The sequence below is a fragment of the Kocuria rosea genome (assembly GCF_023715525.1).
Classification (GTDB): Bacteria; Actinomycetota; Actinomycetes; order Actinomycetales; family Micrococcaceae; genus Kocuria; species Kocuria rosea_A.
In genome coordinates this window covers 1-56,648 of record NZ_JAMBOG010000016.1, presented here as the reverse complement: position 1 = coordinate 56,648, position 56,648 = coordinate 1, and the positions used below count along the sequence as shown (strand labels likewise).

Annotated in this window: 51 protein-coding genes and 1 tRNA gene (1 of these 52 running past the window's edge); 14 read left to right on the top strand and 38 right to left on the bottom strand. The window is 72.8% G+C overall.

Annotated elements, in window-relative coordinates; genetic code table 11:
- Positions 1-809: the 5' portion of an acetoin utilization protein AcuC gene (locus M3185_RS12120; protein WP_251333936.1), read on the bottom strand. The gene continues 403 nt to the left of window position 1, outside the view; 809 of the gene's 1,212 nt are visible here — the first part of the coding sequence; it begins with the start codon at positions 807-809; its stop codon lies off the left edge, out of view.
- 169 nt (positions 810-978) lie between these two features.
- Between M3185_RS12120 and M3185_RS12115 the strand changes: the two genes are divergently transcribed.
- Positions 979-2,391: a TrkH family potassium uptake protein gene (locus M3185_RS12115; RefSeq protein WP_285859816.1), complete on the top strand. Its 1,413-nt coding sequence runs from the start codon at positions 979-981 to the stop codon at positions 2,389-2,391.
- Positions 2,392-2,416: 25 nt separating this feature from the next.
- On the top strand, positions 2,417-3,052 hold the full coding sequence (locus M3185_RS12110) for a potassium channel family protein (RefSeq protein WP_374238505.1): 636 nt from the start codon (positions 2,417-2,419) through the stop codon (positions 3,050-3,052).
- A gap of 17 nt (positions 3,053-3,069) precedes the next feature.
- Here the strand turns inward: M3185_RS12110 and proC are convergent, their stop codons facing one another.
- The 11 genes from proC to M3185_RS12055 all read right to left on the bottom strand — a co-directional run bounded on the left by proC (position 3,070) and on the right by M3185_RS12055 (position 15,497).
- Positions 3,070-3,906, bottom strand: coding sequence for a pyrroline-5-carboxylate reductase (gene proC, locus M3185_RS12105; protein ID WP_251333934.1), 837 nt, complete (start codon positions 3,904-3,906; stop codon positions 3,070-3,072).
- Between the two features lie 108 nt (positions 3,907-4,014).
- Entirely contained in the window at positions 4,015-4,800 is a 786-nt protein-coding gene (locus M3185_RS12100) for a sugar phosphate isomerase/epimerase family protein (RefSeq protein ID WP_251333960.1), read from the bottom strand.
- A gap of 86 nt (positions 4,801-4,886) precedes the next feature.
- Positions 4,887-5,864 (bottom strand): Ppx/GppA phosphatase family protein, encoded by a 978-nt coding sequence (locus M3185_RS12095; protein ID WP_251333933.1) that lies wholly within the window; start codon positions 5,862-5,864, stop codon positions 4,887-4,889.
- 55 nt (positions 5,865-5,919) lie between these two features.
- Entirely contained in the window at positions 5,920-8,748 is a 2,829-nt protein-coding gene (gene topA / locus M3185_RS12090; RefSeq protein ID WP_251333932.1) for a type I DNA topoisomerase, read from the bottom strand.
- Positions 8,749-8,946: 198 nt separating this feature from the next.
- A complete protein-coding gene (locus M3185_RS12085) occupies positions 8,947-9,384 on the bottom strand; it encodes a pyridoxamine 5'-phosphate oxidase family protein (protein ID WP_251333931.1) in 438 nt (145 codons plus the stop codon).
- 59 nt (positions 9,385-9,443) lie between these two features.
- Positions 9,444-11,111 carry a DUF7059 domain-containing protein gene (locus M3185_RS12080; protein ID WP_251333930.1) on the bottom strand — a complete coding sequence of 556 codons (1,668 nt, stop codon included), beginning with the start codon at positions 11,109-11,111 and terminating at the stop codon, positions 9,444-9,446.
- On the bottom strand, positions 11,108-12,055 hold the full coding sequence (gene trhO, locus M3185_RS12075; protein WP_251333929.1) for an oxygen-dependent tRNA uridine(34) hydroxylase TrhO: 948 nt from the start codon (positions 12,053-12,055) through the stop codon (positions 11,108-11,110). Before trhO ends, M3185_RS12080 begins: the two co-directional genes overlap by 4 nt.
- Before the next feature lie 77 nt (positions 12,056-12,132).
- Positions 12,133-12,279 (bottom strand): hypothetical protein, encoded by a 147-nt coding sequence (locus M3185_RS12070; protein WP_251333928.1) that lies wholly within the window; start codon positions 12,277-12,279, stop codon positions 12,133-12,135.
- 94 nt (positions 12,280-12,373) lie between these two features.
- A complete protein-coding gene (gene galK / locus M3185_RS12065) occupies positions 12,374-13,576 on the bottom strand; it encodes a galactokinase (protein ID WP_251333927.1) in 1,203 nt (400 codons plus the stop codon).
- Positions 13,573-14,715, bottom strand: a complete 1,143-nt coding sequence (galT, locus tag M3185_RS12060) for a galactose-1-phosphate uridylyltransferase (RefSeq protein WP_251333926.1) — start codon at positions 14,713-14,715, stop codon at positions 13,573-13,575. Before galT ends, galK begins: the two co-directional genes overlap by 4 nt.
- Positions 14,712-15,497: a DeoR/GlpR family DNA-binding transcription regulator gene (locus M3185_RS12055; protein WP_251333925.1), complete on the bottom strand. Its 786-nt coding sequence runs from the start codon at positions 15,495-15,497 to the stop codon at positions 14,712-14,714. Before M3185_RS12055 ends, galT begins: the two co-directional genes overlap by 4 nt.
- Positions 15,498-15,765: 268 nt before the next feature.
- Between M3185_RS12055 and M3185_RS12050 the strand changes: the two genes are divergently transcribed.
- Complete coding sequence (locus M3185_RS12050) at positions 15,766-18,129, top strand: DEAD/DEAH box helicase (RefSeq protein WP_251333924.1); 2,364 nt, start codon at positions 15,766-15,768, stop codon at positions 18,127-18,129.
- A 94-nt stretch (positions 18,130-18,223) separates the two neighbouring features.
- Complete coding sequence (locus M3185_RS12045) at positions 18,224-19,972, top strand: bifunctional 3'-5' exonuclease/DNA polymerase (RefSeq protein WP_251333923.1); 1,749 nt, start codon at positions 18,224-18,226, stop codon at positions 19,970-19,972.
- 7 nt (positions 19,973-19,979) lie between these two features.
- On the opposite strand, the gene M3185_RS12040 is transcribed toward M3185_RS12045, so the two are convergent.
- From M3185_RS12040 to nth, 3 genes are all read right to left on the bottom strand, one after another.
- Positions 19,980-23,687, bottom strand: a complete 3,708-nt coding sequence (locus tag M3185_RS12040; protein ID WP_251333922.1) for an nSTAND1 domain-containing NTPase — start codon at positions 23,685-23,687, stop codon at positions 19,980-19,982.
- A gap of 159 nt (positions 23,688-23,846) precedes the next feature.
- A complete protein-coding gene (locus M3185_RS12035) occupies positions 23,847-24,536 on the bottom strand; it encodes an NUDIX hydrolase (RefSeq protein ID WP_251333959.1) in 690 nt (229 codons plus the stop codon).
- A gap of 83 nt (positions 24,537-24,619) precedes the next feature.
- On the bottom strand, positions 24,620-25,495 hold the full coding sequence (gene nth, locus M3185_RS12030; protein ID WP_251333921.1) for an endonuclease III: 876 nt from the start codon (positions 25,493-25,495) through the stop codon (positions 24,620-24,622).
- A gap of 170 nt (positions 25,496-25,665) precedes the next feature.
- On the opposite strand from nth, the gene acs reads away from it, so the two are divergent.
- Entirely contained in the window at positions 25,666-27,615 is a 1,950-nt protein-coding gene (gene acs / locus M3185_RS12025; RefSeq protein ID WP_251333920.1) for an acetate--CoA ligase, read from the top strand.
- A gap of 102 nt (positions 27,616-27,717) precedes the next feature.
- The gene (gene aroQ / locus M3185_RS12020; RefSeq protein ID WP_251333919.1) at positions 27,718-28,158 is read left to right on the top strand and encodes a type II 3-dehydroquinate dehydratase; all 441 of its coding nucleotides are present in this window, start codon (positions 27,718-27,720) and stop codon (positions 28,156-28,158) included.
- 3 nt (positions 28,159-28,161) lie between these two features.
- Here aroQ and M3185_RS12015 read toward each other — a convergent pair whose 3' ends face one another.
- Positions 28,162-29,337: a MarP family serine protease gene (locus tag M3185_RS12015; protein WP_251333918.1), complete on the bottom strand. Its 1,176-nt coding sequence runs from the start codon at positions 29,335-29,337 to the stop codon at positions 28,162-28,164.
- Between the two features lie 241 nt (positions 29,338-29,578).
- Between M3185_RS12015 and M3185_RS12010 the strand changes: the two genes are divergently transcribed.
- Positions 29,579-30,256, top strand: a complete 678-nt coding sequence (locus M3185_RS12010; protein ID WP_251333917.1) for a Crp/Fnr family transcriptional regulator — start codon at positions 29,579-29,581, stop codon at positions 30,254-30,256.
- 91 nt (positions 30,257-30,347) lie between these two features.
- Here the strand turns inward: M3185_RS12010 and M3185_RS12005 are convergent, their stop codons facing one another.
- From M3185_RS12005 to M3185_RS11995, 3 genes are read right to left on the bottom strand one after another with little or no spacing between them, the layout of a single operon-like run.
- Positions 30,348-31,271 carry an NUDIX hydrolase gene (locus M3185_RS12005; protein ID WP_251333916.1) on the bottom strand — a complete coding sequence of 308 codons (924 nt, stop codon included), beginning with the start codon at positions 31,269-31,271 and terminating at the stop codon, positions 30,348-30,350.
- Positions 31,255-31,740 carry a RidA family protein gene (locus M3185_RS12000; RefSeq protein ID WP_251333915.1) on the bottom strand — a complete coding sequence of 162 codons (486 nt, stop codon included), beginning with the start codon at positions 31,738-31,740 and terminating at the stop codon, positions 31,255-31,257. The genes M3185_RS12005 and M3185_RS12000 overlap by 17 nt, the downstream gene beginning before the upstream one ends.
- Before the next feature lie 36 nt (positions 31,741-31,776).
- Positions 31,777-31,971, bottom strand: coding sequence for a DUF4177 domain-containing protein (locus M3185_RS11995; protein ID WP_251333914.1), 195 nt, complete (start codon positions 31,969-31,971; stop codon positions 31,777-31,779).
- A gap of 92 nt (positions 31,972-32,063) precedes the next feature.
- Here M3185_RS11995 and M3185_RS11990 point away from each other — a divergent pair, with 92 nt between their 5' ends.
- The gene (locus M3185_RS11990; RefSeq protein ID WP_251333913.1) at positions 32,064-34,223 is read left to right on the top strand and encodes a transglycosylase domain-containing protein; all 2,160 of its coding nucleotides are present in this window, start codon (positions 32,064-32,066) and stop codon (positions 34,221-34,223) included.
- A 12-nt stretch (positions 34,224-34,235) separates the two neighbouring features.
- Positions 34,236-35,153 (top strand): metallophosphoesterase, encoded by a 918-nt coding sequence (locus M3185_RS11985; RefSeq protein WP_374238504.1) that lies wholly within the window; start codon positions 34,236-34,238, stop codon positions 35,151-35,153.
- A 30-nt stretch (positions 35,154-35,183) separates the two neighbouring features.
- Here M3185_RS11985 and M3185_RS11980 read toward each other — a convergent pair whose 3' ends face one another.
- Positions 35,184-35,771 carry an RBBP9/YdeN family alpha/beta hydrolase gene (locus tag M3185_RS11980; RefSeq protein ID WP_251333912.1) on the bottom strand — a complete coding sequence of 196 codons (588 nt, stop codon included), beginning with the start codon at positions 35,769-35,771 and terminating at the stop codon, positions 35,184-35,186.
- The gene (locus M3185_RS11975; protein ID WP_251333911.1) at positions 35,768-35,926 is read right to left on the bottom strand and encodes a hypothetical protein; all 159 of its coding nucleotides are present in this window, start codon (positions 35,924-35,926) and stop codon (positions 35,768-35,770) included. Before M3185_RS11975 ends, M3185_RS11980 begins: the two co-directional genes overlap by 4 nt.
- A gap of 153 nt (positions 35,927-36,079) precedes the next feature.
- On the opposite strand from M3185_RS11975, the gene M3185_RS11970 reads away from it, so the two are divergent.
- Genes M3185_RS11970 through M3185_RS11960 form a run of 3 tightly spaced genes read left to right on the top strand, consistent with a single transcriptional unit; the run spans position 36,080 to position 38,015 of the window.
- On the top strand, positions 36,080-36,556 hold the full coding sequence (locus tag M3185_RS11970; RefSeq protein WP_251333910.1) for a MarR family winged helix-turn-helix transcriptional regulator: 477 nt from the start codon (positions 36,080-36,082) through the stop codon (positions 36,554-36,556).
- Between the two features lie 5 nt (positions 36,557-36,561).
- A complete protein-coding gene (locus M3185_RS11965) occupies positions 36,562-36,984 on the top strand; it encodes an organic hydroperoxide resistance protein (protein ID WP_251333909.1) in 423 nt (140 codons plus the stop codon).
- On the top strand, positions 36,984-38,015 hold the full coding sequence (locus M3185_RS11960; protein WP_251333908.1) for an NADP-dependent oxidoreductase: 1,032 nt from the start codon (positions 36,984-36,986) through the stop codon (positions 38,013-38,015). The genes M3185_RS11965 and M3185_RS11960 overlap by 1 nt, the downstream gene beginning before the upstream one ends.
- Here M3185_RS11960 and M3185_RS11955 read toward each other — a convergent pair.
- From M3185_RS11955 to M3185_RS11940, 4 genes are all read right to left on the bottom strand, one after another.
- On the bottom strand, positions 38,005-38,703 hold the full coding sequence (locus M3185_RS11955) for a haloacid dehalogenase type II (RefSeq protein WP_251333907.1): 699 nt from the start codon (positions 38,701-38,703) through the stop codon (positions 38,005-38,007). The genes M3185_RS11960 and M3185_RS11955 overlap by 11 nt on opposite strands.
- Positions 38,704-38,829: 126 nt before the next feature.
- Positions 38,830-39,519 (bottom strand): HAD family hydrolase, encoded by a 690-nt coding sequence (locus M3185_RS11950; protein ID WP_251333906.1) that lies wholly within the window; start codon positions 39,517-39,519, stop codon positions 38,830-38,832.
- 32 nt (positions 39,520-39,551) lie between these two features.
- Positions 39,552-40,748: a M28 family peptidase gene (locus tag M3185_RS11945; protein ID WP_251333905.1), complete on the bottom strand. Its 1,197-nt coding sequence runs from the start codon at positions 40,746-40,748 to the stop codon at positions 39,552-39,554.
- 179 nt (positions 40,749-40,927) lie between these two features.
- Positions 40,928-42,517, bottom strand: a complete 1,590-nt coding sequence (locus tag M3185_RS11940) for a M20/M25/M40 family metallo-hydrolase (protein WP_251333904.1) — start codon at positions 42,515-42,517, stop codon at positions 40,928-40,930.
- 256 nt (positions 42,518-42,773) lie between these two features.
- On the opposite strand from M3185_RS11940, the gene M3185_RS11935 reads away from it, so the two are divergent.
- Positions 42,774-42,850: transfer RNA gene (locus tag M3185_RS11935), tRNA-Pro, on the top strand.
- A gap of 75 nt (positions 42,851-42,925) precedes the next feature.
- On the opposite strand, the gene M3185_RS11930 is transcribed toward M3185_RS11935, so the two are convergent.
- The 13 genes from M3185_RS11930 to M3185_RS11870 all read right to left on the bottom strand — a co-directional run bounded on the left by M3185_RS11930 (position 42,926) and on the right by M3185_RS11870 (position 55,563).
- Complete coding sequence (locus M3185_RS11930) at positions 42,926-43,600, bottom strand: hypothetical protein (protein ID WP_251333903.1); 675 nt, start codon at positions 43,598-43,600, stop codon at positions 42,926-42,928.
- 68 nt (positions 43,601-43,668) lie between these two features.
- Positions 43,669-45,168 (bottom strand): hypothetical protein, encoded by a 1,500-nt coding sequence (locus M3185_RS11925; RefSeq protein WP_251333902.1) that lies wholly within the window; start codon positions 45,166-45,168, stop codon positions 43,669-43,671.
- A 155-nt stretch (positions 45,169-45,323) separates the two neighbouring features.
- A complete protein-coding gene (locus tag M3185_RS11920) occupies positions 45,324-45,917 on the bottom strand; it encodes a class F sortase (protein ID WP_251333901.1) in 594 nt (197 codons plus the stop codon).
- A 187-nt stretch (positions 45,918-46,104) separates the two neighbouring features.
- A complete protein-coding gene (locus tag M3185_RS11915) occupies positions 46,105-46,986 on the bottom strand; it encodes a type II secretion system F family protein (protein WP_251333900.1) in 882 nt (293 codons plus the stop codon).
- A gap of 35 nt (positions 46,987-47,021) precedes the next feature.
- Positions 47,022-47,807 carry a type II secretion system F family protein gene (locus M3185_RS11910; RefSeq protein WP_251333899.1) on the bottom strand — a complete coding sequence of 262 codons (786 nt, stop codon included), beginning with the start codon at positions 47,805-47,807 and terminating at the stop codon, positions 47,022-47,024.
- Positions 47,808-47,968: 161 nt separating this feature from the next.
- Positions 47,969-49,504 (bottom strand): CpaF family protein, encoded by a 1,536-nt coding sequence (locus M3185_RS11905; RefSeq protein ID WP_374238503.1) that lies wholly within the window; start codon positions 49,502-49,504, stop codon positions 47,969-47,971.
- Positions 49,501-50,718, bottom strand: a complete 1,218-nt coding sequence (locus M3185_RS11900) for an AAA family ATPase (protein ID WP_251333898.1) — start codon at positions 50,716-50,718, stop codon at positions 49,501-49,503. Before M3185_RS11900 ends, M3185_RS11905 begins: the two co-directional genes overlap by 4 nt.
- Entirely contained in the window at positions 50,715-51,458 is a 744-nt protein-coding gene (gene cpaB / locus M3185_RS11895; protein ID WP_251333897.1) for a Flp pilus assembly protein CpaB, read from the bottom strand. Before cpaB ends, M3185_RS11900 begins: the two co-directional genes overlap by 4 nt.
- A 45-nt stretch (positions 51,459-51,503) precedes the next feature.
- Positions 51,504-52,520, bottom strand: a complete 1,017-nt coding sequence (locus M3185_RS11890; protein WP_251333896.1) for a TadE/TadG family type IV pilus assembly protein — start codon at positions 52,518-52,520, stop codon at positions 51,504-51,506.
- Positions 52,508-52,897: a TadE/TadG family type IV pilus assembly protein gene (locus tag M3185_RS11885; protein WP_251333895.1), complete on the bottom strand. Its 390-nt coding sequence runs from the start codon at positions 52,895-52,897 to the stop codon at positions 52,508-52,510. The genes M3185_RS11890 and M3185_RS11885 overlap by 13 nt, the downstream gene beginning before the upstream one ends.
- Positions 52,898-52,977: 80 nt before the next feature.
- Positions 52,978-53,181, bottom strand: coding sequence for a Flp family type IVb pilin (locus M3185_RS11880; protein ID WP_251333894.1), 204 nt, complete (start codon positions 53,179-53,181; stop codon positions 52,978-52,980).
- 242 nt (positions 53,182-53,423) lie between these two features.
- A complete protein-coding gene (locus M3185_RS11875; RefSeq protein ID WP_251333893.1) occupies positions 53,424-54,080 on the bottom strand; it encodes a prepilin peptidase in 657 nt (218 codons plus the stop codon).
- Positions 54,081-54,369: 289 nt separating this feature from the next.
- A complete protein-coding gene (locus M3185_RS11870) occupies positions 54,370-55,563 on the bottom strand; it encodes a glycosyltransferase (protein ID WP_251333892.1) in 1,194 nt (397 codons plus the stop codon).
- 223 nt (positions 55,564-55,786) lie between these two features.
- Between M3185_RS11870 and M3185_RS11865 the strand changes: the two genes are divergently transcribed.
- A complete protein-coding gene (locus tag M3185_RS11865; RefSeq protein WP_251333891.1) occupies positions 55,787-56,572 on the top strand; it encodes a VOC family protein in 786 nt (261 codons plus the stop codon).
- The last annotated feature ends 76 nt before the right edge of the window (positions 56,573-56,648 follow it).

Here is a 56,648-nt window from a genome sequence, read left to right as displayed (position 1 = left end):
TGCGAGTCGCAGCCGTGCTGGCTCACGATCACCTCGGGGCGGAACTGCTGCAGCAGGGCCGGGACCACGGCGTCGAAGGCGCGCAGCCACATGGCGTCGTCGGCGGTGGTGGGCATGGCGACGTTGACGGCGGTCCCCACGGCCTCCCCCCGGCCCGTCTCGTTGGCGAAGCCCGTGCCGGGGAACAGGGACAGGCCCGTCTCGTGCAGGGAGACGGTCATGACCCGGGGGTCGCCGTAGAAGATCGACTGGGTGCCGTCCCCGTGGTGGCCGTCGACGTCCACGTAGGCGACCCTGCGCACCCCCTGGTCGAGCAGGTGCTGGATCGCCACGGCGCAGTCGTTGTAGACGCAGAACCCGCTGGCCTTCTCCGCGGAGGCGTGGTGCATCCCGCCCCCGAAGTTCACGGCGCGCACGGCGTCGCCCGCGAGGATCGCCGCGGCGCCCTGGTAGCTGCCGCCGACGAGCCGGGCGCTGGCCTCGTGCACGCCCGGGTAGGCCGGGGTGTCCTCGGTGCCGAGCCCGGAGTCCGGCAGCTGCAGGGAGGGGTCGGCGCTGACGGCGCGCACCGAGTCCACGTAGTGCTGGGGGTGGACGAGGTTGAGGACCCGGTCGGGGACCACCCCGGGGGCCTCGACCGTGACGTTGTCCCGGCGGTCGAGGCCGAACGCCTGGACGAGGCGGTATGTGACCTCCAGCCGGGACGGGTGCATCGGGTGGTGGGCCCCGAAGTTGTACTCGAGCAGCGCGGGATCCCAGAACAGGCGCGTCGGGTACGGGCCACCGGTGCCGGGTGTAGCAGAAGTCACACAGACATTGAACCACTTGCGGCCGGCCCCGACGGGCCCGCCCGCCCTGTGTGTCCTCGCCCCGCCGGGGACGGCACGGGGCCGCGGTGGGATACTGTCAGCGGTCGCGGCACCCGCCGCCCCCGTCCCCGCCGCACCGGGACGGCCAGCCCGCCCCGGAGGAGGGTCGTTGAGCGTTCCGCAGCACCGCCCCTGGATCACCCAGGAGGAGCGGGGCCGCTTCTGGCTCCTCGCCTCGCTGCGCGACCTCGTGGACCGCATCGCCGCGGGCTCCCCCGCCCGGCTGGCCGTGTTCTCCTTCGCCGGGGTCGTGGGCCTGTTCTCCGTGCTCCTGATGCTGCCCGTCGCCTGGGCGCCGGGGGTCCGCACGAACGTGGTGGACGCCGTGTTCACGGCGACCTCCGCGGTCACCGTCACGGGCCTGACCACGGTCTCCACGGCCACGAACTGGTCGTTCTTCGGGCTCGTGGTGATCGTGGTCGCCATGCAGATCGGCGGGCTCGGCACCCTGACCATGACCTCGATCCTCGCCCTGGCGATCGGGCGCAAGCTGGGGCTGAAGTCCCGGCTGATCACGCAGGAGGCGCTCAACATCGGCCGCCTGGGCGAGGTCGGCTCGCTGCTGCGGATCATCGTGGTGATGTCCATCTCGATCGAGGCGGTGCTCGCCGTCGTGCTGACGGCGGGGTTTCTCGTCGCCGGGGAGCCCCTGCACACGGCCCTGTGGCACGGGGTGTTCTACTCCGTCTCCGCGTACAACAACGGCGGGTTCACCCCGCACTCGGACGGCCTCGTCCCGTACACCGACGCCCTGCTGATCCTCCTCCCGATCGCCCTGGGGGTCTTCCTGGGCTCGTTCGGCTTCCCGGTGGTCCTGGTGCTGCGCCAGACCGGGCTGCGCTTCTCCCGCTGGAACCTCAACACCAAGCTCACCCTGGTGACCACCACGATCCTGCTGTTCGTGGGCTGGGCGCTGTTCCTGGCCTTCGAGTGGTCCAACCCCGACACGCTGCGGGACCGCCCCCTGGGGGACAAGATCTTCGAGGGCTTCTTCCACTCGGTCATGGTCCGCTCCGGCGGGTTCAACCTCCTGGACATGAACAGCCTGGAGCCGGTGACGCTGCTGCTCACGGACGCGCTGATGTTCGCCGGCGGCGGCCCGGCCTCCGTGGCCGGGGGCATCAAGGTGACCACGCTCGCCGTCGTCTTCCTCGCGATCCTCTCGGAGGCCCGCGGGGACAAGTCCGTCATCGCCCACTTCCGCACCATTCCCGACGACGCCCTGCGGATCGCGATCTCCGTGATCATGATGGGCGCCACCGTCGTGCTCCTGGGCTGCGGGCTGCTGGTCTCCGTCTCGGGCGAGCCCCTGGACCGGGTGCTCTTCGAGGTGATCTCCGCCTACGCCACCTGCGGGCTCAGCGTGGGGCTCTCCGGCGAGCTGCCCCCGGCGGGCAAGTACACCCTGGTCGTCATCATGCTCGTGGGCCGCATCGGCACCACCACCGTGGCCGCCGCGCTGGCCCTGCGCTCGCGCCGGCGGCTCTACAAGTACCCCGAGGAAAGGCCCATCATTGGCTGAGCACCCCGCGCACAACGTCCCGGTCATGGTGATCGGGCTGGGCCGCTTCGGCACCGCCACGGCCCTCCAGCTGGCCCGGCAGGGCCGGGAGGTCCTGGGCGTGGAGCGGGACCCGCAGCTGGTGCAGAAGCTCGCGGGCCAGCTCACCCACGTGGTCGAGGCGGAGGCCACGGACATCGACGCCCTGCACCAGCTCGGCGCCGCCGAGTTCAGCTCCGCCGTGGTCGGCGTCGGCACCTCCATCGAGTCCAGCGTGCTGATCACGGCGAACCTCGTGGACCTCGGGGTGAGCCGGATCTGGGCGAAGGCGATCACCCCCTCCCACGGCAAGATCCTCTCCCGCATCGGCGCCCACCACGTGATCTTCCCGGAGGCGGACGCGGGCCGGCGCACCGCCCACCTGGTCTCCGGGCGCCTGCTGGACTACATCGAGTTCGACGACGACTTCGCGATCGTCAAGATGTATCCGCCGCGGGAGGTCCAGGGCTTCACGCTGGGCGAGTCCAACGTCCGGGCGAAGTACGGCGTGACCGTGGTGGGGGTGAAGTCCCCGGGCGAGGACTTCACCTACGCCCGCCCCGAGACGAAGGTGACGTCCCGGGACCTGCTGATCGTCTCCGGGCACGTGGACCTCATCGAGCGCTTCGCGTCCCGCCCCTGAGCCTGGGGGCGCGGCGCTCAGTCGCCGCTGAGCTCCCGGGTCAGCTCGGCGGAGCGGTCCGCGGAGGCCTGCGCGGCCCGGGCGACGAGGTCCTCGAAGCCGTTCTCCCGGAACGTGCGGATCGCCCGGTCGGTGGTGCCCTTGGGGCTCGTGACCGCCCGGCGCAGGCCGGCGGGGTCCGCGTCCTGCGGGCGCAGCAGCTCCCCCGCCCCGGAGACGGTCTCGCGGGCGAGCACCCGGGCGACCTCGGGAGGCAGGCCCATCCGCTCCCCCGCCTGCTGGAGGGCCTCGGCGAGGAGGAAGACGTAGGCGGGCCCGGAGCCGGAGATCCCGGTGACGGCGTCGACCTGCTCCTCGGGGACCTCGACGACGGTCCCCACGGCCTCCAGCACCCCGCGCACGACCGCGGTCTGGTCGGGGCCCGCGGCGGCGCCCGGGGTCACGGAAACCACGCCGCGGCCCACGCTGGAGGGCGTGTTGGGCATGGTGCGCACCACCGGCTGGCCGGCGGGCAGGGCCCGCTCCAGGGCGGCGACGGAGATCCCCGCGGCGACGGAGGCCACCACCGTGCCCGGCCGCAGGGCCGGGGCGATCTCGCGGGCGAGGTCGAGGATCCCGACGGGCTTGACGCCCAGCAGGACGACGTCGGCCTCCCGGGCGGCGGTGCGGTTGGCCTCGGGGTCCTCGCCGGTGACGGAGGCGCGCACACCGGTCTGCTCCTCGAGGCGGCGGGCGCTCTCCGCGGAGCGCACGGTGGCCCGGACCCGGTCCACGGGCACCCCGGAGGCCAGCACCCCCCGCAGGATCGATCCGTTCATGGAGCCGCAGCCCAGGAAGGCGAGCACGGGGGTCATGGGGTCCTCTCGGGGTGGTGTCGTGACGAGGTCATCGGCATGTCGTGGGCCTGTCACGGGTGGCGTGGTGGGGCCCGGCGGCGGGGCGGCCGTCCCGGGCGGGTGCGGTCAGCCCTCGGCGGAGGGCACGGGGGTCGTGTGGCGGCGGGCGAACTCCAGGGACTCGGCGAGCCACGCGGTCCGCTCCTCGGCGCTCTTCGAGCGGCGGGTGGAGACCTCCACGCCCACCACGCCCTGCCAGTCGGTCGCGGCGAGGTGCTGGAGGCACTCGGCGACCGGCTGCACCCCGTGGCCGGGCAGCAGGTGCTCGTCCGCGGTGGTCTCGCCCGAGCCGTCCGTCAGGTGCACGTGGCCCAGCCGCGGGCCGAGCTCGCGGATCGCGGCGAGGGAGTCCATCCGGGCCGTCGCGGCGTGGGAGAAGTCCCACGTCACCCAGTCGTAGTCCTGCCCCAGCGGGCTGTAGTGCGGGGCGTAGACGACGGTGTCGCGCCCGCGCACCCGCCACGGGTACATGTTCTCCACGGAGATCTTCACGCCGCTGGCCTCGGAGACCACGCGCACGCCCTCGACGAAGTTCGCGGCGTACTTGCGCTGCCACCGGAAGGGCGGGTGGACCACGACGACCTCCGCCCCCACCTGCTCGGTGAGCTTCGCCGCCATCTGGATCTTCGTCCAGGACTTGCCCCAGACCTGCTGGGTCAGCAGCAGGGTCGGCGCGTGGATCGTGGAGATGGGGATCTGGTGGCGCTGCACCAGGTCCTCCAGCTGGTGGGTGAGCTGGCTCATCCGCTCGTGGGTGACGAGCACCTCGACGCTGTCGTAGCCCAGCTCCACGGCCGCCTCGAAGGTCTCGGGCACGCCCAGCGGGTAGAGGGAGCTCGTGGACAGCGCCACGTGCGCCCGGTACGGCTCCGCGGCCGGTCCGGCCGGGCGCTCCGCCGCCCGCTCCTCCGCCGCCGGGCGCCCGTCCGGCTGCCCGCTCACGCGGCACCCACCAGGTGCCGGGGGTCCACGGTGCGCACGTCGGCGTTGCCCGTGAGCTGGTCGAGGCGGCGCAGGATCAGCCCCTCGCGCAGCGCCCACGGGCAGATCTGCAGGGACTCGACGCCGTAGGCGTCCATGGCCGCCTCGGCCACCACGGCCCCGGCCAGGATCTGCCGGGCCCGGGCCGGCGAGACGCCGGGCAGCTCGGCGCGCTCCTGCACGGTCATCGCCTCCATCCGGCGGCTCCACAGCCGCAGGTCCTCGACGTGCAGGGTCCGCCGCACGTAGGGTCCCATGGCGTAGGGGGCGGCCCCGCAGATCCGGGCGAGGGAGCGGAAGGTCTTGGAGGTGCCGGCCACGACGGTCGGCCGCCCGGCCGCCCGCACCTTCTCGACCGCCGGGCGCAGCTCGGCGCGCACGTGCTTGCGCAGCGCCTTCATCTCCTTCGGGGTGGGCAGCTCCCCCGCGACGAAGCTGCGGGTGAGCCGCCCGGCGCCGAGCGGGACGGAGACGGCCACGCTGGGCAGGGCGTTGTCGCCCAGCGCCATCTCGAAGGAACCGCCCCCGATGTCGAGGTCCAGGACGGTGCCGGCGCCCCAGCCGAACCAGCGGCGCACCGCGAAGAAGGTGACGGCGGCCTCCTGGTCCCCGGCGAGCTCCGTGAGGGTGACCCCCGAGCGGGCCTGGACGTGGTCGAGGACCTCGGCGCCGTTGCCGGCCTCGCGGATCGCCGAGGTGGCGAAGGCGAGGAGGTCCTCGGCGTCGTGCCGGACCGCGAAGTCGCGGGCCTCGAGCACGAAGTCGGTCAGGGCGTCCCGGCCGGTGCCGGTGATGTTGCCCTGCGCGTCCTGGTGCTGGACGAGCTGGAGGGGCATCTTGTGGGACGCGTACGGCTCCGGGCGCGCGCCCGGGTAGACGTCCAGCAGGAGGAGGTGGACGGTGTTCGATCCGACGTCGAGGACTCCGAGCCGCATGCTGTGGTGCTCCTTCGAGTTCCGTGTCCGGTCCGCGCGCGCCCGTGCGTCCGGCTCAGCCCTGGGTCCCGGCCCGGGCGGGCTTCTTGGCGGCCGGCTTCGTGGCGGAGGACTTCTTGGCGGGCGTCTTCCGGGCCGCGGGGGCGGCCGCCGCGGTGCGCGCCGTCTTCTTGGGCGCCGGGCCCTTGGCGCGCTTCTCCGCGAGCAGCTGGCTGGCCCGCTCCGGGGTGATCTGCTCGATCGTCTCGGAGCGCGGGACCGTCACGTTCGTCTCGCCGTCGGTGACGTACGGCCCGAAGCGGCCGTCCTTGATCACCATGGGCCGCTCCGTGATGGGGTCGGCGCCCAGGTCCGCGAGCGGGGGCTTGGCCGTGCCCCGCCCGCGCTGCTTGGGCTGGGCGTAGATCGCCAGCGCCTCGTCGAGGGTGACCGTGAACAGCTGCTCCTCCGACTGCAGGGACCGGGAGTCCGTGCCCTTCTTCAGGTACGGGCCGAAGCGCCCGTTCTGCACCGTGATCTCCTCGCCGTCCGGGGCGGTGCCGAGCACCCGCGGCAGGGACAGGATCTTCAGCGCGTCCTCGAGGGTGACGTCCTGCAGGCTCATGGAGGACAGCAGGGAGCCCGTGCGGGGCTTGGCCTTTACCGGCTTCTTCGGGGGCTTGGGCTTGCCGTTCTTGTAGTACTCGACCGGCTGGGCGGCGAGCTCCTCGGCGGTCGGCTCGGGGATCACCTCGGTGACGTAGGGCCCGTAGCGGCCGTCCTTCGCCACGATCGTGCGGCCGCTCTCCGGGTCCCGGCCGAGCTCCCGGCCGTCGGCTCTGCCCGTCTCGATGAGCTCGCGGGCCTTCTCGGCGGTCAGCTCGTCCGGGGCGAGGTCCTCCGGCACGTTGGCGCGCACCGGCTCGGCGATCTCCCCGGTCTCCGGGTCCACCGACCCGGAGGTCTCCAGGTAGGGGCCGAACTTCCCGACGCGCAGGGTGATGTCCTCGGTCACGGGGATCGAGTTGATCGCGCGCGCGTCGATCTCGCCGAGGTCGTCCACGATGGGCTTGAGCCCGTTCTCGTGGCCCTGGGCGCCGAAGTAGAACTCCTGGAGCCAGTCGGTGGAGTCCTCCTCGCCGCGGGCGATGCGGTCCAGGCCCTCCTCCATCTCCGCGGTGAAGTCGTAGTCCACGTAGTCGGAGAAGTGCTCCTCGAGCAGGCGCACCACGGAGAACGCCGTCCAGGAGGGGATCAGCGCGGAGCCGCGGACCCGGACGTAGCCGCGGTCCATGATCGTGGAGATCACGGCCGCGTAGGTCGAGGGGCGCCCGATGCCCAGCTCGTCGAGGGCCTTCACGAGGGACGCCTCGGTGTAGCGCGGCGGCGGGGAGGTGCGGTGCCCGTCGGCGCGGACCTCCTCGGCGGCCAGGGCGTCGCCCTCGCTCATCCGCGGCAGCCGCTTGTCCCCGTCCTTGCCGTCCTTGCCGTCGGCGGGGTCCTCGTCGCGGCCCTCCTCGTAGGCGGCCAGGAAGCCGCGGAACGTGATGACGGTGCCGGAGGCGGAGAACTCGGCGTCCCGCCCGGTCGAGGACGTCGCCCCGAGGCGGACCGTGGCCGTGGAGCCCTTGGCGTCGGCCATCTGGGAGGCGACGGTGCGCTTCCAGATCAGCTCGTAGAGCTTGAACGCGTCGGCGGAGAGCTCCCCGCGGACCTGGGCGGGGGTGCGGAACGAGTCCCCGGCCGGGCGCACGGCCTCGTGGGCCTCCTGCGCGTTCTTCGACTTGGAGGTGTAGACGCGGGGGGCGGAGGGCACGAAGTCGCCGCCGTAGAGTTCCGCGGCCTGCCGCCGGGCGGCCGTGACCGCCTGGTCGGACAGCGCCACGGAGTCGGTGCGCATGTAGGTGATGTAGCCGTTCTCGTACAGCTTCTGCGCGACCTGCATGGTGGTGCGGGACGTGAAGCGCAGCTTACGGGCGGCCTCCTGCTGCAGCGTGGAGGTCGTGAACGGGGCCGCGGGGCGCCGGGTGTAGGGCTTGGTCTCCAGGGAGCGGACCGCGAACGCCGCCCGCTCCAGGCCGGCGGCCAGCTCCCGGGCGGCCTGCTCGTCCAGGTGCACCAGCCGCGACGGGTCGCCGCGGAGCACGCCGTCGTCGCCGAAGTCCTTGCCCCCGGCCACGCGCCGCCCGTCCACGGAGGAGATCCGGGCGGTGAAGGCCACGCCGGCGTCCTCGCCGTGGGCGCGGGCGAAGCTGCCGCTGAGGTCCCAGTAGTCGGCGGCGACGAACGCCATGCGCTGGCGCTCCCGCTCGACCACCAGACGGGTGGCCACGGACTGGACGCGGCCCGCGGACAGGCCGGAGGCGATCTTGCGCCACAGCACCGGGGAGATCTCGTAGCCGTAGAGGCGGTCGAGGATGCGCCGGGTCTCCTGCGCGTCCACGAGGTCCTGGTCGAGCTCCCGCAGCTCGCCGAACGCGCGCTCGATGGCCTCGCGGGTGATCTCGGGGAAGGTCAGCCGGTAGACCGGGACCTTGGGCTTGAGCACCTCCAGCAGGTGCCACGCGATGGCCTCGCCCTCGCGGTCGCCGTCGGTGGCGAGGTAGAGGGCGTCCGCGTCCTTGAGCTTGCGCTTGAGCTCCGTGACCTTCTTCTTCTTGTCCGGGTTGACCACGTAGTAGGGCTCGAAGCCGTGCTCCACGTCCACTGCGAACTTGCCGTAGGGCCCCTTCTTGAGCTCCGTCGGCAGCTCGGAGGGCTGCGGGAGGTCGCGGATGTGCCCCATGGAGGACTCGACCTCGTAGGCGTCGCCGAGGTACCCGGCGATGGTCTTGACCTTGGACGGGGACTCCACGATGAGCAGGCTCTTGCCCGTTCCCGGGCTCTGGGTGGCCTTCGTTGGCACGGTACTCCTTGCTGCGGTCCGTGGTGCACGGGCCGCGGCGCTGCTGGACGTCGGGCGGGCGGAGGTCTCGCCCGTTGTTGCGCTCCACCATAACGCGGACCGCCGCGAACGCTCGCGCCCCGGCGGACACGGTGGAGGCCAGGACCCGGCCCGCCCCTCGCGCTCCGCCCGTTCCGGGACGGGCGGGCGGGCGGGGCCTCAGTAGGCGAAGCGCTCGGGCTCGTCCGCGATCGTGAACTCCCGGCCCGTGGCGGTCTCCACGTCGATGACCACGAAGTTGTACTTGAGCGTGGGCGCCCAGGCCTTCAGGCCCAGCTCCTCCGCGGCGTCGATCTCTGCCCGCGTCTCGAGCCGGCGGGCCTTGCCGTGGACCACGACGGAGCGCACCACGTGGTCCTCGGAGAGCTCGTCGATCTCGAAGGCGACCTGGTCGTTGACGATGAGGCTGGAGAGCTTGGACCCCTGGGCCGTGCGGAAGTAGATCTTGTGCTGGTGGACGACGTAGTTCACCGGGAAGATGTCCACGAGGCCGGCCGCCTCGACGGCCAGGCGGCCGTAGGGGTGCTTCTCCAGCAGCTGCCAGACGGTGTCGCGGTCGAGGGTCTTGATGGGGTTGAGGTTCTCGCCGATGCTCATGGTCCCAGTCTTCCACCCGGCGCCCGCGGCGCACCCTTCCTACGCCCCGGTAACGACTGTTACGCCGCCGGGTCCGCCGGCACCAGGAAGCCGTCGACGACGAGGTGGCGGACCTCCTCGGTCAGCCGCTGCTGCTCGTCGCCGGCCCAGCCGAGCAGCGCCGCGAGCGCGCCGAGGATCTGCCGGGCGGTGAGCTCCCCGTCGCAGGCGCCCGCGAAGCCGGCCGCCTCGCTGGAGAGCACCACGGTCCGGCGCAGGCCCGCCCCCTGGCGCAGCAGGATCACCCCCGGGTGCTCGGCGCCGGGGCGCTGGTGGCGCTCCTCGGTGACGTCCTCGGGCGCGACGAGGTGGGCGTCCAGCCAGTCCCCGGGATGCTGCGCGAGCCAGTCCTCTCGCGCCCACGTGGCCGCCAGCGCCGGGGCGAGCGGCTGCTGGACGGGGTGCGGGACGTGCTCGAACCGGCGCAGCGCTCCCTCCGGGCGGGGCCGGGCAGGGCGGCGCAGGCGGATCATCCCGAAGCCGACGGCCTCGACCCCGCGGGCGGCGAAGTCGTCGAGGTAGGCGCGGTAGGCGCGTTCGTAGTGCTCGGGGTCGCGGGACTCCGAGGCGTCGCGCAGCCAGGTCTCCGCGTACTCCTCCGGCGGGAGGACCTCCCGCTGCACCCACCACGTGTCGATCTCCGCGGGCACCCAGCTCCCGGGCCGGCGCATCCACCGGTCGGCCACGGGCGCGTCGTCCCCCGCGTCCGCCGGGACCTCCCAGTTGCCGAGCAGGTGGGCGGTGCCGCCGGGGGCCAGCACACCCGGCAGCCCGCGCACCAGGTCGGCGACGATCCGGTCCCCCGGCAGGCCCCCGTCCCGGTAGGTGAAGCGTTCCTGCGGGTTCTCGCCGGCGGGCCGCGGGGTGATGACGAAGGGCGGGTTGGAGACCACGAGGTCGTACTCCTCGCCCTGCACGGGCTCCAGCAGGGAGCCCCTGCGCAGGCTCACGCGCTCGCCGAGCCGGTCCGGGTCGATCCCCAGGGCGGCGGCGTTGAGCAGCAGGTTGAACCGGGTGAAGCCGAGCGCCCGGTCCGAGACGTCCGTGGCGGTGACGTGCTGGGCGTGGGCGAGGAGGTGGAACGTCTGGATGCCGCAGCCGGTGCCGAGGTCGAGGGCGCGGCCGACGGGGCGCCGGTCCGTCGTCTGGGCCAGGGTCAGGGAGGCCTCCCCGATGCCCAGCACGTGGTCGTGGCGCAGCACGCCGGGCCGCTGGGACGCGCCGAGATCGCTCGCCACGTACAGCTCCGTCCCGTCGTCGGCGGCGTGGGGGCGCAGGTCGACGGTGGAGCGCAGCCCGGCCCCGGTGCGCTCCACGAGGCCCAGGGCCACCAGCTGCTCCGGCGTCACGGGCGCCAGGGCCCGCGCGAGCACCTCCTCGGGGACGGTGCGCCCCAGCAGGAACAGCACGACGACGACGGCCAGGGCGCGGTCCTGCTCCGGCGCCTCCCCCGGCGTCTGCCCGGGCGCCGCCAGCAGCGGCTCGAGCACCCGCAGCGCGGGCACGGCCTGGTCGCGTCCGAGCGCCGCCGCGGCGGCGTCCCCCAGCAGCGCCGCGACGCGGTCGTGGGTGAACCCGGCCTGGCGCAGGGCGTCCTGCAGGGCCGCCAGCAGGGGCGGGTCGTCGGAGGCCGGGGCGTCGGGCACACGGGCGAACTCGGGCACCCCGGGCCCCTCCTGCGCGGTCATCGGCGCACCGCCCCGCCGGCCGGCGCGGTCGCGCCCAGGAGCACGCCCGGGGACGCGACTGCGGGGGTGCACCCGTGCGGGCACGTGAGCTCGGGCTGTTCCGCGAGGCAGGCCGGGCAGGCGAGCACCAGCGCGCGGCAGGCGGGGTCCGCACAGTTGACGAAGCGGTGGGCGGGGGCGTCGCAGCGCTCGCACCGGCCGGGGGTCGCGGCGTCGGGCGAGAACTCCAGGTGCATGCGCCGGTCGAAGACGTACACGGAGCCCTCCCACAGGCCCCGGTCCCCGCGCTCGCGGCCGTACTCCACGATGCCGCCGTCCAGCTGGTAGACCTCCTCGAAGCCGCGCCGGCGCATCAGCGCCGAGAGCACCTCGCAGCGGATCCCGCCGGTGCAGTAGGTGACCACGGGGCGGGTCTTGAGCTCGTCGTAGCGGCCGGAGTCCAGCTCGGCGACGAAGTCGCGGGTGTGCGCCACGTCCGGGACCACCGCGCCGCGGAAGCGGCCGATCCGGGCCTCGTAGGCGTTGCGGCCGTCGAAGAGGACGACGTCGTCGCCCCGCTCGGCCACCAGCGCGTCGAGCTGCGCGGGGCTGAGCCGGGTGCCGCCGCCGACCACGCCGTGCTCGTCGACCTCGAGCTCCCCGGGCGCGCCGAAGGAGACCAGCTCGTCGCGCTGCTTCACCGACAGCCGCGGGAAGTCCTCCGCGGAGCCCTCCGACCACTTGAACACCGTGTCCCGGAAGCCGGGGTAGGAGCGGGTGGTGCGCACGTACTGCTTGACCGCGCCGACCTCCCCGCCGACGGTGCCGTTGAGCCCGTGCGGCGAGACGAGGATCCGCCCGCGCAGGCCCAGGCTCTCGCACAGCGCGCGCTGCCAGAGCACGACCGCAGCGGGGTCGGGGAGGGGCGTGAAGACGTAATGCAGGACGATCCGGTGCTGGGCCACGGCTCCAGGCTACAAGCCGCCGGGCGGCCGGGCCGCCGCGAGCAGGCCCGCGGGGTGGCCGGGGTCAGGGGCCGGGGTCAGTGGCGGGCGTGGGAGATCCGGCCGAACCGGGCGCTGTCGAGGTGGTCCCGGCGCTGCTCCTCGGTGGGCTCCGTGACGGGCGGCCGGTGCGCGCGCACCTCCTTCTCCGGGGTGCGCCCGGAGATGCTCAGGAGGTTGCGCACGGTGTCCTTCCGGCACGCGCCCTTCCCGGACGCGACGCGCGTCGTGCCGGGAACCCGGCCCCGGACGTCGTCGTCCCCGGTCCCGGGCGGGGGCTCACCGCACGCGCCCGGCGCCCTGCGCGGGGGCGACCACGAACGTCGCGGGCGCCCGGTGGCCCGCCCGTGCGAAGGCCTCGGCCACTGCGGCGGCGACCCGGTCCGCCTCCGCGGCCCGGACCAGCGCGATCGCGCTGCCCCCGAAGCCGCCGCCCGTCATCCGGGCCCCCACCGCGCCGGCGCCCGTCGCGGCCTCGACGGCGAGGTCCAGCTCGGGGCAGGAGACCTCGTAGTCGTCCCGCAGGGAGACGTGGGAGGCGGCGAGCAGCTCCCCGATCCCGGCGACGTCCCCGGCCCGCAGGCGCTGCACGGTCTCGAGCACGCGCGCGTTCTCGGTGAGCACGTGGCGGACCCGCCGGCCCGTCTCCTCGTCGAGCACCCCGAGGTCGGCGTCGTCGGCCACGTCGCGCAGGGTGGTGACCCCCAGGGCGGCCGCACCCCGTTCGCAGGAGGCGCGGCGGGCGCCGTAGCCGCCGTCGGCGTGGGAGTGGGCCACCTTCGTGTCGACGACGAGCACGGCCAGCCCGTGCCCGGCCAGCGGCAGGGGCACGACCTCCGCGTCCAGGGTGCGGCAGTCCAGGAACAGGGCCCCACCCGCCCGGCCCATCAGGGAGGCGGACTGGTCCATGATCCCGGTGGGTGCGCCGACGAACTCGTTCTCCGCCCGCTGGGTCAGCCGGGCCATTGCCGGACGGTCCAGGCCCAGGCCCAGCAGGTCGTCGAGGGCCACGAGCGTGGCGACCTCCACGGCGTGCGACGACGACAGCCCCGCGCCCACCGGCACGGTCGAGTCGAGCAGCAGCTCGAAACCGGGCACCTCCACTTCGTCCAGGGTCCCCAGGACGTGCGCCACCCCGGCCGGGTACGCGCCCCAGCCGGCCACGGAGCCGGGGGCGAGGTCGGCGACCCGGAACCCGGCCCGGGACAGCCCGCCCCCGTCGGGGGCGTAGGTGGAGGCCAGCGCCACGACGTCCTGGCCGGCCCCGCCGTCGCGGCGCAGCCGCACGGCGACCATCGCCGCGCGGTCGATGGCGAAGGGCAGCACGAAGCCGTCGTTGTAGTCGGTGTGCTCCCCGATGAGGTTCACCCGCCCCGGGGCCCGCCACACCCCGTCCGGGGCGTGGCCGTAGACCTCGGTGAACCGGCGCGTGAGGTCTTCGGCCCGGGCGTGTTCGTGGTGGTCGATCTGCTCGGCGGTCATCGTCCTGCCTCCCGCAGCCGTGCGGCGGTCTGCTCCGCGGTGACGTCGTTGATGAACGCGCCCATGGCGGCCTCCGAACCGGCCAGGAACTTCAGCTTGTCCTCGGCCCGGCGCGGGCTCGTCAGCTGCAGGTGCAGCCAGCCGGCCGCGCGGTCGGCCGCGTTCACGGGCGTCTGGTGCCAGGCGGCGATGTAGGGGGTCGGGGTCGCGTAGAGCCGGTCCACGCGCCGGACCAGGTCCTGGTAGACCGCGGCGAGCTCGTCGCGCTCCTCCCCCGTCAGGGCCGCGAGGTCGGGGACCCTGCGGTGCGGAACGAGGTGGACCTCCAGCGGCCAGCGCGCGGCGTAGGGCACGAAGGCGGAGAAGTGCCGCCCCTCGAGCACCATCCGCTCCCCCGCGGCGGCCTCGTCGGCCAGCAGCTCCCCCATCAGCGCCCGCCCGGTCCGCTCCAGGTGCGCCCGGGAGCGGGCGGCCAGCCGGGCGGCGTGCGGAGCGGGATAGGGGTAGGCGTAGATCTGCCCGTGCGGGTGGTGCAGCGTCACCCCGATCTGCTCGCCGCGGTTCTCGAAGGGGAACACGTGCCGGACGCCCTCCAGCGCGGACAGGGCCTCGGTGCGCTGGGCCCAGGCCTCGACCACGGTGCGCGCCCGCTCGAAGGGAAGGGACGCGAAGGAACCGTGGTGGTCGGGGGTGAACACCACGACCTCGCAGCGCCCGTAGGCGGGCGACGGAGTGCCCCACAGCGCCCGCTCCTCTGCCGGCCCGGGGGCGGGGAGCTCACCGAGGTCTGGGCCCAGGGACGGGAAGCGGTTCTCGAAGACGACGACGTCGAAGTCCCCGGCCGGGATCTCGGAGTCCCGGCCGTCGCGGGACGGGCACAGCGGGCACTGGTCGGCCGGGGGCAGGTAGGTGCGGGCCTGCCGGTGGGCGGCCACGGCCACCCACTCCCCGCTCAGCCGGTCGAAGCGCACCTCGCCGTGGCCCGACCGGGCGTCCAGCGGCCGACGGTCCTCGACGTGCTCGACCGGCCGGGACCCGCGGTCGGCGAAGAACACGGCCTCCCGGCCGTCGGCCAGGTGATGGGTCCGGTGCGCGACCAGTGGTGCAGCAGCGCGCTCGGCGGGGGCGGAAGAGGTCATCGGATGGGCTCCAGTCGCAGGTCGGGGACGTGCTGGGCGAGGATCTCCCTCGAGGCCGGGTCGAGACCGTCGTCGGTGACGACGGCGTCGACCTCCTCGAGGCCGGCGATGCGGTGGAGGCCGGCCAGGCCCCACTTGGTGGAGTCGGCCAGCACCACGCCGCGGTCGCAGCGTTCCAGGAAGAGGCGGTTGATCTCGGCTTCCATCATGTTCGGCGTGGTCAGCCCGTCCCGCTCGGACAACCCGTGCACCCCCAGGAAGCACAGGTCCACGTGCAGCGTCCGCAGGGCCGCGGTCGCCAGCGGGCCCACCAGGGCGTCGGAGGGGGTCCGGACCCCGCCGAGGAGCACCACGGTCTGCCGGGGGGCAGGGGCGTCGTAGAGCACCCCGGCGATGCGCGGAGAGTTCGTCACCACGGTGAGGTCCGGAGTCCCGCGCAGCGTCCGGGCCAGGGCATAGGTGGTGGTGCCCGAGTTCAGCGACACCGACATCCCCGGCTCCACCATCGACCCGGCCGCCGCGGCGATCGCGGCCTTCTCCGGCAGCTGCAACTCGGCCTTGTGCGTGAACCCCGGCTCGGCCGCCGAGGAGCCGGCCGGCAGCCTCGCGCCACCGTGCACCTTCTGCAGCTCGCCGTCCCGTGCGAGCCGGTCCAGGTCCCGCCGGACGGTCATGTCGGAGACGCCGAGCTCCGCCGCGAGCTCCGAGACGCGGACCGCGCCGGCGGCGCGCACCCGGTCCAGGATCGCGCGCCGGCGCTCCTCGGGCAGCAGCTCGGGCACGGGGCCTCCGTTCGCGGTGGTCGGGACGAATCCAGTGTCCGGTCCGGCACCGGGGAAGTCAAACATTTTCGAACAGAGTCTTGTTCGGAAATGCACATGACCTGTTCGGTGCTGTTGTGCACGGGGCCGTCCGAGACCTTCCGAGCTTCCTGCTCCTGCTGTTTCCCCCTCGCAGCCGACGCGCGGACGGCCGCGGGGAGAGGGCCGGCCCCCTTCCCCGGGGGGGGGGGGGGGCCGTGAGGACCGGCGGCGGTGGCACAATGAACCGGTGCCGTCCTCCGACCACGCCTCCCTGATCCCGCTGCTCGGCCGCGGCGACGCGCCGGAGCAGGTGCGCCACGTCCGGGAGCTCCCCGACCGGGACGCCGTCACCGCGCCGTGGCCGGGGCACCTGCACCCGGACGTGGTCGCCGCCTACGAGCGGCTCGGCGTGCACCGGCCCTACCTGCACCAGGTGCAGGCCATGCTGGCCCCCCGCCACGTGGTGGTCGCCACGGGGACGGCGTCGGGGAAGTCCCTGGCCTATCAGGCGCCCGTGGCCGACGCCGTGCACCGCGGCCGCCTCGCCGCCCTGGCGCACCCCGGGACGGTCCACCACCCCGACGAGGCGACCGCCCTCTACCTCTCCCCCACCAAGGCCCTGGCGGCCGACCAGCTCAAGGGGCTGGAGGCGCTCGGGCTGCCGACCCTGCGCGCCGCGACCTACGACGGCGACACTGCCCCCGGCGAGCGCCGCTGGGTGCGCGACCACGCGGACGTGGTGCTGTGCAACCCGGACATGCTGCACTACGGGGTGCTGCCCAACCACGCGCGGTGGTCCCGGTTCTTCCGCCGGCTGAAGTACGTGGTGATCGACGAGGCGCACTCCTACCGGGGGGTCTTCGGGTCGCACGTGGCCAACCTGATGCGCCGGCTGCGCCGGATCTGCCGCCGGTACGGGGCCGACCCGGTGTTCATCGGGGCGTCGGCGACGTCGTCCGGGCCGCACGCCTCCTTCGCGCGGCTCATCGGCGCCGCGCAGGCGGACGTGACCCCGGTGACCACCGACTTCTCCCCGCACGGGCCCGTCACCGTGGTGCTGTGGGAGCCCGAGCAGACCGGTGGGGCGGGCGAGAACGACGCCCCGGTGCGGCGCACGGCCGTCGCCGAGGCCGCCGACATGCTCACCGACCTGGTGCTCCACCGGGTCCGCACGATCGCGTTCATCAAGTCCCGGCGCGGCGCCGAGACGATCGCCCAGATCGCCCACCGCCAGCTCGAGGAGGTCGACCCCTCGCTGGCGCACCGGGTGGCGGCCTACCGCTCCGGGTTCCTCCCCGAGGAGCGCCGGGCCCTCGAGGAGGCCCTGCGGGACGGGCGGCTGCTGGGCATCGCGAGCACCTCGGCGCTCGAGCTCGGCATCGACATCGCGGGCCTGGACGCCGTGGTCGTCGCAGGGTGGCCGGGCACGCGGGCGTCCTTCTTCCAACAGATCGGCCGCGCCGGCCGGGCCGGGCAGGAGGCGCTGGCGGCGTTCGTGGCCGGTGACGACCCCCTCGACACGTACCTCGTCAACCATCCCGAGGCGATCTTCGACGTGGACGTGGAGGCCACCGTCTTCGACCCGTCCAACCCGTACGTGCTCGCCCCGCACCTGTGCGCCGCGGCCGCCGAGCAACCCCTGCGGGCCGAGGAGGTCGCCGCGTTCGGGCCCACGGCCGCCGAGGTGCTGGACTCCCTCGTGCGCAGCGGGCACCTGCGCCACCGGCCCACCGGCTGGTTCTGGACCGACCCGCAGTCCGCGGCCGGGATGGTCTCGCTGCGCTCCGACGGCGGCGGGCCCATCCGGATCATCGAGACGGACACCGGCATGGTCCTCGGCACGATGGACTCGCCCCAGTCGCACTACCAGGCGCATCCCGGGGCGGTGTACGTCCACCAGGGGCGCACCTACATCGTGGACGAGCTCAACGAGGCCGACTCCTACGCCGCGGTCACCCGCGCCCACCCGGACTTCTACACGACGGCCCGCGACATCACCCAGGTCACGGTGGTCGCCGAGGAGCGCACGGAGCGCTGGGGCCCGGTGACCGCCCACTTCGGGCAGGTCCAGGTGACGACGAAGGTCGTCTCGTTCCAGCGCAAGGCGGTGATCTCCAACGAGGTGCTCGGCGAGGAGCCGCTCGAGCTGGAGGCCCGCGACCTGTTCACGAAGTCCGTGTGGTTCACGGTGCCGCAGCAGGTGATGGCCGCCGCGGGGATCGAGGAGCCAGACGTGCCCGGCGCCCTGCACGCGGCCGAGCACGCCGCGATCGGCCTGCTGCCGCTGGTGGCCTCGTGCGACCGGTGGGACGTGGGCGGGCTGTCCACCGCCCTGCACGCCGACACGGAGCTGCCCACGGTCTTCGTCTACGACGGTCACCCCGGCGGGGCGGGCTTCGCCGAGCGCGGCTACGACACCGCACGGGCGTGGCTGCGCGCGACCCGAGACGCGATCTCGGCCTGCGAGTGCGAGCACGGGTGCCCCTCGTGCGTGCAGTCGCCCAAGTGCGGCAACCGCAACAACCCGCTGGACAAGCAGGGCGCGGTGAAGCTGATCGAGGCGCTGCTGGCCGGCGCCCCGGCCGCCCCGGCACGCGCCGCCTCCTCGTAGCGGATCGGGGTCATGCCCGCGGCGGCACCCCTGAGCAACACGGTCCGGGGCCGGGGCACCATACGGTGACGGACCCGTGCAGGACAATGGCTGGGTGCACATCGTGATGGGAACGGCGCCGGACGGCGGGGACGGCCACCGGGCCCAGATCCTGACGGGCGCCGGCACGCCGGCCGGGGCGGAGCTCGTCGTGCCCGCGGGGGAGCTCGCGGCGTTCGTCGCCGAGTGGGAGGAGTCCGCCCGCCGCGCCGGGACGACCCCGCCGCGCTGGACGTGGGAGCGGACGGCCGGGCTCTACCCTGAGCTGCTCGCGGCGGGCGTGCGCGTGGAGCGCTGCCACGACCTGCGCCTGTGCCAGGCGATCCTCGCGACCGCCGCCACCGCCCACGGCTCGGGGACCGGCGGCCCCCTCCCCTACCGCCCGGCCCTGGCCCCGCTGCCCGGCGACGAGGCGCCCGGCCTGCTGCCGCCGCCGCGGCCCGCGCCGGGCCAGTCGAGCCTCTTCGACCTGCCGCGGCCGGCCGGCCCGGGCACGGCGGAGCTTGCCGCCGAGCTGCGCGCCCAGCTGGCCGCGGTGGCGGGGGCGGCGGACCCGCGCCGGATGACCCTCCTGCTGGCCGCCGAGTCGCAGGGGGCGCTGATCGCGGCCGAGATGCAGCACGCGGGGGTGCCGTGGCGGGAGGACGTCCACCGCGCGCTCCTGGAGGCCGCGCTGGGCCCGGAGCCGCTGCCGGGGGAGCGTCCGGAGAAGATGGAGCGCACCGTCCGGCGGCTGCGGGAGGTCCTCCACGCCCCGGGGCTGAACCCGGACTCCCCGCAGGAGCTGCTCAAGGCCCTGCGGGCCGCGGGCGTGGACGTCACGAGCACGCGGCAGTGGGAGCTCGTGGAGTGGGCGCGCGCCGTGCCGGGGCTCGCCGCGCAGCGCCAGGAGCTGATCGAGCCGGTCCTGGAGCACAAGAAGCAGGCGCGGCTGCTCAGCGCCAACGGCTGGCACTGGCTGGACACCTGGGTGCGGGACGGCCGGTTCCACCCGGAGTACGTGGTGGGCGGCGTGGTCACGGGCCGGTGGGCGGCCCGCGGCGGCGGGGCCCTGCAGATCCCGCACGTGGTGCGGGACGCCGTGCGCGCCGACCCGGGCCGCGTGCTCGTCGTCGCCGACGCGGCCCAGCTCGAGCCGCGCGTGCTCGCGGCCCTGGCCCACGACGATGCCCTGGCCGCAGCCTCCCACGGGCGCGACCTCTACCAGGCGATCGCGGACCTGGGCGAGGAGCGCGGCACGGAGCTCACCGAGCGCCCGCAGGCGAAGGTCGCCATGCTGGGGGCGATGTACGGGGCGACGACCGGCCAGTCCGGGCGGCTGATGCCGCACCTCGCCCGGATGTTCCCGCGGGCCGTGGACTACGTGGAGCGCGCGGCCCGCGTCGGGGAGACGGGCGGGCAGGTGCGCACGCACCTCGGCCGGTGGTCACCGCCGCCGGGACCGGCGTGGGAGGCCGCCCAGCGGGACACCGCGACCGCGGAAGCCGAGCGCCGGGCCGGGGCGATGGCCCGCGGCCAGGGCCGCTTCACCCGCAACTTCGTGGTGCAGGGCACCGCGGCGGAGTGGGCGATGTGCTGGATGGGCAGCATCCGCTCGGCGCTGGCCCGGGAGGGCCTCGACGCCGAGCTCGTCTTCTTCCTGCACGACGAGATCGTCCTGCACTGCGCGCAGGCGGACGCCGCCCGGGCCTGCGACCTGGTCCGCGGCTGCGCCGAGCAGGCGGGACGGATCGTCTTCGGGCGGATCCCGGTGGAGTTCCCGGTGAGCGTGGCGGTCGTGGCGTCCTACGCGGACGCGAAGTGAACGGCGCTCAGCACAGCGGCCGGTAGGGCGCACCGGGCACGTGCCGTCCCCACTCGGTCTCCGTGACGGGGTCCCCGCGGTGCGCGCACACGTGGGCGGCGGCGGTGTCGGCGTCGACGATCCAGCTGCGGACCACGCCGTCGTCGCCCGCGGCGATCAGGCGGTCCCCGGCGAAGCGGACGTCGTTCATCCGCTCCCCGGACGCGGACAGGGCCCCGACGACCTCGATGCCGCCGTCCCCGACCTCCCACATCCACACGAACTTGTCCCCCGCGGCACCGGCCAGGCTCGCGCCGTCGGGCGAGAACTGCATCCCCTTGACGGAGGACAGCGCGTCGGCGGCCTGCGCCACGGAGCGGGGTGCGGCCGGGTCCGTGACGTCCCACAGGTGCACCCGCCCGCTCTCGGTGCCCACCGCCATGAGCTCCTCGGCCGGGGAGAACGCCAGCGAGGTGACCACGGAGTCGAACCGGAGGGTCGCGCTCCGCCGCGGCGCCTGCGGGTCGGCGACGTCCCACAGGGTGACGTGCCCCGTGTCGTCGGCCGCCGCCAGCAGCCGCCCGGAGGGGTGGAACTGGGCGGCCTCCGTGCCGGCCACCGGCAGCGCGGCCACCCGCCGGACGGTCCCGTCCCCGGCCCGGCGCAGCAGCGCGACCTCGATGCCGACCTCCGACCACGCCGCCAGGGTGGTGCCGTCCGCGGTGATGCCGGCGCCCGTGATCGCGGCGTCGAGGGCCGGGGTCCGCGTGGGCTCCCCGGGGCGCCCGTCCTCGAGGGGCCACACGAGGAGGTCCCCGTCCTCCGTGCCCCCCGCCACGAACGAGGCGTCGGGGGCGACGGCGCCGGCGAACCACAGGGACTCCCCGCGCGGTGCCTGCGGGGCGGGCAGCTGCCGAGGGTGCTCCCCGGTGAGGTCCAGCAGCGAGACGACGTCCTCGCCGACGCCGACCACGCTCAGGACGGTGTGGTCCCGGTCGGTCGAGAGCTGGTAGACGGGCTCGCCGCGGCGCTGGACGACCGGCCCGTACCGGTCCCATGCCCGCGTGGTCCCGTCCTGGGAGGTCGTCAGCACCCGGCCCCCCACGCCCAGGGCGCTCGTCACGCGCGACGGGGTGGGGTAGACGTCGACCGTGGACCGGTCGGCGATCCGGTGGACGTAGGCGTGCTGGTCGTAGCTGGCGGAGACGATGCGCTCGCCGTCCGCCGAGAAGTTCACGTCGCTGACCCAGCTGTCGAAGCCCCCGATGACCCCGGCCTCCGTGACGCGGTCCCCGGAGACCTCGAAGAGCCGCAGCTCGCGGGCGGCCAGGCCCGCGGCCAGCCGCTCCCCGTCGCCGGCGAGGTCCAGGGACAGCACCTGGCGCCCGGTCGGGACCCGCTCGAGGCGGCGCGGCTGGCGCTCCCCGGCGGCGAACCGGTCGATGCCGGTGGCGGCCCCGCCCACGTAGACGGTGCCGTCGGCCGCGGCGGCGAGCGCGGTGACGGCGCCGGGGTCGTCGAGCTCCAGGGGCAGGAGGGCGCCGGGGGCCCGCAGGTCCTCGAGCGACCACCGCAGGACCTCGCCCGCCCCGCCGGCCAGCAGCTGCCGCCCGTCCGGGGAGAGGACCACGGCGTTGACCGGCGTGTCCGCACCCACCGCGGCGTCGCCCAGCCGCTGCGCGGGCTGCTCCGTGACGTCCCAGAGGCTGACGTGGCCCTCCCCCGCCACCGCGGCGAGGACGCGGCCGTCCCGGACCACCAGGTCGACGTCCCGCAGCCCCGGGTCGTCGTCGACCACGGCGACGTCCTCCCGCCCCGTGTCCAGGCGCCCGGTGCCGCGCCACACGGACAGCGTGCCGTCACCGGCGGCGCGGGCGACCACCGACCCGTCGTCCAGGGCCGCGAGCCGGGAGGCCCCCTCCGGCCCGATCAGGCGCTCGGGGCTGGCCACCGCGGTCGCGTCGACGAGCGCGGAGATCCCCTCGCGCGTGGGCTCGATGCGGTAGGCCGCCAGGCTCAGCTGCGCGGCGAGGTCGGGCGTCTCCCCGCGGATCCGGGAGGCCTCCAGCGCCGTCTGGCGGGAGAGCGCCTCGTCGCGGGCGTCCTCGGCGGCGGCCTGGTAGCGCTCGGCCCGCACCCCCAGCACCCCGGCGACCACGGCGGCGCACACGGCCAGGGCCAGCAGGACGAGGGCCACGCGGCCGCGGCGCTCGATCTCGCGGGCGCTGCGCTGCTGGCGTGCCAGGGCGTCGTCGTAGTGGCGCTCGCTCTCCTCGAGGTACTCGCGCTCGGCCGGGCTGAGCAGGGCCTGCTGGCGGGGGTCCCCGGTCCAGTCCCGGAAGGACGCCAGCTGCCCCAGCGGGATCAGCGCGAGGGGGTCGCGGTCGTTGGCCAGCCACATCTGGGTGGCGCGCTGCAGCTGCTGGCGGACGTAGAGGTCGCGGCGGCTGTCCTCGATCCAGCGGTTGAGCCTCGACCAGTGGTCCAGCAGGGCCTCGTGGCCGAGCTGGATCTCGTCCCGGTCGATGGTCAGCAGCCGGGCGCGGGCGAAGTGCTCCACCACGGCCGCCCCGCCCTGCGGGAGCTCCTCCCGCAGCACGGGGGTGCGCACCACGGTGGCGGAGGAGCCCGTGCCGACCACGCGCACGAGGCGCAGGAGGACGGCGCGGGCCACCTCGCGCTCGTGCGGGTCCAGCTCGGCGTAGGCCTCCTCGGCCCGCCGGTCCAGCGCCTCCGTGATCCCGCCGGCCGCGTGGTAGTCGGCCACGGTGAGCTCCCGGGTGCGGGCGTGCTCCCAGGTGCCCAGCAGCGCCTGGGACAGCAGGGGCAGCAGCCCGACCCCGACCTCGGTCCCGCGCGGGGCGGCGTCCCGCAGGACCACCCCGACCAGGTCCGGGGACACGCGGGCGCCGACCGCCTCGGCGGGGCCCACGACGATCCCGCGCAGCTGCTCGCGGCTGAGCGCCCCGAGGAGCACGGGCCGCTCCAGGGCCGCGCGCAGCTCGGTGTGGCGGCTCGCGGTGCCGAAGAAGTCCGCGCGCAGCCCGACCACGACCACCCGCCCGCGGCCCGCGGCCGCCAGCCGCTCCAGGAACCGCGCGGCGCGCTCCGGTTCGGGGGAGCTCGTCCACAGCTCCTCGAGCTGGTCGACGACGAGCAGGTCGGGATCGTCCGCGAGGACCCCGGAGAGGCGCTCCTGCGGGTCGAGCCCCGGCGTGGTGGTGACGGCGCTCCACCCGTGCAGGGGCTGGCCCTCGGCGCGCAGCCGGCCGAGCAGGCCGGCGCCCAGCAGGGAGGACTTGCCCGCCCCCGAGGCCCCGACCACGGCCAGGATGCGCGGGCCGTCCGCCGCGGCGAGCGCGGTGACGCGGGCGCCCAGCTCCGCGACCTCCGCGGCCCGCCCGAAGAAGTGCGCCTCGTCCTCGGGGCGGTAGGCGCGCAGCCCGACGTACGGGGTGGTCGTCGGCTGGACCGGGGTGCGGGAGCGGTTGACGTCCGCCCACCACTGCGCGGCGGGACGCTCCTCGGTCAGGCCGAGGGCTTCCAGCAGGACGGTGAACTCGCGGCGCAGGGCGGGGCCGGGCAGGTGCGCACCGCTGAGCCAGCCCTGGATCGTGCTCGCGGGCAGGCCGCAGGCCGCGGCGAGCGCGCGCACCGACAGGCCGCGGCGGTGCCGTGCGGCGCTGAGCTGCTCGGCGAGCCGGGGCCGGCCGGCGCCGGAGCGGGGCGTGGTCACCGGGGCCTCCTCTGGGGTCGGGGTGCAGGGAGCGGGGCGGCAGGACGGGGCCGCGGGGCACCGCGGGAGTCCCCACCGTAGTCCGTTCCCCCCGTCGGCGGCACGGCGCGTCGCGCCGGGAGGCGGCGCGGCGGCGCGGGGGCGCCGCCGGCCGCGGGCTCAGAGCGGGGCGGGTAGGACCCGTGCCGTGTCCCACGGCACGGACCAGCCCAGCGCGGCGAGCACCCGGTCCAGGAGCACGCCGGTGAACCCCCACACCGTCACCGTCTCCGCCGTGCCCGCCACGGGGACGGTGAACGCGGGCGAGCGGTAGGTCTGCCGGCCCCGCGTCACGCTCGCGTAGTGCCGGCGGGCGGGGTCGACGAGGTCGAGCACGGGGACGCGGAAGACCAGTGAGGACTCGGCGTGGTCGACGACGTCGACCGGGGAGGACTCCCGCCACCACCCCAGCACGGGGGTGACGAGGTGGTTCGAGACCGGCAGGGGCACGGGCGCCAGGGCGCCGAGCACCTCGACGCCCCGCGGGTCCAGACCCGTCTCCTCCTGCGCCTCGCGCAGGGCGGCGCGCACGTGGGCCGCGCTGACCTCGCCGCCGGGCACGCTCAGCAGCTCGTGCAGGTCCCCGTCCCCGGGGTCCAGGCGGCCGCCCGGGAAGGCGACCTGGCCGGGGTGGGAGCGCAGGGTCGCGGCCCGCTGGACGAGTAGGACGTCGAGGTCCCGGCCCACCCCTGCGGCGTGCTCGGGCGAGCGGGCGGGCAGGGCGTCGAGCGCCCCGAAGAGGATGAGCACCGCCGAGCGCCGGTAGTTCTCGTCGATGCGCCCGATCCGCCAGGGTTCGCGGTCCTCCATCCGCAGCCGGTGGCCCTCGCGGGCCACCCGCAGCAGGTCCCGGTAGGCGTCGCCCGGGCCCGTCCCGTTCCCGTCCGGCGCGCTCACGAGCTCAGCGGCCAGCCGTCGGCGCGCAGCTGCGCCCGGGTGCGGCCCGCCAGGTACGCGTCGAGCAGCTCCTCGCGGCCGGGGGCGAACTCGTACTTGAGCAGCGCCGCCGCCTCGGCGGCGTCCGTGGGCCCCGTCCCGTAGGACGGGCACAGGTCGGCGACGGGGCAGACCCCGCAGGCCGGGCGCTGCGAGTGGCAGATGCGCCGCCCGTGGTAGACGAGCCGCTGCGACAGGTCCGTCCAGTCCTTGGGCTCGAACAGCGCCGCGACGTCGCGCTCGACCTTGACCGGGTCCTCCTCCTCGGTCCACTCCAAGCGCCGGGCGAGGCGGCCGAAGTGGGTGTCGACCGTGATGCCGGGCACCCCGAAGGCGTTGCCGAGGACCACGTTGGCGGTCTTGCGGCCCACCCCCGGGAGGGTCACCAGGTCCTCGAGCCGGCCGGGGACCACGCCGTCGTACTCGTCCACGATCTTCTGGGCCAGCGTCTGGATGGAGCGCGTCTTGGCGCGGTAGAAGCCCAGCGACCGCACCACCTCCTGGACCTGCGCCTCGTCGGCCTCGGCCAGCGCCCGGGGCGTCGGGTAGGCGGCGAACAGGTGCGGGGTCACGGAGTTCACCCGCACGTCCGTGGTCTGGGCCGAGAGGACGGTGGCGACGAGCAGCTGGTAGGGGTTCTCGAAGTCCAGCTCGGCGACCGCGTAGGGGTACGTCCCGGCGAGCACCGCGTTGATCCGTCGGGCCCGCCGCTTGCGCGCCAGCGGGGACTCGGGCCGGCCCGTCCGCCGGCGCCGCGCGGCACCGGCCCGGGCCTTCGCGGGGTCCACCACGCGCAGGTGGGCGGGCGGACGGGGCACGGAGGAGGAGGCCATGCCCCGATTCTAGGGCGAGCGCCCGCGCCGGCTCCGTGACCGCGTGCGGCGTGGGTCTGTGGAACCGGGTGGGCCGATCGTCTAGGGTGAAATCGACACTTTGTGAGCTGCGACACGGGCGCCGGGGCCCCGGGGCCCGTGCGCGGTGCCTCATGAGAAGGGAACCCCACATGGCTTCGGACGCCACTCCTGTCGAGACCAAGACCTTTGCCCCCAGCGCCGAGTTCACCGCCCAGGCCAACGCCACCGCGGAGCTGTACCGGCAGGCCGAGGCGGAGGGCACCGAGTTCTGGGCCCGCCAGGCCCGGGAGCTGCTGAGCTGGGACAAGGAGTTCACCGAGGTCCTCGACTGGTCGAATCCCCCGTTCGCGAAGTGGTTCCAGGACGGCACCCTCAACGCCTGCTACAACGCCGTGGACCGCCACGTCGAGGCCGGCCGCGGCGAGCGCGTCGCCATCCACTTCGAGGGCGAGCCCGGTGACAGCCGCAGCTACACCTACGCGCAGCTCAAGGACGAGGTCTCCAAGGCCGCCAACGCCATGGAGTCGCTCGGGGTCGTCAAGGGCGACCGCGTGGCCCTCTACCTGCCGATGATCGCCGAGGCGGTCATCGCCATGCTCGCCTGCGCCCGCATCGGCGCGATCCACTCCGTGGTCTTCGGCGGGTTCTCCGCCGACGCCCTCCTGTCCCGCGTCGAGGACGGGGAGGCCAAGCTCGTGGTCACCGCCGACGGCTCCTTCCGCCGCGGCAAGCCCTCGCTGCTGAAGCCGGCCGTGGACGAGGCCCTGTCCAAGGGCGGCGCCTCCGTCCAGCACGTGCTCGTGGTGCGCCGCAACGAGGCGGAGATCGAGATGACCGAGGGCCGCGACGTGTGGTGGCACGAGGCCCTCGAGGCGGCCTCCCCGGAGCACACCCCGTCCGCGCAGGGCGCCGAGGACCCGCTGTTCGTGCTCTACACCTCCGGCACCACGGGCAAGCCCAAGGGCATCGTGCACACCACCGGCGGCTACCTCACCCAGGGCGCGTTCACCCACAAGAACGTCTTCGACCTCAAGCCGGAGACCGACGTCTACTGGTGCACCGCCGACGTCGGGTGGGTCACCGGCCACTCCTACGTCGCCTACGCGCCGCTGGTCAACGGCTCCACCCAGGTGATCTACGAGGGCACCCCGGACTCCCCGCACCGCGGCCGGTTCTGGGAGATCGTGCAGAAGTACGGGGTGACGATCCTCTACACCTCCCCCACGGCGATCCGCACCATGATGAAGTGGGGCGAGGAGATCCCGGCCGAGTACGACCTCTCCTCCCTGCGCGTGCTCGGCACGGTGGGCGAGGCCATCAACCCGGAGGCCTGGACCTGGTTCCACCGCGTGATCGGCGGCGGGCGCTGCCCGATCGTGGACACCTGGTGGCAGACCGAGACCGGCGCCATCATGATCTCCCAGCTGCCCGGGGTGACGGTGGCGAAGCCGGGCTCCGCGCAGGTCCCGATCCCGGGCATCAAGGTCGACGTCGTCGACGACGCCGGCCACTCGCTCGGCAACGAGGCCTCCGGCTTCCTGGTGGTCCGGGAGCCGTGGCCCTCGATGCTGCGCACCATCTGGGGCGACGACCAGCGCTACGTGGACACCTACTGGTCCCGCTTCGGCGAGATGTACTTCGCCGGGGACGGCGCCAAGCGCGACGCCGACGGCGACGTGTGGATCCTGGGCCGGGTGGACGACGTCATGAACGTCTCCGGCCACCGCCTCTCCACCCCGGAGATCGAGTCCGCCCTCGTCTCCCACCCGGCGGTCGCGGAGGCCGCCGTCGTGGGCGCCACGGACGAGACGACCGGCCAGGCCGTGATCGCGTTCGTCATCCTGTCGGACCAGGCGGAGGCCGAGGGCCGGGACAAGGCGGAGCTCGCCGAGGAGATGCGCGCCCACGTGGGCAAGGAGATCTCCCCGATCGCCAAGCCCAAGAAGGTGCTCATCGTCCCCGAGCTGCCGAAGACCCGCTCGGGGAAGATCATGCGTCGCCTGCTCAAGGACGTGGCGGAGGACCGTCCGGTCGGCGACGTCACCACGCTCGCGGACCAGACCGTCATGCAACAGATCGTGGACTCGCTCGCCAAGTAGGCGCGCCTGCCGCCCTCCGGCGTTCGAGCAGGCGTCCGGGCGGGTGTCCGGGCGGGTGGGGCGGCGGACGGGGCGGCGCGCCGGCGTGTGAGGATGGGTGCCATGCGCAAACCGATCTACGTGCTCAACGGCCCCAACCTGAACCTGCTCGGCACCCGCAAGCCCGAGGTCTACGGCACGACGACGCTGGCCGACATCGAGGCCGCCGTCCGCGCCCGGGCCGCGGCCGGCGGCTGGGAGGTCTCGTTCCACCAGTCCAACCACGAGGGCGCCGTGGTGGACCGGATCCAGGAGGCGCGCACGCAGGGCGCGGCGATCCTCATCAACCCCGCGGCGTTCACCCACTACTCGATCGCGATCCACGACGCCCTGGAGGCCGCCGACGTCCCGGTCGTCGAGGTGCACATCTCCAACGTCCACCGCCGAGAGCCGTTCCGGCACACGTCCTACGTCTCCCTGCAGGCGGACGCGGTCATCGCCGGCGCGGGCGCGTACGGCTACGAGCTGGCCGTGGACTGGCTGCTGCGCACGCTGGAGGGCTGAGCCTCAGGCCGTGCAGGCCCCCGTCGGCACGGCCTGTGTGCTGCCGGCCGCGGCGGCCAGCGCGCCGCGCAGCTCGTCGAGGGTGAGCGCGTAGCCGACCTGCCCCTCGAGGGCCTTGGCGAACACGACGCCCACCACGGACCCGTCCTGCGCGACCAGCGGGCCGCCGGAGTTGCCCTGCTGCACCGCCCCGGCCAGCTGGATGATCTCCACGGCCCCTGTCCCGCCCTCGCCGACGTCCTGCAGGGGCGCGAGTGCGGTGCCCTGCACGGTGGCGGGCTCGGCGGTGAAGGGCCCGCCCAGCGGGTAGCCCATGAACGCGACCAGGTCCCCCGGCGCCGGGTCCTGGCCCAGGGGCAGCGCCGGCGTCGGCAGCGTCGGCACGGAGAGCACGGCGAGGTCCGCGGCCGCGTCGTAGTGGACGACCGCGGCGGTGTGCACCTGGCCGTCCCGGGTCTGGACCACGGGCTGGTCCACCCCGGCCACCACGTGGGCGTTGGTGACCACCTGGCCCGGCGCGGTGGCGAACCCGGAGCCGGTCTGGGTCTGCCGGCAGGCGACCGCCGTCCCGTACACCTGCACCACGGAGCGGCCCGCCTCGGCCAGGGCGGGCGTGTCCACGCCGTCGGCCGGGGCCTCCTGCGCGGGGAACAGCAGGGCGTCGAGCTCCCGCATGCCGGTGGCGCCGTCGACCGCCTCCCGGGCGCTGGTGACGGCGGAGCGCACCGGGCCCGGGGTGTGCTCGTCGATGGCGCGCAGCACCGCGGAGGCCGCGACCTGCTGGGAGACGGCCGGCAGGCCGAGCTGGCCCACCAGGGAGGCCAGCAGGGAGATCGCGAGCGCCGCCACGGCGACGTCGAGCGCGGCCCCCGCGATCCGGTTCAGCAGCCCCAGGCGCATCCGCTCGGTCACCGCCGACAGGGCGCGGCCCACGACCCCGCCGAGCATCTGCCCGGCGACGAGCAGGACGAGCACCGTGGCGAGCACCGCGCCCACCCGGTACTGCGGCCCGACCTGCGCGCTGACCCACGGGGCGGCCGAGAACGCCGCCACGGCCCCGACCACGAGGCCGGCCAGGGAGAACAGGGAGTTGAAGAACCCGCGGCTGAACCCGTAGAAGAGGTAGCCCAGCAGCACGACGACGAGCAGGACGTCGAGCAGGTTGAGGGACGGGGGCATGGGCATCCTCTGGGTGGGTCGGCGCGGCCGGGGCGGGAACGAGCCACCAGCATAGGGAGTGCGCCTGGGAGAACCGTGGAGCGCCGCCGCACGGAGGCCGGGGGCCGTCCTTGGGAATCGCGCGCCGGAGACACTACAGTGAACGTCAGGTACGTTAGGCCGCTCACACGTGCGTGCACGGCCCCCGTTGACACCGCCCCGCCGGGCCCGCCCGGACGACGGCGAGACCCTGAGGAGAAGCATGGATATCGACGTCCTCCGCCGCGCCCCCCTGTTCGCGTCCCTGGACGACCAGGCGTTCGCCGCCCTGACGGAGGAGCTCACCGAGGTGGAGCTCTCCCGCGGCTCCACCCTGTTCCACGAGGGGGACCCGGGCGACCAGCTCTACTTCATCGTTTCCGGCAAGATCAAGCTCGGCCGCACCGCCCCGGACGGCCGCGAGAGCCTCGTGGCGATCATGGGCCCCGGCGAGCTGTTCGGCGAGATGGCGCTGTTCGACCCGAGCCCGCGCTCGACCTCCGCGACCGCGGTCTCGGAGACCCGCCTGGCCGGGCTCAAGCACGAGAACCTCAAGAAGGTCATCGAGCGGTCCCCGGACGTCTCCGCGCAGCTGCTGCAGGCGCTGGCCCGCCGGCTGCGGCGCACCAACGAGTCCCTCGCGGACCTGGTCTTCTCCGACGTGCCGGGCCGTGTGGCCAAGGCCCTGCTGGACCTGGCGGACCGCTTCGGCCGGCCGGCCACCGACGGGATCCTCGTGGCGCACGAGCTGACCCAGGAGGAGCTCGCCCAGCTGGTCGGCGCCTCCCGCGAGACCGTCAACAAGGCCCTGGCCGAGTTCGTCCAGCGCGGCTGGATCCGGCTGGAGGCCCGGGCCGTCGTGATCCTGGACCTGCAGCGGCTCAAGCAGCGCAGCCGCTGACGCCCCCACCGCCACGTGCCACGGCCCGGGTCCCCGCGGGGACCCGGGCCGTGGCGCGTCCGGGGTGCGGCGCGGCCGCGGTGCGGGCGGCTCAGGAGAGGTCGATGCGCAGCACGGGCTGCCCGTCGCGCACCTCGAGCACCGGGTTGCGCAGCGCGACCGTCCGCTTCCGGGCCAGGAAGGCGATCGCCGAGGAGCACTCGGCGATCGACTCGAGCACGCACTGGACCCCCGGGGAGACGAGGTCCGCGAGCCGGCGGCCCGCGGTGTCCTCCTGGCCGACGAGGTCCCCGAGCCACGTGCCGCCGGGCTCGGCGGTCGCCTGCCCGGCGTCCACCCAGCGCCCCCAGATGCCCCTGGACTCGAGCAGGGACGCGGCCTGCCCGTCCGGGACCACTGCGGCGAAGTAGTGGATGTCGTAGCGGCGGTGGACGAAGTCGGAGGTCACCCAGTGCGCGAGGGGCCGGAGCAGGTCGGAGCGCAGCAGGAGCCGGCGACGGCCCAGCACCTGGGCGAGGGACACGTCCCCCAGCGCCAGCGCCTCGCGCGAGCGCATCCACTCGGCGCCCTCCACGGACTCGACCGTGCTCATCGGGTCGGCCCCGGCCAGCAGCACCCCGGTCTCCTCGAAGGCCTCGCGGGCGGCGGCGACCACGGCGCGGCGGGCGCGGCCGACGTCGTCGGTGCCCAGCCTGCGGGCCCACTCGACCGGGGTCGGCCCGGCCCAGTCGAGCGGGTCGTCGTCGTGGGCCTCCACGTTCCCGCCCGGGAAGCCGATGGTGCCCAGCGGGGACGTGCCCGGGCGGTAGGTCAGCAGGGTCTCGACGCCGCGCTCCCCGTCCCGGACGAACACCACCGCCGCCGCCGGGGCGGGCGTGCTGCTCGGGATCCCGGCGCCGCGCTCGAGCCACGCCTGCGCGGCCTCGCGGTGGCGCTCCGGCACCTCGAAGTACCGCACGACCGGCGGGCGGCCGGTGCCCGAGGTCCGCTCGGGGTGCTCAGCTGAACTCGGCAACCAGCTCCACCTCGACCGGGGAGTCGAGCGGCAGGACCGCCACGCCGACGGCGGAGCGCGCGTGCACGCCCGCGTCGCCGAAGATCCGGCCCAGCAGCTCGGAGGCGCCGTTGACCACGCCGGGCTGGCCCGTGAAGGCCGGGTCGGAGGCGACGAAGCCGACGACCTTGACGATGCGGACCACCCGGTCCAGGTCGCCGATGCGGTCCTTGACGGCCGCCACGGCGTTGAGCGCGGCACGGGCGGCGAGCTCGTGCGCCGTCTCCGGGGAGACGCTCCCCTCCGCGCCGTCGGCGGAGACCTTGCCGGTGGCGGGCAGCGCCCCGTCCACGAACGGGAGCTGGCCCGAGGTGTGCACCCACGAGCCGGTGACCACGGCGGGCACGTAGGCGGCCACGGGGGCCGCCACGGGCGGGAGCTCGAGGCCGAGCTCGGCGAGGCGGGATTCGACGGTGGAGCCGTTGCTCATGAAGTCCTCCGGGATCTCTGCGCGGTCCGGTCCGCGTCAGTTCGTGGGCCGCTTGAAGTAGGCGATGGGGTTGGTCTGGACGGGTGCGTTCATGTTGCCCGCGGGCACGTCGGCGGGGGTCGAGCCGGGCAGGACGGTGACGAGCTCCCAGCCGTCCTGGCCCCAGTTGTCGAGGATCTGCTTGGTCGCGTGGATCATCAGCGGCACGGTGGCGTATTCCCAGGTAGTCATGCGCCCAGCGTAGCCACCAGCGGCGGGGCGCGCGGCACCCGTGACCGTCCCCACATCAGGGTCCACCACGGTTGCGCTTGTAGACTGCACCAATGGCTTCCCGCAAGAACTCTGCCTCGCAGGCACCGTCGGCCCTCGGCAACGTCGTGGCGTTCATCGCCACCAGCATCGTCGCCGGCATCGTGGCCGCCGGTCTCCTGGTGCCCCCCGCAGCAGCCACGGGCCTCGCCGCCAACGCCTCGATCGGGTGGTTCAAGGACCTCCCGGCGCAGATGGAGACCGGGCCGATGTCCCGGGCCTCCACGCTCGTCGCCCGCGACGGGACCGAGATCGCGTCCTTCTACGCGCAGAACCGCACGCCCGTCCCGCTCCAGGAGATCTCCCCCCACATGGTGGACGCGCTGCTGTCCATCGAGGACCGGGACTTCTACGAGCACGGCGGGGTGAACCTCAAGGGCATCATCCGGGCGCTGGGCAACAACATCATCCGCCCGGACGCCCGCCAGGGCGCCTCGACGATCACGCAGCAGTACGTGAACAACCTCATCATCGACGCCCAGGACCGGGCCGGCGAGGAGGCGTCCACGCTGGGTGCCAACAAGGGCTACGCGGACAAGATCAAGGAGATCAAGCTCGCGCTGTCCATGGAGCAGGAGCTGTCCAAGGAGCAGATCCTGGAGGGCTACCTCAACATGGTGCTCTTCGGCGGGCAGAACTACGGCGTGGAGGCCGCCGCCCAGTACTACTGGGGCATCCCCGCCTCCGAGCTGACGATCTCCCAGTCGGCGGTCCTGGCCGGGATGGTCCAGTCGCCCAACTACTACGACCCCGCCGCGAACCCCGCCGCCGCCACGGAGCGGCGCAACGTCGTGCTGGACACCATGCTCCTCACCGGGTCCATCACCCAGGCGGAGCACGACGCCGCGGTCGCCGAGCCGGTCGAGGTGGACCTGCACCCCACGAACTCCGGGTGCTCGGCCGCCGAGATGGCCCCGTACTTCTGCGACTACGTCGAGAACGCCATCCTCCAGGACTCCGCCTTCGGCGAGACCCCCGAGGAGCGGCTCATGACCCTCCAGCGCGGCGGGCTGACGATCACCAGCACCCTCGACGCCGACGCCCAGCGCACGGCCGAGGAGGAGGTCAACCGCACGCAGCCGCGGGACGAGAACCCGGACAAGGTCTCCACCGCGCTGGTCTCCCTCGAGCCCTCCAACGGCGACATCGTGGCCATGGCGCAGAACACCTACTACTCCACGGGCGAGGGCGACTCCAACACCACGTACAACTTCAACGTGGACTCGTGGATGGGCGGCGCCGGCGGCTTCCAGGTCGGCTCGACCTACAAGCCGCTGACCCTGGCCACGTGGATCGACGACGGCAAGGGCGTCAAGGACGTCGTCGACGCCTCCCAGACCCGGTGGCCCGCGGACTACCGGTGGGACGCCTCCTGCCTCGAGGGCGGCTACAAGATCGAGCCCGGGGACAACTCCCAGGGCTACGAGATCCAGAACGCCTCCCCCGGCTACACCCGGTCCATGCCCGTGGACTACGGCATCTACAACTCCATCAACACCGCGATCTACGCGATGGCGGAGGAGATGGACCTGTGCCACATCGGGGAGATCTCCCAGGCGCTGGGCATCGTCAACGGCAAGACCGGCGACCCGGTGGACACCACCGTGCTCTCCGCGCTGCTCGGCGGCTCGGTGGACATCTCCCCCATGACGATGGCCCGCGCCTACTCGGCGTTCGCCAACCGCGGTGAGATGTGCGAGCCCCGGGCCCTGGCGAAGGTCGTGGACTACACCGGCAAGGAGTACGACATCCCCGGGACCTCCTGCGAGCAGGTCATCAGCAAGGACGTGGCCGACGGCGTGAACTACGCCCTGGAGCAGGTGCTCGTGCGCGGCTCCGGCTACAAGCGCGGCATCGGCCTGCCCGGGGCCTCCGCGGCGAAGACCGGCACCACCGACAACTCCACGCAGACCTGGATGGTCGGCTACACCCGCGGCCTGGCCACGGCGTCGTGGGTCGGCAACTACGAGTTCGGCTCCCGGTCCCTCAACGGGCTGTCCATCGGCGGCCAGCGCGGCGGCTCGGACACCGAGTGGGTGGACGGCTCCACCTACGCCGGCGCCCAGTGGCAGCGGTTCATGGAGGACATCGCCCGCGACTACGACACGGAGGACTTCGAGAAGCCCTCCGAGCGGGTGCTCGAGGGCCGCAACGGCAGCACGGCCATCGGCTAGGTGGCGGCCTCCGTGAGCCCCCGGCACGCGCCCGGAGGGGCCGGCCTGCTGCGCGCGGCCGCCGCCACGGCCGGGGCTGGCGCCGCCGCGGCGGCGGGCCTCGGCGCGTGGGGCGTCCTCGTCGAGCGCCGGCGCTTCCAGCTGCGCACGGAACGGCTGCGGCTGCTGCCCGAGGGCAGTGCGCCGCTGCGGATCCTGCACCTGTCCGACCTGCACGTGTGGCCGGGGCAGCGCTCGGTGCGGGAGTTCGTGCACTCGCTGGCCGGGCTCCAGCCGGACCTCGTGGTGGACACCGGCGACAACCTCTCCCACCTGGACGCGCTGCCCTGGCTGCTGGAGATCCTCGAGCCGCTGCTCCGCTTCCCCGGCGCCTACGTGCCCGGGTCCAACTGCTACTTCGCGCCGCGGCTGAAGAACCCCGTGCGCTACCTGTGGCGGGACACCTCCGGGGAGTCCCGCGACGAGGCGCCCCGCCTGCCCACGCAGGCCATGCACGACGCCTTCGACGCCGCCGGCTGGACCCCGCTGATCAACCGGGCCGCCCGGCTCGAGGTCGCCGGGCGGGTGCTGGACCTCTCGGGCGTGGACGACCCGCACCTGGGCTACGACGAGCACCCGGGGTTCGTGGACCCGGCCACGGCGGACCTGCGGATCGGGGTGGCCCACGCCCCGTACCTGCGCACCCTGGACCGCTTCGCCGAGGACGGCGCCCAGCTCGTGCTGGCCGGCCACACCCACGGCGGCCAGGTCTGCCTGCCCGGCGGGCGGGCGCTGGTGAGCAACTGCGACCTCGAGCCCGCCCGCTGCAAGGGGCTGATCACCCAGCGCGGCGTCCCGGTCAACGTCTCCGCCGGGCTGGGCACCTCCCGCTTCGCGCCGATCCGGCTGTTCTGCCCGCCCGAGGCCGTCCTGCTCACGCTCACCGACTGAGCGCCCGCCCCGGCTCGGGGCCGGCGCAGCTCAGGACCCGGCGGGTCGGGTGAGGGCGTCGAGCACGACGGGCAGGCGGCTCACGCCGTCGGAGCCGCAGAAGTGCCCCGCGCCGGGCACGACCCGCAGCTCGGCCCCGAGCCGGGCGGCGAGCTCCTCGGTGGCCGCGGCCGGCACGGTGGGGTCCTCGTCGGAGCGCAGCACCAGGCGGTGGCGCGTGTTCGCGCGCACCGCCGCGAGGTCCACGTCCTCGGCGAGGAAGTCGTCGAGCAGCGGGACGCTCTCGAGCCGGCCCGTGAACCCGGCGACGAGCACGATCCCCCCGAGCGTCCACGGCTGCGGCAGCCGGGCGAGGTGGCGCAGCACCGTGATGCACCCCAGGCTGTGGCCGACCAGGTGCGTGTGCTCGTCCACCCCGCCCACGGCCCGCCCCACCGCGTCGAGCCACGCCCCGGCCTCCGGGAAGGACGGCTCCGGCAGCTCCACGAGCACGACCTGCACGCCCCGGGCCGCGAGGCGCTCGCGCAGCCAGGGGAACCAGTGGCTGTCCGGGGCGGCGTCGTAGCCGTGCACGACGGCGACCCGCCGGACCGGTGCGGCCGGGACGGGAGCGGTCATCCGCTGATCTCGGGCACCGCCACGATCACCCGGTGGTTCGTCCTGTCGCACAGGTACATCTCGACGGTGCCCTCCGGCACCGGCCCGCCCTCGGGCCACTGGTCCTCGGGGATCTGCCGCAGGGGGCCGCCGCAGGACGGGCAGATGGGGTCCATGGTCGTCTCCTCGGTCGGTGGGGGCCTCCGGGTGCTCGGAGCCCGTGGCCCGAGCATCCCGCAGATCGCCCCGGGACACAATCCCCGCCTCCCGGGCCACCGCCGGCGACCACTTGTATTGTGCACAACTGGGTTGTGTGCGACAGTACTGGCATGGATCCCGACCTCCGGCTCGACGAGCAGCTGTGCTTCGCCCTGTACGCGGCCTCCCGCGCCACGACCTCGGCGTACCGCGAGCTGCTGGCCGAGCTCGGGCTGACCTATCCGCAGTACCTGGTCCTGCTCGCCCTGTGGGAGCAGGACGGGCCGACCGTCTCCGCCCTCGGCGCGCGCCTGCACCTCGACAGCGGGACGCTGTCCCCCCTCCTGAAGCGGATGGCGGACGGCGGCCTGCTCGAGCGCCGCCGGGACCGGGCCGACGAGCGGCGGGTCACCGTCCACCTCACGGAGGCCGGCACGCGGCTGCGCGAGCGCGCACCGCAGGTGCAGCGCCGCGTGCTGGAGTCCGCGGGGCTGACTCCCGAGGAGATCGCCACGCTGCGCCGCCTCGCCCGCAAGATCAGCGCCTCCACCCGCACCACCACCACATCCACCGGCCCCGCCCCCACCCCCATCCCCACCGAGGAGTAAGCCCCATGCAGACCGTCTACACCGCCGAAGCGCTCGCCACGGGCGCCGGCCGCAACGGCCGCGCCCGCACCACGGACGGGCGGGTGGACCTCGCCCTGGCCGTGCCCCGGGAGATGGGCGGCTCCGGCGACGGCGCCAACCCCGAGCAGCTGTTCGCCGCCGGCTACGCCGCGTGCTTCCACTCCGCCCTGCAGATGGTGGCGCGGCAGCAGAAGGTGGAGCTGGGCGACTCCAGCGTCGGCGCCCGCGTGGGCATCGGCCCCGACGGCCAGGGCGGGTTCGGCCTCGAGGTCGCCCTCGAGGTCGTCATCCCGGATCTGGACCCGCGGACCGCCGCGGACCTCGCCGAGCAGGCCCACCGGGTCTGCCCCTACTCGAACGCGACCCGCGGCAACGTCGAGGTCGTCCTGACCGTCGTGGAGGACTGATGAGCGCCCCGGAGAACACTCCCCCCGGCACCCCCCGGAGCACCCGCCAGATCGTCCTGGCCTCCCGCCCGCAGGGCTGGCCCACCCCCGAGAACTTCCGGCTCGAGCAGGCGGATCTCCCCGAGCTCCTGCCCGGGCAGGTCCTCGTGGCCAACCGGTGGATGTCCGTGGACCCCTACATGCGCGGACGGATGAACGACGTGAAGTCCTACGTCCCGCCGTTCCAGGTGGACCGGCCCCTCGAGGGCGGGGCCGTGGGCGAGGTCGTCGCCTCGGCCAGCCCCGACGTCGCCGTGGGGCGGACGGTCCTGCACGGCGCCGGGTGGCGCGAGCACGCGGTGCTCGACGCCGGCTCCGTCACCGTCGTCGACCCGGCCCTGGCCCCGGGCTCCGCCTGGCTCGGCGCTTTGGGCATGCCCGGCCTCACCGCCTACGCCGGTCTCATGGCCGCGGCCCGGTTCCGGCCGGGGGACGTCGTGTTCGTCTCCGGCGCCGCCGGGGCCGTGGGCTCCCTCGTCGGGCAGATCGCCCGGCTCAGCGGCGCCGCGCGCGTCATCGGCAGCGCGGGCTCGCCCGCGAAGGTCGCGCGCCTGCTGGAGCTCGGCTTCGACGCCGCCTTCGACTACCACGACGGGCCAGTGCTCGAGCAGCTGCGGGCGGCGGCGCCGGAGGGCATCGACGTGTACTTCGACAACGTGGGCGGCGACCACCTCGAGGCCGCCATCGACGTGCTCACCACCGGCGGGCGGGTGTGCCTGTGCGGGGCGATCGCCCAGTACAACGCGACGGAGCCGCCGGCGGCCCCGCGCAACCTGGCCCTGGCGATCGGCAAGCTGCTGAGCCTGCAGGGCTTCCTGGTGGGCGCCCACCAGGACCTGGCGCCCGAGTTCCGCGAGAAGATGACTGGCTGGCTGGCCGCCGGGCGGATCGTCCGGGACGAGACCGTGCGCGAGGGCCTCGACGAGGCCCCGCAGGCCTTCATCGACCTGCTGGCCGGGGCGAACACGGGGAAGATGGTCGTCAGGCTCTAGGGCCGTCCGCGCCGCCGGCGAGCCGGGCCGCGAGCTGGACGAGGTCGCAGACCCGCAGGTCCGGGGTGCGCGCGTACTGCGGATAGGGTGCGCCGTGGCGGTCGATCCACGCGGTGTGCATCCCGGCCCGGGCGGCGCCGTGCAGGTCCCACGGGTTCGCCGCGACCATGAGGGCCCGCTCCAGCGGGACGCCCCAGACGCCGCTCGCCCAGGCGTAGGACTCCGGGGCGGGCTTCCAGCAGGGGGCGTCGTCGACGGAGAGCACGTGCTCGAAGTGCTGGCGCACTCCCCCGCGCTCGAGCAGGCCCTCCGAGGTGGCCTCGGAGCCGTTGGTCAGGGCCGTGAGCCGGAAGCCCGCCCCGGCCAGGACCTCGATGCCGGGGGCGACGTCCGGGTGGACGGGCAGGCGCTGCATGCCTTCCCGGATGTGGTCCACCGCCTCGTCCACGTCCCGGTCGGGCGCCTGGACGGCGAACAGCGAGCGCGCCACGGCGTCGCCCAGGGCCGCGAAGGGCCGTGACTCCCCGTGGACGGCGAGCGCGAACCCCTCCCGCAGCACGGCCGCGAACCAGGTCTGCGCGAGCGGGCCCGGCAGCCCCAGCTCCTCGAACGTGCCGTGCATCGGGCGCATGTCGGACAGCGTCTCGTTGACGTCGAAGACGAGGACGGGCTTGTCGTCGGAGGTCATGGCGGCTCCCCCTTCCGGGCGCGATAGCTCAGAGGATACGACCGGGCGGCGGGCCCTCCCCGACCGCGGCGTAACGAAACGGTCGGCAGCCCGTCGGCGGCGCGGGCCGTCCCGTGGCCGCCGGGGTCAGCCGTCGGCGAGGAGGCGGGCGAGCGGGCTGTTCCCGAAGTCCTCGAGCAGGTCCTGCGGGTCGGCGTAGACGGCGACCGCCCCGGCCTCGCGCAGCTCCGCGTCACTGATCCCGCCGCTGCCCAGGCACACGGTGTCCAGGCCGAGCTTGCGCGCGGACACGACGTCCCAGCGGGCGTCCCCGACCACGATCGCGTTCTCCGGGCGCAGGTCCCCGGCCTCGAGCGCCGCGGCGAAGATGTCCGGGGCGGGCTTGCTCTCGTCGGCGTCGGTGGCGGTCGTGACGGCCGTGAGGATCTCGTCGGAGCCCAGCACCTCGCGCATGGCCGCCACCTCGGTCGCGTTCGACGACGACGCGAGCACGACCACCAGCCCCTCGTCGGCGCAGCGGCGCAGCAGCTCGGCCGCACCGCGGGTGGGCTTGAGCCCCGCCCAGTGCACGGAGAACAGGGTGCCGTGGGCCTTGCCGATGGCGTCGTCCTCGCTCCTGTCGCGGTCGGCCGGCAGCAGCTCGTCCACCAGCTGCTCGGTGCCCATCCCGATCAGCCGGTGGATCCGGTGCATCGGGACGTCGTAGCCCTTCTCGTTGAAGGCGTGCCACCAGGCGACGGTGTGCAGGTAGCTGGAGTCGATGAGGGTTCCGTCGACGTCGAAGAGTACGCCGCGGCGGGTTCCGGTCGCAGTCATGCGCCCCAGCATGGCACTGATAAGACTGCTGATCAATCAGGTCCTCGCTGAGGATGCCCGGCGGTCCTGCCGTCCCGCCGCACGGCCCCCGCAGTGGCGAGGGCCACGGCGCCCACCGCGAGGACGCCCGCGGCGAAGGGGGCGAGAGCCCCCGGCAGGTCCCCCGGCGCTCCGGTCGCCGGCAGCCCGGGGGTCCCGGTGCCGTGGGCGGACGTCGCGTAGCGCAGCACGACGGCCGCCGCGGCGTCGCTCATCTGCTCGAATCCCTGGAGGTCGATGTTGGCCAGGTCGTCGCAGGAGCGGTGGTAGCACGCGTCGTGGGGCTCCTCGGCCCGCCCCCCGAAGCGGTCGGCGTCGCGCTCGCTCATGAGCTCGTCGGCCCCGGTGTAGAGCCCGCCGGAGGGGATTCCGGCGTCGACGAAGGCCGCGTAGTCGCTGCCGTCGTCGAACTCGGTCCTCCCCACCTCCAGCCCCACGGAGTCGAAGTACTCGTGGAACGCGTCCTCGATCTCCCGGGATCCGGCCGGGGCGCCGGAGCCGTCGTAGACGAAGCGGCCGTAGTTGGGTGAGCCGATCATGTCGAAGTTCAGGTACAGCGAGATGTCCTCCAGTGCTGCCGGGTCGTTCCCGGCGAGGTCGTCCACGTAGTGCTGGGAGCCCAGCAGGTCGATCTCCTCGGCGCCCCACCAGGCGAAGCGCACGGCGTTCTGGAGCTCCGTGCCGGCCAGAGCCTCGGCCACGGCGAGGATGCCTGCGGCGCCGGAGGCGTTGTCGTTGATCCCCGGTCCCTCCGGGACGCTGTCGAGGTGCGCGCCGACCACGACGGTGCTCGCCGGGTCCCCCGAGCCGGTGTCCGCGAGAACGTTGTAGGACTCGCGCTGCTCCGAGTGGTCGAAGTGGTCGTCGTGGTCGGAGTAGGGGGTTTGGAACAACTGGACCTGTGGGTCGTAGCCCGCCTCGCGCAGCTTCTCCACCACGTACTCGACGCTGGCACGGTATCCCTCGGTGCCGTCCGCGCGGTTCCCGCCGTGGGCCTGCGCGATGTCCTCGAAGGCCTGCAGATGCTTCTGCAGCGCGGCGGCGGAGACCGCCTCGGTGATCTTCTGCGTGGCGTCCCCGGTGTCGTCGGCGCCCGTGGCGGCACCCGTGGCGGCGCCGGTGACCGCCAGCGACAGGGCAGCGGCCAGGGCCGCTGACACCAGCCAGAGGCTGGACTTGTACCGGACCATGCGACATCCTCGGGCCGATGCTGCGCCGGCCGCGCCCGGAGCCCGGACCCGACGACGATGTCCGCTCAGGACACCACTCCCCCCGCACGGCGTCAACAGGCGACACCCACATGTCCGGGCTGGAGGGCACTGTGGGGTCGGGCCTTCCCGCGTCGGGCCGGGCCTGGTCCGGGAGAAGGTCAGGAGCCGGCGTGCTCGTGAGCCCGGGAGCCCATCCCCTGCCCCTGGTCCCGGGTGCCCGCGTCCCCGGTCGCGTCCTGGTCCGGCGCGGCGACCCCGTCCTCGAGCTCCTGCACGGACGTGGCGAAGCGGAGCACGACGGCGGCGGCCGCATCGGTCATCTCCTCCAGGCCCTGGGCGTTGACGTTGCTGACGTCGTCGCAGGGCAGGTGGTAGCAGAAGTCGTAGGCGATGCCGGCCCGCCCGCCGAACAGGGCCGCCTGCTCCACGGTCTTGATCCCCTCGGCGCCGGTGAACAGCCCCCCGGCGGGGACGCCCTCGGCGATGAACGGGCCGTAGTCGCTGCGGCCGCTGAACTCGGTCTCGCCCGAGGCCAGGCCCACGGAGCCGAAGTGCTCGTGGAACGCGGCCTCAATGGCCGCGGACCCGGCCGGCGCGGTGACCGTGCCACCCTCCGGGGTCGGGACGGGCGGGAAGGCGGAGTGGTCGCCGTCGTAGACGAAGCGGCCGTAGTTCGGGGAGCCGATCATGTCGAAGTTCAGGTACAGCGCGACGTCCTCCAGCGCCGCGGGGTCTCCGGCCTTGAGCCCGGCGACGTAGTGCTTGGAGCCGAGCAGCCCGGACTCCTCCGCGCCCCACCAGGCGAAGCGGACCCGGTTCGCGGTCTGCTCCCCGGCCAGGGCCTCGGCGATGGCGAGGATGCCCGCGGAGCCCGTGCCGTTGTCGTTGATCCCCGGCCCCTCCGGCACGCTGTCCAGGTGCGCCCCGACCATGACGGTGTTCTCCGGGCTGCCCGTGCCGGTCTCGGCGAGCACGTTGTACGTGGTGCGGGACTCGGAGACCGTCTGCGCCGCCACGGTCACCTCGCTGCCGCCCAGCAGCGCCGTGCCCGCCGCGTAGCTGAGGCCGACCACGGGGATCGACACCAGCCCGGGCTCACCGAGGGTGCCGGCGACGACGCCCTCCTCCTCCGGCAGGCCCGTGTTGAAGATCAGGACCGCACTGGCCCCGGCGGCCTGGGCGTTGGCGGCCTTCTGCGCGAACGAGCAGGTGCCGCGCTGCAGGAGGGCGATGCTGCCCGCGGTAAAGGCCGCGAAGTCCTCTGCCTCGCACCCGCTCGTGCCGGCGATCCGCTCGCCGGTGGTGTCCACGGCCTGCACGGGCGCGGTGACCGTGCCGGAGCCGGAGAAGACCATGACGGCCGCCTCCTCGGTCGAGAGCCTTCGGGGAATGCCCCCGGCACCAGGCACCGTGACCGTCGTCGGCACGGCCTCGGCGAAGTACGGGAAGTCGAAGGCCTGGATCTGCGGGGCGTAGCCGGCGGCCCGCAGCCGGCCGACCACGTAGTCGACGCTGGCCCGGTAGCCCGGGGTGCCCGAGGCGCGGGTGCCGGCGTTGGCGGTTGTGACCGCCTGGAGCACCTTGAGGTGGGCCGTCACCTGCTCCGCGGAGACCGCTTGGGTGATCGCGGTGCCGCTCGGCCCGGCCCCTTTCTCCGGGGCGGGCGCGGCGACGGCACCCGGGGCGGCGAGCGCCAGGGCGCCCGCCAGGGCCGTGGCGGCGGCCCGTCGGCTGGTGTGGTGGGACATGGGTCCTCCCGGGGCAGGGGCCGATCGGGGGCTCGACCGTGAGCGGTCCTCGAGCACCGGTTGATGCGGTGACATGCACAGAGTCCCACCTGACCAGGGGGGACGCAACGGTTCCGGCGGTTTTGGGAAGGGGAACGGCCCCGCCGGGACGAGCGGAGCCGGAGGTGCGACACGGTGGCGGGGCGCCGATTTCGCACCCGTGCGGGCGGACCGCTATGATGGAGCAGTTGTTTCCGGCAGGACGCCGGAGGCTTCACGGGATGTGGCGCAGCTTGGTAGCGCGCGTCGTTCGGGACGACGAGGTCGCAGGTTCAAATCCTGTCATCCCGACCAGCAGCAGAAGGCCCCCGGACCGAATCGGTCCGGGGGCCTTCTGTCGTCCCAGGTCGCCGTCGATCGCGAACGGGGCTACTTCCGAGCCGAGGAGAAGATCAGTTTCTCCTGCCCGCCTTGGAGAAATCGGTCGGCCAGCTCCCAGTCCGCCCGGGTGAGCTGCTCGGTCAGGTCGTCGGTGACCAGTGGCCGGTCACTGCTCTGCCGGCTCAGCTCCTCCTCCAGCGCCCGTTGCAGGAGATCGGGTGCGATGGGGCCGTCCTCACCGGTCAGCTCGGGGGCGGAGAGGTCGTCGAGCATGCACTGCCCCTCGCAGGTGACGACGACCGACACGCGGGCCTCGAGAGTGGTCGACGTGGTCGTGGTGGTGCTGGACGAGGTCCGCTCGGTGGCCTGGACCGGGAGGTCGCCACCGATCGCGCCGGACCCAGCGACAGGCGCCGGCACGGGGATCTGCACCACCGCGCCTTCCGGCACTGAGGGCTGTGCCGGCGCACCCAGCTCGGCAGTGCCGCCCTGGGCACCGGCCACGGCCGCCTCCGAGGACGCGGCCGTGGGGGACGGCGACGGCGTCGCCGAGGGGCTGGACGACGCCTCGGGCGACGGGCTCTTGGTCGGCGTCGCCGTCGTGAACGGGGGCAGTGGGCTGTAGACGTGCGAGGGCGTCGCCTCGGCGGTGGCGCCGCCGCACCCCGTCAGCGTCACGAGGGTGAGGGCGGCAGCAACTGCGGCTCGAGTCTGGCGGACCATGGGGATCTCCCGAAGTACTGAAGGTGGAAGGGGCGGCGAATGCCGGCCGTGGCCGGCCGATGAAAATCTCACGAGACCGTCGCATGCTTCGCGCGGCCCGAGGGCGTCCGGCGGCGCAGAGCCCAGGATCCGAGTCCGGCAGCCACCGCCATCACGGCGAGGAGCACCGGGGCGCCGGCGCTCCGGGCACCCGCCGGCTGCGAAGCGCCCATACCGGTGTCAGCCATGACCACGTCCGCATAGGCCGCGCCCCCTGCACCCAGGCTCGTGGTGGTCTCGGTGACGACTTCGGTGTGCGTGCTGGTCTGCTCCTCGAACAGGACGAAGGCCTCCAGAGACGTCGTGACCTTCTGCCCGGTCTCGTTCTCGCTCACTGTCCACGGAAGGCCGGTGCCGTCATCGGGATCTCCGTCCGTGACCGGCCCAGTGGGCCCTTCGACAACGGGTCGGACGGACCGGTCCGCGCCCGATCCGGCAGTTTCGTCGACGTCGGACTCAGCGCCTCCGTCGGCGCCCGGTCCGGCCGTTTCGTCGGCGCCGTCGGCGTGCTGGTCCGTTCCCTCATCGGCCGGCGTGCTGGTGTTCTTGCCATCAGGAGCGGGCGTCTGGCCGTCGCGGACGTCGTCGCCCGGCCTGGCGGACTCGGTGATCGCGAAGGCGGCGTCCGCCGACCAGGTGACCGTGCGGTCCTGGCCGGCGATGAACAGGTCGCGGTGCTCGTCGTCGGCCAGGACGACCAGCTCGGTCGAGGGCATGGTCGCCGCCAGTTCGGCGGTGATCCTCCCGACGGTTGCCCCCTCATCCACGACCAGTTCCAGTTCCTGCTCCCGCGGCCCGCCGGTGATGTGCTGCGTCGCCGTCCCGTCGGCGAACGTGACCGGTCCCTCCAGCGTCACGGTGACCTCCTCGTAGATCTCCGGCAGCTGGACGGTCAGGTGCGTGGGGCGGCCGGTGGCGTCGACGACGATGTCGGTGCGGTAGCTGTCCCGCGGAGCGAGGAAGGCGACGGTGGCGCGCGCCTCCTCGAGCATGACCTCGGCGCGCTCCAGATGGGCCCGCTGCAGCCCGGACCGCTCCGGTGCCGGGCTGTCCGCCGTGGCCAGGGACCGCACCGCCCAGTGCACGGCCAGGGCTTCGTCGGCGTCCTCGGTCGCGCCGAAGACCGAGAGGATGTAGCCGGCCAGGGCGGCCTTCTCCGGCTCCCAGTACACAGGGTGATCGCCGACCTTCTCCCCTACCACGTCCCGCCATCCACCCTCAGGGTCGTCGAGGGGCTCGGCCACCGTGTAGTCCTCGTCGTCGAGGACGAGTTCCTCGGCCGGGGCCAAGGGCTGGTCCTCGTTGATGCCGTAGGCGGTGTCCCCGTTGCTCAGCGTCACCCGGTGGAAGTAGTGGTCGGCGCCGGTGGCCGGAGTGCCGACCGGCATCTCCGTGGCGTAGGCCTCGATCGCCACGGGGGCGGCCAGCGCCGGGAGCGCGGTGACGAGCGTGCCGGTCACCGTGGTGGTTCCGGCAAGCACCGCGAGGGCCAGGGGCCGGGCGCGGTGGGCACGGGCGGAGCAGGACATGGGGGTACTCCTTTGAAGGATGGGGAGGCCGGTGGGCAGGCGGAGAGCACGTCGGCATTAACTAATGTAATTGCATGGAGGATTCGCCGTCCTGAAAAGAGGCAGTGCTACGGCCGATGTGCCCATAAGGGTGGACGAGCCGCAGCGCCACGGCGTCATGGAACGGAAGCGGTCTCCGGGTCCAGGGCGAGGTCGACGATCAGGTTGTTCGTGTACGACCACGTCGGGGACCCGTCGGGCTGGACGTAGTCGCCGGAGCAGGTGATCAGGGACAGCCCCGGCTCCCCGGTCAGTGCGAAGACGTCCATCGGCGGCTCTGTCCGCGGAGTCGGCTCTCGCACCGCGACCACCGTGTAGGAGTGCACGTTCCCGGTGCCGTCGGAGATCCACAGCTTCTGTCCCGGCTGCGCGGTGTAGAGCGTGCCCAGGGCGGGGGCGGAGTACGGGTAGTCCACGTGTCCGGCCAGCACGGTGTTGCCCTCCTCCGCGCCGATCGGGGCGGAGGCGGAGTACCAGCCGATGGCCGCGTGGTCCTCGCGCGTGGGCACCGCCAGGTTCCCGGACTCGTCCGTTCCGACCGCTTCCAGCATGGCGTCGATGCCGAGGGAGGGGGAGCAGACGCGAGCGCGGGTCTGCAGGTTGCCGCAGGTCTCGGGGCCTCGCACTGCGCTGTGAGCGCCAGGGTCACCGGCTGCTCGGGCGTCGTCGGGCGGGAGCGAGGAGACGCCCAGGGGGGCAGGAGCGCTCACCGCGCCGGGATCTTCGTGCTGGACGTCCCCGCTGAAGCCAGCAGCCGGGGAGTCGACCGTCCACTGGAACACCAGCAGGCCGGTGGCCGACAGCGAAACTGCAGCAAGGAGGGCCGGCAGCACAGGAACCCGACGGCCGACTGTGCGGAGCGCCGGTGAGGTCGCCGCAGTGCTTTTGAGTTTCATCTCACTGCATCATTTTCATTGCGTTGAGCACGGCGGGTCCGAGCACGGTGAGGAACAGGACCGGAAGGACGAACAGCATCAACGGAATGACGATCTTGGTGGGAATTTTCTGGGCGGCTTCCTCCGCCCGTTGACGTCGCTTGACGCGCATTTCGTCGGCTTGGGTGCGCAGGACCGTGGCGATGGAAATGCCGTAGGCATCGGCCTGGATCACTGCCCGCGTGAACTGCCGGAGATCCGGAACATCGGTCCGTTCTTCCAGGGCCAGATAGGCGTCGCGGCGGGGAATGCCCACCCTCATCTCCTGGAGGGTGCGCACGAGTTCTTCGGCCAGCGCCCCTTTGCCGCCGTGCCCAGCGCGATCCATCGCCGTTTCGAAGCCCAACCCGGCCTCGACGGCGATCATCATCTGGTCCAGGGTATCGGCCAGTTGAAGGCTGATCTCCTTCTGCCGCTCGATCCCGCGGGAGTGCAGCAACAAGTCCGGCACAAAGTAGGAAACCGGCACCATGACCACCGTGACGAGGACCATCATGTTGTTGAAGCCGCTCAGGAGCAGAAGCAGGAGCGACACCATGACAGCCGCCGCGAGGGCGTAAACCTTGTATGCCATCAGCCGGGCGATCGGCCAGTTCACAGGCCGTCCGGCTTTGGCGTAGAGCACTTCAAGACGCTCACGGCCTTTGGCCGTGGTGAACTGCCGGGCCCAGCCGAAGTCCGGGGCGTTGCGGATCTTCTCGGCCTCTGAGGGGGCGAAGCCGGCCTTGAGGTTCTGGCGTACCGCCCGGTCGCCGCCCCACCGGGCACCTACCGCGAGCCAGATGGCCAGAACGGCAGCACCGGTGAAGCAGATCAGGGCGAGTGCAAAAGTCATCGACGGCATCGGGAACGTCCTTCAGAGGCAAGAGAGGGAAGGCATCAGAAACGGATCTTGACGATTCTGGACATCCAGAACCCGCCGACGGCGAACATCAGCACGGCAATGACGATCAGGGCATACCCGACAAGACCATTGGTGACGAACTGGGAGATGTACTCGGGCGAGATGATCGAGAGAACGCCGGCGATCAGCACTGGGAGAGCCATGAGGATGTAGGCGGACATCTTCCCCTCGGCCGACAGCGTCTTGACCTGCCGCTTGATCTGGTTGCGTTCACGGATTGTGCCCGCGACCCGGTCGAGCACCTCGGCCAGGTCTCCACCGACCTCCCGGTGGATGCCGATGGCCTGGGCGACCCAGGAGAAGTCGTCGGAGTCCATCCGCTTGGCGGTCTGGTCCAGGGAGTCGTCGAGCTCCATGCCCAGGCGTGTCTCGTTGACCACCCGGGCGAGCTCTTCCGATGTCGGCGCTGGGGACTCGCGGGCAACCGCGTCGACGGCTCGCAGCAAGGAGTGGCCCGCCCGCAGAGAACCCGAGAAGAGCTGAAGGGTGTTGTCCAGCTGGTCGGCAAAGATGCGTTTGCGTCGCGTGGTCATCAGTCCGACGAGCAGTTTGGCCACCAGTGGCGCGGCGAGGAACAACAGCAGTCCCAGCATGATGCCGCCCACGAGGGCGCCCACAGCAGCGGCGGTCACTGCCGCCACCGCCACGAGCACCAGGAAGTCGGCCGGGGAGGACTTGATCCCAGCATTCTCCAGAGCGCCGGCCACCTTCCGCGTCCATCCGCGCCGTTCGAGGAATTCCGAGATCGCCTCGGTGGTCATCCCCGTGATCCGGGACAGTTGCGACGGGCTCTGGTCCCTCGCTGCGCGAGGGGGGCGTCGTCGGTCCATCGGCAAACGTGGGGTCCGGGAGCGGAAGACGATGAACAGACCGACGAGCCCGGCGAGCACGAGCAGGCCGAAACCTGACAACAAGGACGACATCAACGCCGCCCGGGGTCGAAGACGGACGGGTGCAGCTTGATGCCGTAGTCCTCGAACTTGTCCACGAAACGGGGACGGACCCCGGTGGACTTGGTCGTGCCGCGGAAACGGCCCGTGCGCGGATCCACTCCGGCGTCCCAGTCGAAGACGAAGGCGTCCTGCAGGGTGACGGTTTCACCCTCCATGCCCTGAACCTCGGTGATGTGGGTGACGCGGCGCGTGCCGTCGCGCAGGCGGGACAGCTGAACGACTACGTGGATCGCCGAGGCGATCTGCTCTCGCACCGCCTTCTGCGGCAGTTCCATGCCGGCCATCATGACGAGGGTCTCCAGTCGTGAGATGACGTCGCGGGGTGAGTTGGCGTGGATGGTGGACAAGGACCCGTCGTGGCCGGTGTTCATGGCCTGCAGCATGTCCAGGGCCTCGCCGCCGCGGCACTCACCGACCACGATCCGGTCGGGTCGCATCCGCAGCGAGTTCTTCAGCAGGTCGCGGATGGAGATCTCACCCTTACCCTCGATGTTGGCGGGGCGGGACTCCAGCTGAACCACATGCTCCTGCTGCAGCTGCAGCTCCACCGCGTCCTCGATCGTGACGATGCGCTCCCCCTGGGGGATGAAGGACGACATGACATTGAGCATCGTGGTCTTGCCGGTCCCCGTGCCGCCGGCGACCAGGATGTTCAAGTGCGCCTCCACGCACGCACGGAGCAGGTCCGCCATCTGCGGGGTGACAGATCCGAAGCGGATGAGGTCCTCGATGGTGAGCGGATCCTTGGCGAACTTCCGGATCGTCAGCGAGGAGCCCTTGACGGCCAGCGGCGGGATGATGGCGTTGACGCGGGAGCCGTCGGGCAGGCGTGCGTCGACCAGCGGCGAGGACTCGTCGATGCGGCGGCCCACCTGGGTGACGATCTTCTCGATAACGTTGCGGAGGTCCTGCTCGGAGGCGAAGGTCGACTCGGAGAGCGTGACTTTGCCCTTCTGTTCGACGAAGATTTGGTTGGGTCCGTTGACCATGATTTCGGTAACGGACTCGTCGTCCAGGAGTTCCTGGAGCGGTCCGTAGCCGAGCACGTCGTCGCTGACCGAGCGGATTAGGCGGACCCGCTCCTCGGAGGACATCGGCACCTTCTCCTCGGCGACGATGCGGGTGAGCTCCTTGGTGGCGAAGTCCTTTAAATCTTTTTCGGACAAACTGGAGTCCGACTGGCGAGAGCCGATGCGATCGAGCAGCTCCTGCTTGACACGCTGCTTGAGCGCGCCAAGAGCGTCGAACTTCCCGTGGGCGGCGCGTGTCTGCACGGCTTGCGGCTCAACTCGCATCGGCGCCCGCGCAGAAACGATGAGCGTCGGATCCTCGGCATGTTCCTCCGCAGCGGAATCGCTGAGGGCTTCGGCGGCTGCTTCCTCAAAGACGGCCGTGAGGTTCTCGAAAGTGCTCTCTCCCGAGGTGGGAAGCGGTTGGGATTCTACGGGAACAGCGTGGTCGGTGTTGTCACCGCGGGCGGCGGCGAGACGTTCTGCAAGCTTCATCGTGACACCAAGGCCTTCCGATGAATGCCCCTCCTGGGAGCGGGACGGTCGGGGTTGAAGGAGGCCACAAGGGCCTGCAGCTGCTTCGCAGCCTTGTCTTTGGGTGCGTGCATTAGAAGAGGTTCCCCACGGTTGGTGGCATAGGCGGCCATGCGAGAACGAGGGATCACATAATCCACAGGGGTTCTGATGGTGGCCTCGATGTCTTGAACGGTGAGCCCGGTGGAGCGGTCGGCGGCGTTGACGACGACCCTGACGTTCTCTGGGATCAGGGACAGCTCCCCGAGGAGGTCCATCTGCTTGCGCAGGCCGCGCACTCCAGGCACGTCCATGCCGGTGACGAACACCACGTCGGTGGCGGCTTCAAGGGCGGCGAGCGCGTGCTCGCCCATCCCCGGGGCGGTGTCGATGACGACGTACTGGAACTGCCCGGACAGTTGGTCGATGAGGCGGGTGACCTGAGCGGCACCCACCAGCTCACCTTCGGCTGGATTGGCCGGGGGGCACAGGGCATAGATGGAAGCTGGGTGGACGGTGAGGAACGTCTTGAGCACCAGGGCGTCGTCGACCGCCGGCCCCGTGACCGCCTCGGTCAAGGAGTGTTCGGGAGCCAGGCGCAGCGCTGCGGCCACGTCGCCGAACTGAACGTCCAGATCGACAATGACCGTGTTCATCGGAGCGATCCGGCCCAGGCCCACTGCCAGGTTGGTGGCAAGGGTGGTCTTGCCGACCCCGCCTTTAGGTGAGGTCACGACGACGACGCGGCTGTCGTCGCGCGGCCCGGTGAGGTCGCGGTAAGCGCCGTCGACGGACGGCATGGCCCGGCGACGGAACTCAGCGGCGTTGACCGCCCTGGTCACCAGGCTCAGGATCCCGTCGCCATCGGCGCCTAGGTCGAGCACATCGCGGAAGCCCGATCGCATGGCCGCAACTGCCAAGCCGGGGTCCCCCGGTGCGACCAGCACGAGGGAAACCTCTGGACGCCGGATGTCGAAGACCCCGGCCAAGCGCATCGCCTCGTGGAGATCCACCCCTGGGCCGAGCAGCACCACTGTGGGAAAGTCTCCGACGGAGCGACCCAAGAGTTCGTCCGGCGTAGAAGGCAGGGCGGTGTCGAAGACGGTTTGGATGTCACCCGGGATGCGGCCCTCAACGGCTGAGCGGAAATGTGCGTCATACTTCGGGTCGGCGGTGACCAGGAGGAATCGGCTCACTTGAAATCACCCCTGGTCGCACCGTCGTCGTTCCGCTCGGCGTCCTCGGACTCGAGGGACAGCCAGATGCGGCCGAATTCTGAGGCGTACACGACCTTCTCGGCAGTGTCAGCCTTGACCGCGAGCGTGATGAGCATCGAACCTTCCGGCACCGCGGGTGCCTCGTTGCCGGTTGCTGCCGTTTCCTCGGAGGAGGGGACGGTACTCGGGGCACCCTGCACGGAGGTGACCAGTACGTTGTGCAGGTCCTGCGTAGTCCTGGCCTCTTCTGTGCCTTCACCCTCGCCCTCGAAGGAGACGAAGACACCGACGGTGTCCCCGGCCGTGAGCTGGCCACCCACCACACGAGGGGCGTCGAGCTGGACGGTGATTTCCTGCATCCCCTTCGGCACCGGAACGGTCCCCGGTGCTTCCAAGGCCTGCGGGTCGACCAGGCGAGAACCCAGCAGCTGCTCACCCGGTTCGAGATCCACGCCGGCAACCTTGCCCTTGAAGTCCTCGAGGTCGGTGACAACGTCGTCGGGAACGATAACGGCCGGAACTGTCTGGAGCTCGACGAACTCACGGAGCTCCTCGACCGGGGTCCCCTGCGCGATGGGAGCGGTCACCAGGTAGACCTCGCGCGGCTGTTGGTTGTCCAGGGCGCGGGCGTCAGCGTTGCCGACATAATTGGTGATAAGCGCGAGGCCGGCGAGGGCCAGGACGGCCATCACCGCGCCGGCGATGATACGGATCTTCACGACAGTGTTGTCCTCAGGAGATGGGAGGTGGTGGAGCGGTGGCGGTCAGTCGATCAGCTCAACGGTGGCCAGGCCATTGGTGGGGGGCAGGGTGGGGTCGAGCTCGAATGAGTCGTCCAGAGTGACGTATTTGACAAAGCGGCCGTAGATGCCCTTGTTGCACTTGTCTGGACCGGTGCCGCAACCCGGGAAGTTGTGCTCCTGATTGCCGGTGAGCTTCCAGCCCTTGACCTCGAACGCCACCCACCCGGTCAGGCCGTACTCCGCATTGGCTCCCGTGCCGCTCACCGTGCCGTACACCGGAAACACGAGGGTGCTGCCTGTAGTTTTCTTCAGCAGTTCGTCCAAGACGTCCTGACAGCTCTTGGGGAAGTTGGCCCCTGTGTCGGCGAAGACCGTGCTTGGTGCGCCCACTGCCTTCTTGCAGGCTGGGTCGTTGTCACTTTTGGCCAGCTTGTACCAGCCAAATCCACCCGGCGAACCAGTGGCCGCACCGGCGCACGCCTGGGAGTTCTTGTTGTCCTGCATGCCGATGACCACGTCCACGCCGGTGAACTGAACCTCGCACTGGTCGAAGGCAATGGGCAGGAACGCGATGCCGGTCTTGACACCGCCCCACCGAACGTTCGACGCGGCGCCAACCGTTGCTGAGTCGATCCCGAGAAGGGGTGCGAAGGACAGTGCGAGAGCGCCGGCACCATTCTTCTCCCGCGTTTTCAGTTGCACGCGCACGGTCCGGGTGGCGGTGGATACCGAAGCCTCCGCGACGGCAGCTGCGCCGTCCTTGGCGTTGGCGTTGGCCAAGGCCTGTGCAGTGTCGGCCGGTGTACTGCAATTCGTTCGTCCAGCCGCACAGTCCTGGGCAATGGCAAGCGCAGCGGCATCGGCACCGGACTGAAGTTCCGCCCGCTCCTGATAGAGCATGCCGACGTCGATGGCGATGGCTGCGAACCCGAGCAGGACGACCAAGCTGAACGCAGTAATGACGGCCACCGCACCCCGTTCATTTTTCCGATCTTGCGCCGATCGAAGGCGTTCCAGACGAACGGTCAGCCGCCGCATTGCATGGCCGCCTTTCCTCGAAGCGTCATGGCACCGACAACTCCTGTGAGGGTGCCGTAGTCGTACGTGATGACGACGTCGATGGTGGGGTCCACCGAACAGGCAGCCGGCTTCGTGAAGGTCATCTTGGTCCCGTCCAGTGCGGGGGCTGCGGCCTTGCCGGCTGCTACCGCCGCAGCCCACGGGTCGGCCTCAGTGGCCGAAACAGTCTTGATCGCCATGGTGCGGGCGGTTTCCCGTGCCGCGTGGGTGAGACTGATCTGGACGTTGTAGGCCCGACCGAATTCGATGATGCCCAGCAGAATCAACAGCAGGAGCGGCACCACAAAGGCGAACTCAACGGCTACAGCTCCGCGCTCCGATTGCAATCTGCGCACGTGTGTCCTCGATCCTGGGATGTGTCGCGCCGTGGCACCCAGCGCAGGGCACCACGGCGCGATGGAATGAACCTGGTAGGTCAGCTGACCTTGATCTTGCTCGCGATGGTGGTGAGCAGGGTGTCGAGCTGACCGTCGAGAAGGAGCAGCGAGCTGAGGATGGCGACCGCGATGACCCCGACGATCAGGCCGTACTCGACGGCGGTGGCACCCTTCTGCTCACCCTTGAGGCGGTCGGCAGTGTTGGCGAAGAAGGTCTGGATGGTGATGAGCAGAGGCAGCATGATGTGTCCTTAGAAAAAGGGGGTAAGGAGATGGGTCGTCAGCTTTTGTCGGTGTTGCCTGTACTTGGCTCCCCGTACCGGGCTACTGACCTGTAAATGAGATTAGCTGTAGCAAAGACATATCAACAACCATTTCTTTGCATACACTTTGGGGGACGTTAAAAAAGGACGTAATGCCTGATCAGAGACTCATTCGTCTTCATGGATCCGGCCAGATGCTCCACTTGTCCCCCTAATTGTGGTCAGAACGCGCTGGTCCGCAGGTACTCCCGGACCAGCCGCTCCCCCCACACGACCGCCACGAGGGCGCCGGCCAGCATCGACGGCCCGAACGGCACGTCGCTGCGCAGCCCTCCGCGCCGGGACGCCAGGACGGCCAGCCCCGCCACCGCACCGAGCGCCGAGGCCAGCAGCGCACCGACGAACAGGACACCCCATCCCTGGTAGCCCAGGAACAGGCCGAGCACGGCCGCGAGCTTGACGTCACCCATGCCCAGGCCAGCCGGCGAGATCAGCGCCAGGACGAGGTAGAGCACGAAGAGCACGACAGCGCCCAGCACAGCACGCACCAGGGCACCCCAGGCGCCCTCAGCCGTGGCAGCACAGGTCAGGAGCAGGAAGCCGATGCCCAGTGAGGGGACCACCACGGCGTTGGGCAGGAGGTGGTGGCGCAGGTCGATCACCGTGAGCACGACCGCCACGGCGGCGAGGAACAGGTACGCCGGCAGCTGCCAGGAGACCCCGAAGAAGGTGACCATCAGCGTGAAGAGCGCCGTGGTCACGGCAGCCAGCAGCACGCGGGACGTCGGCTCCGCGCCTTCCGCTGCGGGGCTGTAGCGGTGCACCGCTGCGGGCAGGAGTGCCCCGACGAGAGCGCCGACGAGAGCGACGGCGACCATCAGCCAGAGTGGCACTGCGCCCGTAACGAGCTCCACGTGGTGTTCCCTCCGTCGGCGGGAGCCTCCAGGCACCCGGTGGGTCGACGCCCCTTGGGTCCATGGCATCGCATGGAACAGAGACTAGCGGCGGAGTCCACCGACGGTTTGGTGAGCACGCCGCCGGGCCTTGCGGAAAAAGCGAGTTGCGCACATCACAGAAATGTCCCGCGCAGGATTATGCCCTTCCAGCACGCAAATAGAACATAAAAAAGAAAATCGAACACAATCAGTATTCTGTGCGTTTCGGAATTCAGCAGGCGATCAGGACGTCCAGAGCCCTCTGCAGACCGTGCTCCTGCCGGATGGCCCGTCCGACGCCCTCCGCGCGGGGCCGGCGGGCGAGGGCGTCGGCGACAGCGGCCGTGAGCGCCGTCGTCGTCAGCGCCTTCTGCGGGATGGGCGCGGCCGCGAGGCCCCGCGCCCGCAGCTGCCGCCCCCAGAAGGGCTGGTCGGCGAGGAAGGGCACCACCACGGAGGGCACGCCCGCCCGTGCGACGGCGTGCACCGTGCCCGCCCCGCCGTGGTGGACGGCGAGCGCCGCGTGCGGGAGCACGGCGTCGAGCGGGACCGACGCCGCCGCGAGGACGTCCTCCCCCCGACCGTCGTCCGGCAGCGCGAGCCCGCCCCACCCGGTGAGCAACAGGGTCCGCAGCCCGTGCGCGCGGGCGCTCTGGAGGACCGCCCGCCCCCGCCCCACCGGGTCGCCGGCGACCATGGAGCCGAAGGTCGCCACCAGCAGCGGACCGCTGCGGACGAACTCCTCCACGGTCGGGTCGAGGTCGGGCACGGAGCCCTCCTCGCGCCAGGCCCCGGTCAGGTGCGCCGTGTCGGGCCAGTCCACCGGGCGCGGCAGCAGCTGCGGGCTGACGGCGACCAGGGAGGCCCGGGGTGCCGAGGCGGGAGACGGCGCTCGTCCGCCGGGCAGCTGCGCGCACGCCCGCTCGACGTCGCCCCGGAACATCCGGCCCGCCAGCGGCGCCGCCGCGTACGTCCACCGGTTGAACGAACCGAGGTCGCGGTTCACCACGCCCGGCGCGGGGAACTCGCGGGTGGGCGTGGCCACGGGGACGAGCTCGGCCCGCACGTGCGGCACCCCCAGGGCGTCCGCCACGGACGGTGCGGTGAGGACCTTGGGGTGGTGGACGACGAGCTCCGGACCGAAGGCGAGCGTCGCCCCCACCGCGGCGGAGAGCATCCTCCGCATCCCGGGCCCGACCTCGGTGCGGAAGTGGCGCACCGCCGTCCAGGGCGAGACCCCGTGCGCCTGGACCAGGGCCCGGAAGTCCACGTCGAGGCCCACGGCGTCGATCCCGGCGAGGTCCACCCCCGAGTTCTCCGGCACACCGAGCCGCACCTCGTGGCCCCGGGCGGAGGCGTGGCGGGCCAGCGCGGCGAACGGCTCCACGTCCCCGCGGGAGCCGGCGGTCAGCAGCATCATCCTCATGGCGGGGCTCCTTCTCGCGAGAACGACGTGGTGTACGCAGTACAGACCCGCCGGGCCACCGGTGCAACCGGTCGGCGACGACGCATTTCCGGGCACTTCCTTAGCGCGTCCGGGCCGGGTCCTAGCATCGGAGGTGTCGGAGGTCACAGCATGCGGCGGTGCGAGCAGCACGCCGCAGGCCTCTGTCAGGACCGTTCTCCACGCTCCCGGAAGGACCCGTCTCATGACCACGAACCCGAACCCCTGGCCCGCCGGCACGCCCTGCTGGGTGGACCTCATGGCCGGCGATCTGGAACGCACCCAGACCTTCTACCGGGACGTCCTGGGCTGGACGTTCACCAAGTCCCAGGCCGAGTACGGCGGGTACTGCAACGCGCTGGCCGGCGGGGAGGTCGTGGCCGGCCTCTCCCCCACCCCGGAGGGGATGGAGGCCGCCCCGCACGTGTGGTCCGTCTACCTGGCCACGAACGACATCGGCGCCGACGGCGCCAAGGCGGTCGAGGCCGGGGCCACGCCGGTGTTCGAGCCCATGGAGATCGGGCCCTTCGGGTCCATGGGGGTGTGGACCGACCCCACGGGGGCGGAGTTCCGGCTGTGGCAGTCCCACGAGCACACCGGCTTCAACCGCGTCGAGGAGCCCGGCGCGGTCGCCTGGTGCGATCTGATGACCGCGGATTCCGCCACGGCCCAGGACTTCTACCGTACGGTCTTCGGCTACACCTACCAGGACATCGGCGACGAGAACATGCCCTACGCCCTGTTCACCGTTCCCGGGGGCGAGCAGCCCGCCGGCGGGATCGGCGGGCCCGCCCCCGACGCCGGGGACGCCCAGCCCGGCTGGTCGGTCGCCTTCCAGGTGGAGGACGTCGACGCCGCCGCCGAGCGCGTCCGCCGGGCGGGGGGCTCGGTGAGCTCGGAGCCCTCCGACTTCGAGTACGGGCGGATGGCCGTGGTGGCCGGCCCTGACGGCGAGGTCTTCGTGGTCATGACCCCGGCGGAGACCATGTAGCGGAAGCGCCCCGCGCCGCGCCCCGCCACCCAAACCGTGGGCCGGCGCGGCGCCGCGCCGGCCCGGCCCCTCCGGG

Coding starts and splice junctions, on each gene's coding strand:
- M3185_RS11925 (WP_251333902.1), bottom strand. CDS start 45,168: ATGTCCTGCTCCGCCCGTGCCCACCGCGCCCGGCCCCTGGCCCTCGCG.
- proC (WP_251333934.1), bottom strand. CDS start 3,906: ATGACCCCCGTGCTCGCCTTCCTGGGCTGCGGCTCCATGAACGGATCG.
- M3185_RS11975 (WP_251333911.1), bottom strand. CDS start 35,926: ATGGACCCCATCTGCCCGTCCTGCGGCGGCCCCCTGCGGCAGATCCCC.
- M3185_RS11865 (WP_251333891.1), top strand. CDS start 55,787: ATGACCACGAACCCGAACCCCTGGCCCGCCGGCACGCCCTGCTGGGTG.
- M3185_RS12015 (WP_251333918.1), bottom strand. CDS start 29,337: ATGCCCCCGTCCCTCAACCTGCTCGACGTCCTGCTCGTCGTCGTGCTG.
- M3185_RS12110 (WP_374238505.1), top strand. CDS start 2,417: ATGGTGATCGGGCTGGGCCGCTTCGGCACCGCCACGGCCCTCCAGCTG.
- M3185_RS11950 (WP_251333906.1), bottom strand. CDS start 39,519: ATGACTGCGACCGGAACCCGCCGCGGCGTACTCTTCGACGTCGACGGA.
- M3185_RS11940 (WP_251333904.1), bottom strand. CDS start 42,517: ATGTCCCACCACACCAGCCGACGGGCCGCCGCCACGGCCCTGGCGGGC.
- galT (WP_251333926.1), bottom strand. CDS start 14,715: ATGACCTCTTCCGCCCCCGCCGAGCGCGCTGCTGCACCACTGGTCGCG.
- aroQ (WP_251333919.1), top strand. CDS start 27,718: ATGCGCAAACCGATCTACGTGCTCAACGGCCCCAACCTGAACCTGCTC.
- M3185_RS11965 (WP_251333909.1), top strand. CDS start 36,562: ATGCAGACCGTCTACACCGCCGAAGCGCTCGCCACGGGCGCCGGCCGC.
- M3185_RS11990 (WP_251333913.1), top strand. CDS start 32,064: ATGGCTTCCCGCAAGAACTCTGCCTCGCAGGCACCGTCGGCCCTCGGC.
- M3185_RS11880 (WP_251333894.1), bottom strand. CDS start 53,181: ATGCTGCCTCTGCTCATCACCATCCAGACCTTCTTCGCCAACACTGCC.
- M3185_RS12000 (WP_251333915.1), bottom strand. CDS start 31,740: ATGAGCAACGGCTCCACCGTCGAATCCCGCCTCGCCGAGCTCGGCCTC.
- M3185_RS12095 (WP_251333933.1), bottom strand. CDS start 5,864: ATGCGGCTCGGAGTCCTCGACGTCGGATCGAACACCGTCCACCTCCTC.
- galK (WP_251333927.1), bottom strand. CDS start 13,576: ATGACCGCCGAGCAGATCGACCACCACGAACACGCCCGGGCCGAAGAC.
- M3185_RS11875 (WP_251333893.1), bottom strand. CDS start 54,080: ATGGTCGCCGTCGCTCTCGTCGGCGCTCTCGTCGGGGCACTCCTGCCC.
- M3185_RS11930 (WP_251333903.1), bottom strand. CDS start 43,600: ATGGTCCGCCAGACTCGAGCCGCAGTTGCTGCCGCCCTCACCCTCGTG.
- M3185_RS11910 (WP_251333899.1), bottom strand. CDS start 47,807: ATGACCACCGAGGCGATCTCGGAATTCCTCGAACGGCGCGGATGGACG.
- M3185_RS11890 (WP_251333896.1), bottom strand. CDS start 52,520: ATGCGGCGGCTGACCGTTCGTCTGGAACGCCTTCGATCGGCGCAAGAT.
- M3185_RS11955 (WP_251333907.1), bottom strand. CDS start 38,703: ATGACCTCCGACGACAAGCCCGTCCTCGTCTTCGACGTCAACGAGACG.
- M3185_RS11995 (WP_251333914.1), bottom strand. CDS start 31,971: ATGACTACCTGGGAATACGCCACCGTGCCGCTGATGATCCACGCGACC.
- M3185_RS12035 (WP_251333959.1), bottom strand. CDS start 24,536: ATGGAGGACCGCGAACCCTGGCGGATCGGGCGCATCGACGAGAACTAC.
- M3185_RS12085 (WP_251333931.1), bottom strand. CDS start 9,384: ATGAGCATCGGCGAGAACCTCAACCCCATCAAGACCCTCGACCGCGAC.
- M3185_RS11980 (WP_251333912.1), bottom strand. CDS start 35,771: ATGACCGCTCCCGTCCCGGCCGCACCGGTCCGGCGGGTCGCCGTCGTG.
- M3185_RS11970 (WP_251333910.1), top strand. CDS start 36,080: ATGGATCCCGACCTCCGGCTCGACGAGCAGCTGTGCTTCGCCCTGTAC.
- M3185_RS11915 (WP_251333900.1), bottom strand. CDS start 46,986: ATGCCGTCGATGACTTTTGCACTCGCCCTGATCTGCTTCACCGGTGCT.
- M3185_RS12080 (WP_251333930.1), bottom strand. CDS start 11,111: ATGACCGCGCAGGAGGGGCCCGGGGTGCCCGAGTTCGCCCGTGTGCCC.
- M3185_RS11960 (WP_251333908.1), top strand. CDS start 36,984: ATGAGCGCCCCGGAGAACACTCCCCCCGGCACCCCCCGGAGCACCCGC.
- nth (WP_251333921.1), bottom strand. CDS start 25,495: ATGGCCTCCTCCTCCGTGCCCCGTCCGCCCGCCCACCTGCGCGTGGTG.
- M3185_RS11870 (WP_251333892.1), bottom strand. CDS start 55,563: ATGAGGATGATGCTGCTGACCGCCGGCTCCCGCGGGGACGTGGAGCCG.
- acs (WP_251333920.1), top strand. CDS start 25,666: ATGGCTTCGGACGCCACTCCTGTCGAGACCAAGACCTTTGCCCCCAGC.
- M3185_RS11905 (WP_374238503.1), bottom strand. CDS start 49,504: ATGAAGCTTGCAGAACGTCTCGCCGCCGCCCGCGGTGACAACACCGAC.
- M3185_RS11945 (WP_251333905.1), bottom strand. CDS start 40,748: ATGGTCCGGTACAAGTCCAGCCTCTGGCTGGTGTCAGCGGCCCTGGCC.
- M3185_RS12010 (WP_251333917.1), top strand. CDS start 29,579: ATGGATATCGACGTCCTCCGCCGCGCCCCCCTGTTCGCGTCCCTGGAC.